At 49.1% G+C, this 57,671-nt stretch carries 51 protein-coding genes and 1 tRNA gene; 44 read left to right on the top strand and 8 right to left on the bottom strand.

Annotated features, from left to right (window positions below):
* Positions 1-90 precede the first annotated feature (90 nt).
* A complete protein-coding gene (gene arfB / locus J3999_RS03245; protein WP_208126547.1) occupies positions 91-507 on the top strand; it encodes an alternative ribosome rescue aminoacyl-tRNA hydrolase ArfB in 417 nt (138 codons plus the stop codon).
* A 25-nt stretch (positions 508-532) separates the two neighbouring features.
* On the opposite strand, the gene metE is transcribed toward arfB, so the two are convergent.
* Positions 533-2,881 carry a 5-methyltetrahydropteroyltriglutamate--homocysteine S-methyltransferase gene (metE, locus tag J3999_RS03240; protein WP_208126546.1) on the bottom strand — a complete coding sequence of 783 codons (2,349 nt, stop codon included), beginning with the start codon at positions 2,879-2,881 and terminating at the stop codon, positions 533-535.
* A 115-nt stretch (positions 2,882-2,996) separates the two neighbouring features.
* On the opposite strand from metE, the gene J3999_RS03235 reads away from it, so the two are divergent.
* Positions 2,997-3,887 (top strand): LysR family transcriptional regulator, encoded by an 891-nt coding sequence (locus J3999_RS03235; protein WP_208126545.1) that lies wholly within the window; start codon positions 2,997-2,999, stop codon positions 3,885-3,887.
* 18 nt (positions 3,888-3,905) lie between these two features.
* Here J3999_RS03235 and rlmD read toward each other — a convergent pair whose 3' ends face one another.
* Complete coding sequence (gene rlmD, locus J3999_RS03230; protein WP_208126544.1) at positions 3,906-5,186, bottom strand: 23S rRNA (uracil(1939)-C(5))-methyltransferase RlmD; 1,281 nt, start codon at positions 5,184-5,186, stop codon at positions 3,906-3,908.
* A 1-nt stretch (position 5,187) separates the two neighbouring features.
* Positions 5,188-5,829, bottom strand: a complete 642-nt coding sequence (queE, locus tag J3999_RS03225; protein WP_208126543.1) for a 7-carboxy-7-deazaguanine synthase — start codon at positions 5,827-5,829, stop codon at positions 5,188-5,190.
* Positions 5,830-5,977: 148 nt separating this feature from the next.
* On the opposite strand from queE, the gene leuC reads away from it, so the two are divergent.
* The 15 genes from leuC (at position 5,978) to J3999_RS03150 (ending at position 21,326) form a co-directional block, all read left to right on the top strand.
* Entirely contained in the window at positions 5,978-7,393 is a 1,416-nt protein-coding gene (gene leuC / locus J3999_RS03220) for a 3-isopropylmalate dehydratase large subunit (RefSeq protein WP_208126542.1), read from the top strand.
* Between the two features lie 15 nt (positions 7,394-7,408).
* Positions 7,409-8,050 (top strand): 3-isopropylmalate dehydratase small subunit, encoded by a 642-nt coding sequence (leuD, locus tag J3999_RS03215; protein WP_208126541.1) that lies wholly within the window; start codon positions 7,409-7,411, stop codon positions 8,048-8,050.
* 120 nt (positions 8,051-8,170) lie between these two features.
* A complete protein-coding gene (gene leuB / locus J3999_RS03210) occupies positions 8,171-9,244 on the top strand; it encodes a 3-isopropylmalate dehydrogenase (RefSeq protein ID WP_208126540.1) in 1,074 nt (357 codons plus the stop codon).
* A gap of 33 nt (positions 9,245-9,277) precedes the next feature.
* Positions 9,278-10,261 carry a M23 family metallopeptidase gene (locus J3999_RS03205; protein WP_208126539.1) on the top strand — a complete coding sequence of 328 codons (984 nt, stop codon included), beginning with the start codon at positions 9,278-9,280 and terminating at the stop codon, positions 10,259-10,261.
* Positions 10,162-10,656, top strand: coding sequence for a polymer-forming cytoskeletal protein (locus J3999_RS03200; RefSeq protein WP_208126538.1), 495 nt, complete (start codon positions 10,162-10,164; stop codon positions 10,654-10,656). The genes J3999_RS03205 and J3999_RS03200 overlap by 100 nt, the downstream gene beginning before the upstream one ends.
* A 76-nt stretch (positions 10,657-10,732) precedes the next feature.
* The gene (locus J3999_RS03195; protein WP_208126537.1) at positions 10,733-11,755 is read left to right on the top strand and encodes an aspartate-semialdehyde dehydrogenase; all 1,023 of its coding nucleotides are present in this window, start codon (positions 10,733-10,735) and stop codon (positions 11,753-11,755) included.
* A 4-nt stretch (positions 11,756-11,759) separates the two neighbouring features.
* Entirely contained in the window at positions 11,760-12,545 is a 786-nt protein-coding gene (gene truA, locus J3999_RS03190; protein ID WP_208126536.1) for a tRNA pseudouridine(38-40) synthase TruA, read from the top strand.
* Positions 12,546-12,638: 93 nt separating this feature from the next.
* Complete coding sequence (locus J3999_RS03185; protein WP_208126535.1) at positions 12,639-13,259, top strand: phosphoribosylanthranilate isomerase; 621 nt, start codon at positions 12,639-12,641, stop codon at positions 13,257-13,259.
* A complete protein-coding gene (gene trpB / locus J3999_RS03180) occupies positions 13,259-14,479 on the top strand; it encodes a tryptophan synthase subunit beta (protein WP_208126534.1) in 1,221 nt (406 codons plus the stop codon). The genes J3999_RS03185 and trpB overlap by 1 nt, the downstream gene beginning before the upstream one ends.
* Before the next feature lie 195 nt (positions 14,480-14,674).
* Positions 14,675-15,493, top strand: coding sequence for a tryptophan synthase subunit alpha (gene trpA, locus J3999_RS03175; protein WP_208126533.1), 819 nt, complete (start codon positions 14,675-14,677; stop codon positions 15,491-15,493).
* A gap of 23 nt (positions 15,494-15,516) precedes the next feature.
* On the top strand, positions 15,517-16,371 hold the full coding sequence (accD, locus tag J3999_RS03170) for an acetyl-CoA carboxylase, carboxyltransferase subunit beta (RefSeq protein WP_208126532.1): 855 nt from the start codon (positions 15,517-15,519) through the stop codon (positions 16,369-16,371).
* 83 nt (positions 16,372-16,454) lie between these two features.
* Positions 16,455-17,804 carry a bifunctional tetrahydrofolate synthase/dihydrofolate synthase gene (gene folC, locus J3999_RS03165; protein ID WP_208126531.1) on the top strand — a complete coding sequence of 450 codons (1,350 nt, stop codon included), beginning with the start codon at positions 16,455-16,457 and terminating at the stop codon, positions 17,802-17,804.
* A gap of 76 nt (positions 17,805-17,880) precedes the next feature.
* The gene (locus J3999_RS03160) at positions 17,881-18,504 is read left to right on the top strand and encodes an SPOR domain-containing protein (RefSeq protein WP_208126530.1); all 624 of its coding nucleotides are present in this window, start codon (positions 17,881-17,883) and stop codon (positions 18,502-18,504) included.
* Between the two features lie 26 nt (positions 18,505-18,530).
* Entirely contained in the window at positions 18,531-20,051 is a 1,521-nt protein-coding gene (gene purF, locus J3999_RS03155; RefSeq protein ID WP_208126529.1) for an amidophosphoribosyltransferase, read from the top strand.
* A gap of 87 nt (positions 20,052-20,138) precedes the next feature.
* Positions 20,139-21,326 carry an O-succinylhomoserine sulfhydrylase gene (locus tag J3999_RS03150; RefSeq protein WP_208126528.1) on the top strand — a complete coding sequence of 396 codons (1,188 nt, stop codon included), beginning with the start codon at positions 20,139-20,141 and terminating at the stop codon, positions 21,324-21,326.
* A gap of 45 nt (positions 21,327-21,371) precedes the next feature.
* On the opposite strand, the gene yhbY is transcribed toward J3999_RS03150, so the two are convergent.
* A complete protein-coding gene (gene yhbY, locus J3999_RS03145; RefSeq protein WP_208126527.1) occupies positions 21,372-21,695 on the bottom strand; it encodes a ribosome assembly RNA-binding protein YhbY in 324 nt (107 codons plus the stop codon).
* A gap of 58 nt (positions 21,696-21,753) precedes the next feature.
* Between yhbY and rlmE the strand changes: the two genes are divergently transcribed.
* The 25 genes from rlmE (at position 21,754) to J3999_RS03020 (ending at position 48,382) form a co-directional block, all read left to right on the top strand.
* Positions 21,754-22,374, top strand: a complete 621-nt coding sequence (rlmE, locus tag J3999_RS03140; RefSeq protein ID WP_208126526.1) for a 23S rRNA (uridine(2552)-2'-O)-methyltransferase RlmE — start codon at positions 21,754-21,756, stop codon at positions 22,372-22,374.
* Positions 22,375-22,554: 180 nt separating this feature from the next.
* Positions 22,555-24,519 carry an ATP-dependent zinc metalloprotease FtsH gene (gene ftsH, locus J3999_RS03135; RefSeq protein WP_208126729.1) on the top strand — a complete coding sequence of 655 codons (1,965 nt, stop codon included), beginning with the start codon at positions 22,555-22,557 and terminating at the stop codon, positions 24,517-24,519.
* A gap of 101 nt (positions 24,520-24,620) precedes the next feature.
* On the top strand, positions 24,621-25,457 hold the full coding sequence (folP, locus tag J3999_RS03130) for a dihydropteroate synthase (protein WP_243755288.1): 837 nt from the start codon (positions 24,621-24,623) through the stop codon (positions 25,455-25,457).
* Between the two features lie 42 nt (positions 25,458-25,499).
* Complete coding sequence (glmM, locus tag J3999_RS03125; protein ID WP_208126525.1) at positions 25,500-26,831, top strand: phosphoglucosamine mutase; 1,332 nt, start codon at positions 25,500-25,502, stop codon at positions 26,829-26,831.
* A gap of 68 nt (positions 26,832-26,899) precedes the next feature.
* On the top strand, positions 26,900-27,658 hold the full coding sequence (gene tpiA / locus J3999_RS03120; protein ID WP_208126524.1) for a triose-phosphate isomerase: 759 nt from the start codon (positions 26,900-26,902) through the stop codon (positions 27,656-27,658).
* Entirely contained in the window at positions 27,658-27,978 is a 321-nt protein-coding gene (gene secG / locus J3999_RS03115) for a preprotein translocase subunit SecG (protein ID WP_208126523.1), read from the top strand. Before tpiA ends, secG begins: the two co-directional genes overlap by 1 nt.
* A gap of 12 nt (positions 27,979-27,990) precedes the next feature.
* A tRNA-Leu gene (locus tag J3999_RS03110) sits at positions 27,991-28,075 on the top strand.
* A gap of 66 nt (positions 28,076-28,141) precedes the next feature.
* The gene (locus tag J3999_RS03105; protein ID WP_173272912.1) at positions 28,142-28,498 is read left to right on the top strand and encodes an NADH-quinone oxidoreductase subunit A; all 357 of its coding nucleotides are present in this window, start codon (positions 28,142-28,144) and stop codon (positions 28,496-28,498) included.
* Positions 28,489-28,965, top strand: a complete 477-nt coding sequence (locus J3999_RS03100; protein WP_173284488.1) for an NADH-quinone oxidoreductase subunit B family protein — start codon at positions 28,489-28,491, stop codon at positions 28,963-28,965. The genes J3999_RS03105 and J3999_RS03100 overlap by 10 nt, the downstream gene beginning before the upstream one ends.
* Positions 28,966-28,983: 18 nt before the next feature.
* The gene (locus J3999_RS03095) at positions 28,984-29,658 is read left to right on the top strand and encodes an NADH-quinone oxidoreductase subunit C (RefSeq protein WP_208126522.1); all 675 of its coding nucleotides are present in this window, start codon (positions 28,984-28,986) and stop codon (positions 29,656-29,658) included.
* A 12-nt stretch (positions 29,659-29,670) separates the two neighbouring features.
* Positions 29,671-30,924 carry an NADH-quinone oxidoreductase subunit D gene (locus J3999_RS03090; RefSeq protein WP_208126521.1) on the top strand — a complete coding sequence of 418 codons (1,254 nt, stop codon included), beginning with the start codon at positions 29,671-29,673 and terminating at the stop codon, positions 30,922-30,924.
* On the top strand, positions 30,921-31,412 hold the full coding sequence (nuoE, locus tag J3999_RS03085) for an NADH-quinone oxidoreductase subunit NuoE (protein WP_238843425.1): 492 nt from the start codon (positions 30,921-30,923) through the stop codon (positions 31,410-31,412). The genes J3999_RS03090 and nuoE overlap by 4 nt, the downstream gene beginning before the upstream one ends.
* Positions 31,413-31,416: 4 nt before the next feature.
* On the top strand, positions 31,417-32,697 hold the full coding sequence (gene nuoF / locus J3999_RS03080) for an NADH-quinone oxidoreductase subunit NuoF (protein ID WP_208126520.1): 1,281 nt from the start codon (positions 31,417-31,419) through the stop codon (positions 32,695-32,697).
* Positions 32,698-32,752: 55 nt separating this feature from the next.
* Positions 32,753-34,855: an NADH-quinone oxidoreductase subunit NuoG gene (gene nuoG, locus J3999_RS03075; protein WP_208126519.1), complete on the top strand. Its 2,103-nt coding sequence runs from the start codon at positions 32,753-32,755 to the stop codon at positions 34,853-34,855.
* Between the two features lie 5 nt (positions 34,856-34,860).
* The gene (gene nuoH, locus J3999_RS03070; RefSeq protein WP_173284498.1) at positions 34,861-35,922 is read left to right on the top strand and encodes an NADH-quinone oxidoreductase subunit NuoH; all 1,062 of its coding nucleotides are present in this window, start codon (positions 34,861-34,863) and stop codon (positions 35,920-35,922) included.
* 11 nt (positions 35,923-35,933) lie between these two features.
* Entirely contained in the window at positions 35,934-36,425 is a 492-nt protein-coding gene (nuoI, locus tag J3999_RS03065; RefSeq protein WP_173284500.1) for an NADH-quinone oxidoreductase subunit NuoI, read from the top strand.
* A 23-nt stretch (positions 36,426-36,448) separates the two neighbouring features.
* The gene (locus J3999_RS03060) at positions 36,449-37,093 is read left to right on the top strand and encodes an NADH-quinone oxidoreductase subunit J (protein WP_208126518.1); all 645 of its coding nucleotides are present in this window, start codon (positions 36,449-36,451) and stop codon (positions 37,091-37,093) included.
* The gene (gene nuoK, locus J3999_RS03055; protein WP_173284503.1) at positions 37,090-37,395 is read left to right on the top strand and encodes an NADH-quinone oxidoreductase subunit NuoK; all 306 of its coding nucleotides are present in this window, start codon (positions 37,090-37,092) and stop codon (positions 37,393-37,395) included. The genes J3999_RS03060 and nuoK overlap by 4 nt, the downstream gene beginning before the upstream one ends.
* A 6-nt stretch (positions 37,396-37,401) precedes the next feature.
* Positions 37,402-39,375, top strand: coding sequence for an NADH-quinone oxidoreductase subunit L (nuoL, locus tag J3999_RS03050; RefSeq protein ID WP_208126517.1), 1,974 nt, complete (start codon positions 37,402-37,404; stop codon positions 39,373-39,375).
* A gap of 32 nt (positions 39,376-39,407) precedes the next feature.
* Positions 39,408-40,922, top strand: coding sequence for an NADH-quinone oxidoreductase subunit M (locus J3999_RS03045; protein WP_208126516.1), 1,515 nt, complete (start codon positions 39,408-39,410; stop codon positions 40,920-40,922).
* 22 nt (positions 40,923-40,944) lie between these two features.
* The gene (gene nuoN / locus J3999_RS03040; RefSeq protein WP_208126515.1) at positions 40,945-42,381 is read left to right on the top strand and encodes an NADH-quinone oxidoreductase subunit NuoN; all 1,437 of its coding nucleotides are present in this window, start codon (positions 40,945-40,947) and stop codon (positions 42,379-42,381) included.
* Positions 42,382-42,500: 119 nt separating this feature from the next.
* The gene (locus J3999_RS03035; RefSeq protein WP_208126514.1) at positions 42,501-42,821 is read left to right on the top strand and encodes a DUF2818 family protein; all 321 of its coding nucleotides are present in this window, start codon (positions 42,501-42,503) and stop codon (positions 42,819-42,821) included.
* A gap of 201 nt (positions 42,822-43,022) precedes the next feature.
* Positions 43,023-45,818, top strand: a complete 2,796-nt coding sequence (locus J3999_RS03030) for a UvrD-helicase domain-containing protein (protein ID WP_208126513.1) — start codon at positions 43,023-43,025, stop codon at positions 45,816-45,818.
* A gap of 82 nt (positions 45,819-45,900) precedes the next feature.
* The gene (locus J3999_RS03025; protein ID WP_208126512.1) at positions 45,901-46,314 is read left to right on the top strand and encodes a DUF2726 domain-containing protein; all 414 of its coding nucleotides are present in this window, start codon (positions 45,901-45,903) and stop codon (positions 46,312-46,314) included.
* Positions 46,315-46,627: 313 nt separating this feature from the next.
* Positions 46,628-48,382, top strand: coding sequence for a PAS domain-containing methyl-accepting chemotaxis protein (locus tag J3999_RS03020; protein WP_208126511.1), 1,755 nt, complete (start codon positions 46,628-46,630; stop codon positions 48,380-48,382).
* On the opposite strand, the gene J3999_RS03015 is transcribed toward J3999_RS03020, so the two are convergent.
* Both J3999_RS03015 and J3999_RS03010 read right to left on the bottom strand, forming a co-directional pair.
* Entirely contained in the window at positions 48,379-49,782 is a 1,404-nt protein-coding gene (locus J3999_RS03015) for an MBL fold metallo-hydrolase RNA specificity domain-containing protein (RefSeq protein ID WP_208126510.1), read from the bottom strand. The two genes, J3999_RS03020 and J3999_RS03015, sit on opposite strands and share 4 nt — an antisense overlap.
* A gap of 15 nt (positions 49,783-49,797) precedes the next feature.
* Positions 49,798-52,584 carry an HAD-IC family P-type ATPase gene (locus J3999_RS03010; protein ID WP_208126509.1) on the bottom strand — a complete coding sequence of 929 codons (2,787 nt, stop codon included), beginning with the start codon at positions 52,582-52,584 and terminating at the stop codon, positions 49,798-49,800.
* Positions 52,585-53,011: 427 nt separating this feature from the next.
* Between J3999_RS03010 and J3999_RS03005 the strand changes: the two genes are divergently transcribed.
* Positions 53,012-55,528, top strand: a complete 2,517-nt coding sequence (locus J3999_RS03005; protein ID WP_208126508.1) for a bifunctional diguanylate cyclase/phosphodiesterase — start codon at positions 53,012-53,014, stop codon at positions 55,526-55,528.
* 55 nt (positions 55,529-55,583) lie between these two features.
* On the opposite strand, the gene J3999_RS03000 is transcribed toward J3999_RS03005, so the two are convergent.
* Together J3999_RS03000 and J3999_RS02995 are read right to left on the bottom strand one after the other, a co-directional pair.
* Positions 55,584-56,576, bottom strand: a complete 993-nt coding sequence (locus J3999_RS03000; protein WP_208126507.1) for a sensor domain-containing diguanylate cyclase — start codon at positions 56,574-56,576, stop codon at positions 55,584-55,586.
* A 285-nt stretch (positions 56,577-56,861) separates the two neighbouring features.
* On the bottom strand, positions 56,862-57,107 hold the full coding sequence (locus tag J3999_RS02995) for a hypothetical protein (protein ID WP_208126506.1): 246 nt from the start codon (positions 57,105-57,107) through the stop codon (positions 56,862-56,864).
* A gap of 328 nt (positions 57,108-57,435) precedes the next feature.
* Between J3999_RS02995 and J3999_RS02990 the strand changes: the two genes are divergently transcribed.
* Positions 57,436-57,671 (top strand): hypothetical protein (locus tag J3999_RS02990; RefSeq protein WP_208126505.1); only part of this gene is annotated, 236 nt, incomplete at its 3' end.

The following is a 57,671-nucleotide window of genomic DNA, read 5'->3' as shown; positions in this document are numbered from 1 at the left end:
ATGTATTCTTCCGGTAGTTGTCATATTCGTTCTCAATTTTTGTATGATTGGAAATCATGAGAATCACATTCATTGAAAAATGGAGTCGCAATGCAACTCTCTAGCGGACAGCTTATTGATGAGAGCGAGATCTTCTGGCAGGCGGTTCGGTCACAGGGGGCCGGAGGGCAAAACGTCAATAAAGTCGCAACGGCCGTGCATTTACGTTTCGATATCCGCAAGTCGTCACTGCCGGACGATTTTAAGCAGCGTCTGCTGTTGAAGTCCGATAAGCGCATTACCAAGGACGGCATTATTGTGATCAAGTCACAATCGCACCGAACTCAGGAAGCCAACCTGATTGCCGCCCTAGAGCGTTTGAAGGAAATTTTGGAAACTGCGGCGGTTCGCCCGAAGAAGCGTATTGCCACTCGTCCGACCAAAAGTTCGCAACGCAAACGCCTCGAACATAAACGCCAGCGCAGCCAGATTAAAAGCCTGCGCAAAAACGTTTCCTCGGATGGGTGACCCGGCGATAAACCTCTAAGCGCCATTAAGCGCTTTTAACCTGCTCCTCAAACTGTTTCCGTAAAACCTTCGCGGCTTCGACCATATTGGTCAGGGCCGGTTCGGTCTCTTTCCAGCCACGAGTTTTTAATCCGCAATCGGGATTGACCCACAGGCGTTCGGCCGGAATGTTTTGCGCGGCTTTTTGAATCAGGTTGACCATCTGCTCAACCGTCGGGATATTCGGCGAATGGATGTCGTACACGCCGGGCCCGATTTCGTTCGGATAATCGAAATCGACAAATGCATCCAGCAGTTTCATCTGCGACTTCGAGGTCTCGATCGTAATCACATCCGCATCCATTTGTGCTACCGCTTCGATAATGTCGTTGAACTCGGAATAACACATGTGCGTGTGAATCTGAGTGTCATTCGCCACGCCGGAAGTTGTCATTCGGAAGCTGTTGACCGCCCAGCGAAGATAATCCGCCCAGTCAGATTTTTTCAACGGCAGGCCTTCGCGTAAAGCCGCTTCGTCGATCTGAATCATATGAATGCCGGCGGCTTCCAAATCCAATACTTCATCCCGTAATGCCAGGGCAATCTGGTTGCAGGTCTGTTCGCGACTCTGGTCGTTGCGTACAAACGACCATTGCAACATGGTCACTGCGCCGGTCAGCATGCCTTTCATAATCTTATCGGTTTGATTCTGCGCATATTGCGACCAGAAAACCGTCATCGGCTTCGGACGCGAGACATCGCCGTATATAATCGGCGGTTTTACACAACGTGAACCGTACGACTGCACCCAGCCGTACTGGGTAAAGGCGTAACCGTCCAACTGTTCGCCGAAATACTCCACCATGTCGTTACGCTCCGGTTCGCCGTGTACGAAGACATCAATACCGATACGCTGCTGACGCTCGCAGGCATCGCGGATTTCCGCTTGCATCGCTTCGATGTATTGCGCTTCGCTCAGTGCGCCGTTTTTGAATTGTCGGCGTGTCTGACGGATTCCCTGGGTTTGCGGGAAAGAACCGATTGTGGTCGTCGGGAAGAGCGGCAAATTGAATTTACTTTTTTGCAGCGCGGCACGAATGCTATAAGGAACGGAACGATCCAGCGCAATTTGATCCAGTCCGGCGACGCGCGCCTGTACTTCGGGATTGTGGATCAGTTTGGATTGCGCTTTGGCTTTAATCGCTTGGCGGTTTGCGGCCAAAGCCAGTTCATCCGTTTTTCCGTTCAGGGCGTCGTCGAGCAGTTTGATTTCCGAGAGTTTCTGTTTGGCAAAGGCCAGATAACTTTTCAATTCCGGGTTTAGCTTGTCTTCGACTTCCAGGTTGACTGGAGCATGTATTAAGGAGCAGCTTGGGGCGATCCATAGGTTATCGGCAAATTTTACTTTTGCCGTTTCCAGGCGATCAATTGCGGCATGTAAATCGGTTTTCCAGATATTTCGCCCATCAATTAGCCCGATGGACAGGACCTTGTCGGCGGGAAATTGCGCGATAACCTCATTTAGCTGTTTCGCGCCGCGCAGGCCGTCGTAATGCAGACCGGCGACTGGCAAGTTGCATACGGTTTCAAGATGGTCGCCCAAACTTTCAAAATAGGTGGCAAGCAACAGCTTCAGAGGCGCTTGTGACAGCGTGTCGTAAGCCACTTTCAGAGCCGCTTTCCATTCTTCGTGCAGTTCCAGTCCCAGGATCGGCTCGTCGATTTGTACCCAGTTAATTCCTTGATCAGCCAATTTTTGCAGAATCTGCGTGTAGACCTTCAGCAATGCTGGCAGGCGACTTAATTTTGGAATGATCGTACCTTTGTTTTCCGCCAGATAGAGGTAAGTAACCGGTCCGATCAGAACCGGTTTGAAGTCGATGTGTCGGGCATCTTGCTTCAAAGCGAGCGCTTCGGCAACTTCGGCGAACAAACGGTTATCGGTAACGGCGAATTCGGTATCTTCCTCCAATTCCGGCACGATATAGTGGTAGTTGGTGTCGAACCATTTTTTCATCGCTCCGGCATAACCTGCTTTGGATTCGCCGGTTGATTGATGGTTGTGATTGCAGCAATGGTGACCGTCATCGGAAGGTGCGCGACCTCGGGCCATACGGAAAGCGACTTCCACATCGTATTCGGCCTGACGGAAACGCTTCGGAATCACGCCCAGCAAAGTGCTCATATTCAACACCTGATCGTAGTAGGCGAAATCATTCACTGGTATCAGTTCTATCCCGGCGTTGATTTGGGTTCTAAAATTCCGATAGCGGATTTCTCTGGCTTGCGCTTCCAGTTCGGCCAAGGTTTTTTCGCCTTTCCAGTAGGCTTCGGTAGTGAATTTGAGTTCGCGCAGGTCTCCGATTCGCGGATAGCCTAGATTGTGGGTTGTCATGATTTTTTCCTTACTGAATTTAATCGATCTCTTTGCGAGTGACTTGAGTTTAGGGTTTGCTATATATGAAAACAATCGATTAAAATTCAGAATTACATGAATAAAATTGATAACCATGCTTGAGTTAAAACATTTGAAGACGCTGCAGAGTCTGGCGGAAACCCATTCGATTAACCGCAGTGCGGAAAAACTCTGTATGACCCAGTCGGCGTTGTCGCACCAGATTAAACAGCTTGAACAGCAGTTAGGGTTGGAACTGTTTAAACGCAAAACCCATCCGATTGAGTGGACGCCGGCAGGACAGATCGTATTGCACACCGCACAGCAGGTTCTGCCGTTGATCCAGCATGCCGAAAAACAGCTCAAAGCGCATAAGCAGGGGGAGAGCGGGCGTTTATGGATCGGCGTTGACTGTCATACCTGTTTTGAATGGCTTCTGCCGTTGTTACGGCCTTATCAGGAACGCTGGCCGAGCGTAGATCTGGATATTGTGCCGAGTTCGAATCAGACACCTTTGCGCAAGCTGCAACAGCAGAAACTGGATTTTGTGATTACTTCCGATCCCGAGCCGATTGACAGTATCGAATATACCGCGCTTTTCAGTTACGAGTTGGTTGCGGTGCTACCGCTCGGGCACAGGCTGTTGCACAAGGAGTGGCTTTCCGCCGACGATCTGGCTGCGGAAACCTTGATTGTCTATCCGGTGGCGGAAGATAAACTGGATGTTTTCAGTGGATTTCTGCAACCGGCCGGAGTGCGCCCCAAGGCGATCCGTCATTCCGAATTGACTTTGATGATGCTGCAAAGGGTCGAGGCGGGGAGAGGGATCTGTATCTTGCCGAAATGGCTGTTAAAGAACCAGAAGGATTTTGAACATCTGGGCTTCCGCGCTCTCGGGTCGGATGGTTTGTGGTCCAAGCTGTATGCCGCGACAAATACGGGGCAGACGCATCTGCCCTATATTCAGGAAATGATTCATTTGGTTGCGGCGGAAATGGATCTGTAAGGGTTATGCAAGGCCGGTCTAGAATTTAAACATCTGCTTCTTGCTTGCAATCCGTTTGTCGCGCTGGGTTTTCTGCTTTTGGGCTTTTTCCAGCAAAACCATCACTTCGGCATGCGTCGTATGCGCAAACATATCCATAAAGGTGGCTTTGCGCAGTTGATAACCTTGTTTTTCCAGCTCTTTAACATCGCGAATCAGGGTTGATGCGTTGCACGAAACATAGACGATCTTGTCCGCATTGAGTTTGCCGAGTTGCTTGCACAATTCAAATGCGCCCGGACGGCCCGGATCCAGTAGTATTTTGTGGTACTTCTGTTTTCTGAACCACGGTAAACCGCTGACTTCGGCAAACAGGTCGGCCTGGAAGAATTCGCTATTGTGCAGATGATTGTCTGCGGCATTCTGCTGTGCGGTTTCTACCAGCTCGCTCAAGCCTTCAATACCGACCGCTTTTTTCGATTGTTGCGCCAGAGGTAAAGTAAAGTTGCCGACGCCGCAGAAGAGGTCAAGCACCTTGTCTTTATCCGTCAGCTGCAGCCAGTTCAGTGCTTGGGCAATCATCTGCTCGTTGATCGTCTTGTTAACCTGTATAAAGCCTGACTGCGGAAAATGCAGCGTCAGGTTTGAGGCATCGAGTCGATAAAACGGCTTCTCGGCATTTTCGGACAGCCCGAAAATGCCGTTGTCGGCTTCCACCAGGGTGAATTCTTTCGTCGAGCGCGAGGCCTGCGCAAGGAATTGTGGACGGGCCTGCTGCAACGCTTGATTGAGCCCGTCGGTCAGAAGCGGACAAGAATCGATGTCGATAAGCTCGTTCGAGTTGCGTTTGCGGAAGCCGAAACGCGCCTGTTTGCTTTTCTTATCCACTTCCAGCGCCAGACGGGCACGACGGCGGTAGCCTTTGTCTTCGCTGGTTAAGGGCGCGGTAAATTCACAGGTTTCGCAATTGACCGCTTTTTGCAGTTGATTAAAGAAGTTCTGTGCCTTCCATTCGCGTTGAGAGTCGATGTTGAGATGCTGCAGTTGGCAACCGCCGCATTCTCCATAGTATTGGCAGAAAGGTTCGCTGCGCTCGCCGGAAGCCTGTTCAATTTCAACAAGCTGGGCTTCGGCAAACTGATCCTGCTGCTCAAGAATGCGGGCCGTGACGATATCTCCAGGAACCGTATCGGCAATAAAACAGCTTTTCCCGACCAGAGGTAAAGAGTGTTCGCTGTCGTGTTCATTGCTGAGTTTGGCGATGCCGCGCCCATCGTGGCTGAGGCCGCTGACTTCCAGTGCGTGATAGATCGGTTTCATATCAGTCAATCCCCAGCAGTTTGTGAGTTTGCAGGCTGAGTTTCCATTGCGGGTGATCCAGGCAGTATTGCACCGCCGCTTTGATATTCGCTTCGCTCACTTGCGGGTCGGCATCGTCCATCGGCTGCAGGTAGAAATAATCGAACGCCAGATCGGCGACCTTCTCCGGCATGCAGTCGGCTTGCGGGTAGACCAGTTTCAATTCGTGCCCGTGATCGAGAAGTAAAGGCGCATTCGCTTTCGGACTGACGCAGATCCAGTCGATTCCATCCGGAGCCTGTTTGGTGCCGTTGGTTTCCACGGCAATTTCAATACCGTGCCGATGGAAGACTTCGATCAGCTTATTGTCCACTTGCAGCAGCGGTTCGCCTCCGGTGAGTACGACAAACGGCGTAATATCCTTATCCGGCCAGAACTGCAACAGATGCTGTGCCAGAGCTTCGGCATCGGCAAACTTGCCGCCGTTCTGACCGTCCGTGCCGATAAAATCGGTGTCGCAGAACTGACAGACTGCATCCGCGCGGTCCTCTTCGCGGCCGGTCCATAGATTGCATTTACTGAAACGACAGAAAATTGCCGGCCGCCCGGAATGAAAGCCTTCGCCCTGCAGAGAATAAAACACTTCTTTGATCGAGTAGCTCATAGAATGCTCTTTGAATTTCAATTGCCGGCATTTTACCGCAGTTGTCGATTCAAAGCGCTTGATTTGTTATTTAATATCGGGCTTTAGGTGCTATAATTTGGGGCTATTTCAAATTTATTCGGATTATTGAATTACAGGTTTATAAGCTATGGCTGGAAAAACGTTATACGACAAATTGTGGGACGACCATGTGGTTCGTCAGGAAGAAGATGGCACGGCGTTAATTTACATTGACCGTCAGCTTCTGCACGAAGTAACTTCACCACAGGCGTTTGAAGGACTGCGTCTGGCAGGACGCAAGCCTTGGCGTATCGAAGCCAACCTGGCAACCTGTGATCACAATGTTCCGACGACCGAGTTGAAGGGCGGAGTCGAGTCAATTGAAGATCCGGTATCGCGTATTCAGGTGCAGACGTTGAATATGAACGCCAAAGAATTCGGGATTACCGAGTTCGGAATGGGCGATCCGCGTCAGGGGATCGTGCACGTTGTCGGTCCGGAAGAAGGGAAAACCCTGCCGGGGACAACTTTGGTTTGCGGTGATTCGCACACGGCGACGCATGGTGCTTTGGGTGCTCTTGCGCATGGTATCGGAACCTCGGAAGTCGAGCATGTATTGGCGACTCAGTGTCTGATTCAGAAAAAAATGAAAAACATGCTGATCAAAGTTGACGGTCAGTTGAAGCCGGGCGTAACGCCGAAAGATGTCATTCTGGCGATTATCGGTAAGATCGGAACGGCTGGCGGTACCGGTTATGCGATGGAATTCGGCGGTCAGGTTTTCCGTGACATGTCGGTCGAAGGGCGTATGACGGTCTGTAATATGGCGATCGAAGGTGGAGCGCGTGTCGGTCTGGTCGGCGTTGATGAAAAGACGGTCGAGTACGTTAAAGGTCGTCCGTTTGCTCCTAAAGGCGAGCTTTGGGATCAGGCGGTCGAAGCCTGGAAAGATCTGCACTCCGATGACGATGCGGTTTTTGACAAGGTTATCGAGATGGACGGAGCGGAAATTCAGCCGCAGGTTTCCTGGGGGACCTCTCCGGAAATGGTGTTGGATGTGGATGGTATCGTTCCTGATCCGGATAAGGAAGCTGATTCGGTTAAGGCGACATCGATTCGTAATGCGCTGAACTATATGGGCTTGCAGCCGGGGACGCCGATCAAGGATATTCCGGTGGAATATGTGTTTATCGGTTCCTGCACCAACTCGCGTATCGAAGATCTGCGCGCTGCGGCGGAAGTGCTTAAAGGGCGTAAAAAATCCGATAAGGTTGAATTGGCGATCGCCGTTCCTGGTTCCGGGCTGGTGAAACAGCAGGCGGAAGCGGAAGGTCTGGATAAGATCTTTATTGAAGCCGGTTTCGAGTGGCGTAATCCGGGATGCTCGATGTGTCTGGCAATGAATGCCGACCGTCTACCGAGCGGAAAGCACTGTGCTTCGACGTCAAACCGTAACTTCGAAGGACGTCAGGGTGCCGGTGGGCGTACTCACCTGGTGAGTCCTGAAATGGCTGCGGCTGCTGCGGTGGCCGGTCATTTCGTTGATGTGCGTGACATGCTATAAGTTCGGGAGAGAGAGATGGAAAAGTTTACAACCTTGACAGCGATTGTTGCGCCGATGGACCGCGCGAATGTGGATACCGACGCAATTATTCCAAAACAGTTTTTGAAATCAATCAAACGTTCAGGTTTTGGCCCGAACCTGTTTGACGAGTGGCGCTACGAAGATGTGGGTCAGCCGGATATGGATAATTCGAAACGTCCGCTGCGCAAGGAATTTGTTTTGAATCAGCCGCGCTATCAGGGGGCGAAGATCCTGTTGGCGCGTGAAAACTTCGGTTGCGGTTCCAGTCGCGAACACGCTCCGTGGGCGCTGAAAGATTTCGGTTTCGATGTGATTATTGCCCCGAGTTTTGCCGATATTTTCTTTAATAACAGTTTCAAGAACGGTATTCTGCCGATTATTCTCGACGAGAAAGTCGTCGACGAACTGTTCAATGAAACCTTTGCTGCTGAAGGCTACGAGTTGACGGTTGATCTGTCGGCGCAGAAAATTGTTAAACCGAACGGCGATGAAATCCGTTTTGATGTCGACAGTTTCCGTAAGCACTGCCTGTTGAACGGTTTGGACGATATCGGTCTGACTCTGCAGCATGCCGAAGAAATTAAGGCTTACGAAGAGAGTCGCAAAGCCAGCAAGGCTTGGTTGTACGCAAACTGATTGTGACGGGAAATGCCGGGTGCAACAAATTTCAAAACAGTTTGAATTTGTTGGCTCGTTTTCCCGGGTGAAATGTAAACAGATTTTTAAGAATATTATCCAATTTAAAGAGTTTAGAAAATGACAAAAAACGTATTGATTCTTCCTGGTGACGGTATCGGTCCTGAAATCACTGCTGAAGCGGTGAAAGTGTTGAACAAGCTGGTTGAAACCGACGGCTTGGATATCTCAATGGAAGAAGATCTGGTCGGTGGGGCCGCTTATGATGTTCACGGTGTTCCGCTTGCGGATGAGACTATGGCCAAGGCGCACGCGGCAGATGCGGTTCTTCTTGGTGCTGTCGGCGGCTATAAGTGGGAGTCGCTGGATATCTCGGTACGTCCTGAAAAAGGGCTGTTGCGTCTTCGTAAAGAGATGGAGCTGTTTGCCAACCTTCGTCCAGCGGTTCTTTTCCCGCAGTTGGCTTCCGCTTCAACCCTGAAACCGGAAGTGGTTGCAGGTTTGGATATTCTTATCGTGCGCGAACTGACCGGTGGTATCTATTTCGGCCAGCCACGCGGAATCCGTACTCTGGATAACGGCGAGCGTCAGGGTTACAACACCTATGTTTACTCTGAGTCTGAAGTGCGTCGTATCGCTCATGTTGCTTTCCAGGCTGCGATGAAGCGTAACAAAAAACTGACTTCGGTTGATAAGGCCAATGTACTGGAAGTAACGGAAATGTGGCGCGAAATCATTGATGAGATTGCGCCGGAATATCCGGAAGTTCAGGTTAATCACATGTATGTCGATAATGCCGCGATGCAGCTTGTACTGAATCCGAAGCAGTTTGACGTTATGGTAACCGGTAATATGTTCGGTGATATTCTTTCCGACGAAGCCTCTATGCTGACCGGCTCGATCGGTATGCTGGCGTCTGCGTCTCTTGATTCCAATAACAAGGGTATGTATGAGCCTAGCCACGGTTCTGCGCCGGATATCGCCGGTCAAAATAAAGCCAACCCTCTGGCGACGATTCTTTCTGCGGCGATGATGCTGCGTTACTCGCTGGCTCGCGAAGATCTGGCGGTGAAAATCGAAGAAGCGATTTCCAAAGTTTTGGATCAGGGGTTGCGTACCGGCGACATTATGGATGCAGGCTGTACTCAGGTAACCTGTTCGGAAATGGGTGATGCGGTCGTCGCGGCACTGTAATTTGAGCTACATGAGTTAAAGGCGGAGTAGGCGTTGCGCAATCGGTTTACAGTTACGGTCAGTGATGTGCATGGTGCGCGACACTATTCCTTTACGCAACTTGCCAAGCGCTTTTTCTCCTGGATTTTGCTGCTCTTTCTCACTCTTTGGGTTGCCGGTGCTTTAACCATTGTATGGTTTTCCAATAAGGTTGACGAGGTGGAAGCGCAGCACCGGTTTGCCGTTAAGGCTTATTCGGACAGGCTGGCAAAAGTCGAAGACGACTATGAAAATATGCTGACCGAGAAAGGTGAGCTGGAAACCGCGCTTAACCAGAAGAGCGAGCGTTTGGACAGTCTTGGCCAGACGCTGCAGAATATCGAAGAGATGATTATGACGCAGGACGAGTTGCAAAGCCTTGCAAACTTGCCTGTTGAACAGCGTCTTGAAAATCTGCAGATGAGTGCTTTGGAGCGCAGTCTGATGCTGGCTTCGATTCCAAACGGTTCGGCGGTTAAGAATTTCAACGGCTTTACCAGCTACTACGGTGTCCGCAAACACCCGGTTACCGGCGTTCGCAGTCGGCATCTCGGGATCGACTACCGTGGCGGGGTGGGTGAAGATGTACTTGCCACTGCCGATGGTATTGTTTCTTTTTCTGCCTTTAGTAAGGAGACCGGGTTTGGTAATCTGGTTTCGATTATTCATGCGAATGGTTTTAAATCCCGATACGGTCACCTGCATAAACGTACCGTTAAGGTGGGTGATTATGTATACAAGGGTCAGAAAATTGGTGAGATCGGTAATACCGGTCGTTCGACGGGACCGCACTTGCATTATGAGGTGTTATTCCTGTCCCGCCGTATCGATCCGAAGCCATTTCATGAGTGGTCGCAGGAAAATTACAACGCTATTTTTCAAGAGGTTAAGTTGGTACCATGGGGTTCTTTAGTTCAAGCCGCAAGTCTGCAAGCCAAGAAGGTGGAAAAACAATTATTGCCGAGGGATGTCGCATTCAGGGCGAGTTTACCGAATTAAAAGGTGAACTGCATAATGACGGCACGATCGAAGGGGTGATTAACACCGCTTTCGATATCTCGATCGGCAGCAATGGCGTGATCAAAGGGTTGATCAAAGCCCGAGAAGTGGTTCTGAGCGGCTTGATTGAAGGGCATGTTGCCTGCGAAAAAATCGAAATTCTTCCGGGCGGAAAGCTGGTCGGCGATCTGGTCTGTCGGGATTTTGTTATTGAGCAGGGCGGCAAATTTATCGGTCAGCGGCACGAGTTGACCGAAGGCGGACGAGTCTTATCAATGACCGAAGCGCTGGATTCGAGCGAGCATAAACGTTTGCTTGAATTCGCCGGCCTTAAAGAAACCGACAGTGAAGAAGACGGTCTGGTGTTTGAAAATCTAGACCGGATGGAAAGATAATCCCGTAACAATTATTTTCGTAAGCGGTGTTGTAGCAGGGCTCGCACCGCTATTTTTGTGAAATAAAGGATAAAAAATGACCAAGTTATATGATATTGCAGTAGTTGGTGCCACTGGTGCGGTAGGTGAAACGATTCTTAAAGTATTGGAAGAGCGCGATTTCCCGGTTGGGAATCTATATCCATTGGCATCCAGCCGTTCTGCCGGTAAAAAGATTCAATTCAAAGGTCAGTGGGTTGAAGTGCAGGATCTTGAGAAATTCGATTTTTCCAAAGCACAGATCGGTCTGTTCTCGCCAGGTGCGAGCATTTCCAAAATTTATGCACCGAAAGCCGCAGAAGCAGGCTGTGTCGTAGTGGATAACACTTCACAGTTCCGTTATGACGACGATATTCCTCTGGTTGTGCCGGAAGTAAACCCTGAAGCAGTTGCCGGTTATAAGAATCGCGGTATCATCGCTAACCCTAACTGTTCGACCATTCAAATGCTGGTCGCCCTTAAGCCGATCTATGATGCGGTTGGCATTAAACGCATCAACGTTGCGACCTATCAGGCGGTTTCAGGATCCGGTAAGGAGGCGATTGAAGAGCTGGCGACACAGACTGCGAACCTTTTGAATATGAAGCCGGTTGAGGCCAAGGTTTACCCTAAACAGATCGCCTTTAACTGTATCCCGCAAATCGATGTCTTTATGGACAACGGTTACACCAAAGAAGAAATGAAAATGGTGTGGGAGACCAAGAAAATTATGGGCGACGATTCGATTCTGGTGAATCCGACAGCGGTTCGTGTACCGGTGTTCTATGGTCACAGTGAAGCGGTTCATATTGAAACCGATAAGAAAATCACTGCAGCGGAAGCCAAGGCGTTGTTTGAAAAAGCCAATGGTGTGGTTCTGATGGACGAGCATGTAGACGGCGGTTATCCAACCGCGGTGACCGATGCGGCGGATACCAACCCGGTGTATGTCGGTCGTATTCGTGAAGATATTTCCTGCGAGAAAGGTCTGAACCTATGGGTGGTGGCAGATAACGTCCGTAAAGGGGCGGCGACCAATACGGTGCAGATTGCCGAAGTTCTGATCAAGGATTATCTGTAATTCAATGCGTATCGCCCTTGGTATAGAGTATCAGGGAGGCGCTTATTGCGGATATCAGCGGCAAAAACATTGTCCATCGGTTCAGGAGCATCTGGAAAATGCTTTGAGTTCGATTGCCGCCGAGCGCGTCGAGCTGCATTGTGCCGGACGCACTGATACCGGAGTGCATGCGATCGGTCAGGTGGTGCATTTTGAAACCTGCTCCGAGCGTCCTGAAAAGGCCTGGGTGCAGGGTACCAATACACAGTTGCCGGCCGATATTCGTGTCGTCTGGGCGAAGCCGATGGGTGAGGATTTTCATGCTCGCTTCTCGGCGGTTGCCCGTCAGTATCGATATGTGATTTTTAACCGTCGGGTGCACTCTGCGGTACTTGCCGGACGGGTGACGCACGAGCCGTATAAATTGGATGAATCCAGAATGCATCAGGCGGCGCAAGCGCTGATCGGTGAGCAGGATTTTTCCTCTTTTCGGGCTGCGGCCTGTCAGGCCAGTCACGCGATGCGTGAAGTTCAGCAGGTCTCGGTTAAGCGCTGCGGTGATTTTATTTTGATTGATATTCGGGCTAACGCTTTTCTGCATCATATGGTGCGCAATATTGTAGGGTCTCTGATTGAAGTCGGTAAAGGTCATCAGTCGGTACAGTGGCTGGCCGATTTGCTGGCCTTGCAGGATCGTACTCAGGCTGCGCCGACCGCGCCGGCCGAAGGGTTGTATTTTGTCAACGCCATTTATCCCGAGGGATTGGGCGTGCCGCAGACTCCTTTGGATCAGGTGTTGTGGCAAATGTAAGCCATATGGCTAGTGAAATGCGCGAAAAATACATTGTGAAATTTATCGATTTTACGGACTTCGCCGGGAAATAATTATCAATGGAAAACGTTAATGCGAACTCGTGTTAAAATCTGCGGCCTGACGCGAATTGAAGATGCATTGCAGGCGGTAAACTCCGGTGCCGATGCGATCGGTCTGGTGTTCTACGAGCCGAGCCCGCGCTATGTGGATATCGCCAAAGCCAAGGAAATTGCCGCGCAAATTCCGGCTTTTGTCACGGTTACGGCGCTGTTTGTGAATCCAAGTAAAGAGCAGCTTGAACAGGTCTTGCGCGAAGTGCGGATCGACCTGCTGCAGTTTCACGGTCAGGAAACGGCCGAGTTTTGCAGGCAGTTCGGAAGAAATTACATTAAAGCCGTGCCGATGCGTGAAGAGACTGATTTGGCGCAGATCGTTGCCGAGTTTCATGATTGCAGCGGCCTGCTTTTGGATACCTACAAGCCGGGCGTGCCTGGCGGTACAGGTGAGACTTTTAACTGGCAGTGGGTACCGCAGAGGTTTGTCAAGCCGATCATTCTGGCCGGTGGTTTGACGCCTGAGAATGCCGGACAGGCGATTGACGCGGTTCATCCTTGGGCTTTGGATGTCAGCGGAGGGGTTGAAGCCTCCAAAGGTATTAAGTCCGCAGAAAAGATTTCGCAATTTATGCAAGAAGTAATGAGAAGAGTGTAATGTCAAAAGATTCTCCGACGATTGATTATGCAAAGTTTCCCGATGAGCATGGGCACTTTGGGCCTTACGGCGGGATTTTTGCGCCGGAAACCCTGATGGCTGCTCTGGAGCAGCTTAATCAGGAATATGAAAGTGTGAAGAACGATCCGGCTTTTCTGGATGAACTGGCACAAGATCTGCGCGACTATGTCGGTCGTCCGACGCCTTTGTATCTCGCTAAACGCTGGTCGGAAGAGCTAGGTGGCGCCAAAATTTATCTTAAGCGTGAAGATCTGAATCACACCGGTGCCCATAAGGTAAACAATACGATTGGTCAGGCGCTTCTGGCAAAGCGTCTCGGTAAAACACGTATTATTGCCGAAACCGGTGCCGGTCAGCACGGTGTAGCCAGTGCAACGGTTGCCGCGCGTCTCGGTCTGGAATGTGTCGTCTATATGGGGGCCGATGATGTTGTGCGTCAGGCGCCGAATGTGGCGCGTATGAAGATGCTTGGCGCTACGGTCGTTGCGGTAGAGTCCGGTTCAAGAACGCTGAAAGACGCTTTGAATGAAGCGATGCGTGACTGGGTAACCAATGTCGATGACACCTTCTATATTATCGGTACCGTTGCCGGACCGCATCCGTACCCGGCAATGGTTCGTGATTTTCAGGCGGTGATCGGTCAGGAAGCGCGTGAACAGGTACTGGAAAAAGAAGGTAAGCTGCCGGATGCGTTAATCGCTTGTGTCGGTGGTGGTTCCAATGCGATCGGGCTTTTCCATAAATTTCTGCCGGACGAGGGGGTGGCAATCTACGGTGTCGAGCCTGCCGGTCATGGTCTGGAAACCGGTGAGCACGCAGCGCCTCTGTGTAAAGGTACGCCGGGCGTTCTACACGGTAACCGCACCTATCTGATGCAGGATAAGAATGGTCAGATTTTAGGGACGCACTCGATTTCCGCCGGTCTGGATTATCCGGGCGTCGGGCCGGAACATGCCTGGTTGAAAGATGTCGGACGCGTCAATTATGTCGCGATCGATGATGAAGAGGCTTTGCAGGGATTCCGTGACCTGACCCGTTGCGAAGGGATTATTCCTGCGCTTGAATCCTCGCATGCGATTGCTTACGCGACCAAACTGGCGCCGACGATGAGTAAAGATCAGGTGATTATCGTTAACCTGTCTGGTCGAGGTGACAAGGACATGAATACGATTGCCCAAATCGAAGGCTTCGAATTTTAAAAGCTTTTTGCGCTATTGCGAACTTAAATGTCTTTGTTAAAAATTCGCGAAGCCTGCTCATTTACTAAATGTAAACTGCGCGACTTCGCTGGAATTTTTGCCTTGTCCTTTAAGCTCTCATGACACGCAAAACGCTTTTATGTGGTTTTGACATAGTGTTGATACCATTTCAATGGATAACTTGAAAATAGAATTATGAGCAGAATTTCACAAAAATTTGCGGATCTGAAAGCGCAGGGTAAAACCGCTTTGATTCCATATATTACCGCTGGCGATCCTAAGCCGAATGCGACTGTCAGCCTGATGCATCTTCTGGTCGCCAAAGGGGCGGATATGATCGAGTTGGGTGTGCCTTTCTCTGATCCGATGGCTGACGGTCCGGTTATTCAGAGAGCAGTTGAACGTGCGCTGGCACATAACGTTTCTATGGATGACGTGCTTGAGATGGTTCGCGAGTTTCGTGAAAAAGATGCGCTGACGCCGGTTATTCTGATGGGATATCTGAACCCGGTGGAGCACATGGGGTATGAAGCGTTTGCTAATGCGGCCAGTTCTGTCGGAGTGGATGCGGTTCTGACGGTTGATATGCCGCCGGAAGAATCCTTCGGTTATACGGAAACCATGAAGGAGCACGATTTAGATCGTATTTTCCTGATTTCTCCGACCACACCGGTCGGACGCCTGCGTGCGGTCAATGAGAAGGGCAGCGGTTTTGCCTATTATGTTTCTCTGAAAGGGGTAACCGGTTCGCGCGATGTGGATGCCGATGATGTTGCCTTACAGATGCAGCGATTGAAAGGCGAAGTCGATCTTCCGATGGGGATCGGTTTCGGTATTCGTAACGGTGATGCCGCTTATTCGATGGCTAAGCAGGGTGATGCGGTTATTGTCGGTTCGTCTCTGGTCAGCCTGATTGAAGCAAACGAGCATAAAGATCTGTATGAAATCGAATTGGCGATCGGTGACAAGATGCAGGAATTCCGTAACGCGATTGATCGCGCAGATGCAGAATAACAAGAGTTTAAAGGGGCAGTAAGATGAATTGGTTTGAAAAAATTTTACCAAGTATCAAACAGGTTACGGAACGTAAAAAGTCAGTACCGGAAGGGTTGTGGACCAAATGTCCAAAGTGCGAAGCGACTTTGTATCGCGCTGAGGTAGCCCGTAATCAGGAAGTTTGTCCAAAATGCGATCATCATATGCGTTTGGGTGGACGAGCTCGTTTGGAAGCTTTTTTCGATGAAGATTCATTTAAAGAGTTCGCAGCTGAGGTAGGCCCGGTCGATGCATTGAAATTCAGAGATCTGAAAAAATACAAAGACCGTATCGCTCAGGCTCAGCGAGCGACTGGTGAAAAGGATGCGCTGATTACCGCTCAGGGAACGATTGACGGTCTGCCTGTGGTTGCCGCGGCTTTCGATTTCCGTTTTATGGGCGGTTCTATGGGATCGGTTGTCGGTGAAAAATTCGTTCGTGCCGTGAATCAGGCAATTGAAACTCGTTCACCGTTTATCTGTTTCTCGGCCAGTGGTGGTGCCCGTATGCAAGAGGCATTGTTCTCTTTGATGCAGATGGCGAAAACTTCTGCTGCTCTAGGACGTCTGCGCGCTCAGGGATTGCCGTTTATTTCTGTTTTGACTGATCCGACCATGGGCGGTGTTTCCGCTTCTTTCGCCATGTTGGGCGATTTGAATGTGGCCGAACCAAAAGCCTTGATCGGTTTTGCCGGTCCTCGTGTTATCGAGCAGACGGTTCGCGAGAAACTGCCGGAAGGTTTCCAGCGCAGTGAGTTCCTGCTGGAGCATGGCGCGATCGATCGTATTATCCATCGCCACGATTTGAATTCGGAACTGGCCAGCATCTGTAAGATGTTGCTGAACCAGCCACTATAGGTTCGTTGTCAGGCCGGGAGCCAGAGTTAGCAACTCTGGCTTTTTATTTCCGGAAGCTGTTTTTTTCTTATTGAGTTTCATTGATGAGTGTTACTGCAAAACCCGATGCTGCCAGTTCACTGGAATCCTGGATTGATTGGCTGCTGCATCTGCATGCACAGGAAATTGATTTGGGGCTGGAGCGCGTTCGCCAGGTCGGTGCAAAAATGTCGATTCTGCAACCTGCACCCAAAGGAATCAGTGTTGCCGGTACCAACGGAAAAGGGTCCAGTGTTGCACTCCTGAGCAGTATTCTCCGTCAGGCGGGTTACCGTGTCGGTGCCTACACCTCTCCGCATATACAGGCCTTTAACGAGCGAATTCAGATTGACGGCGTTGCCGTTGACTCGCAGACAATTGTCGAAGCTTTTGATCTGATAGAGCGTTCTCGTGGTCAAATCAAACTAACCTATTTCGAATTTTCCACTTTGGCCGCATTGCAGATTTTCAAGCAGGCTGCCTTGGATGTGGTTGTGTTGGAAGTCGGTCTGGGCGGAAGGCTGGATGCGGTGAATATTGTCGATGCCGATGCCGCTTTGATTACCGCGATTGATGTTGATCATATCGATTGGCTCGGCGATGATCGCGGACAGATTGCGATTGAAAAGGCCGGTATTACGCGCAGCGGAAGACTGGCCGTCTGTTCTGATCCGAATCCGCCGCAGACTTTGGCGGATTATTGTGCCGAACATCGAGTTAATCTGCTTCAATTGGGACGCGATTTTCACTATCGTGTAGACGAAGAGGGCGGTTGGTCCTTGCTGTGGGATTCATCTGCTCAAACCGATACCTATCCGCGGCCTGCTTTGAAGGGGGATTTTCAGATCCAGAATGCCGCCGGTGTGCTGGCGTTGTTGCAGCAAATGGGGCGTAGCGGCGATTTGACAGTTTCCGCCGACGCGATCAAGCGGGGACTGCAAAACGCAACTCATCCGGGGCGTCTGCAATCGGTTGAGTTTCACCATAACGGCCGTTTTTATCACTGGCTGATCGATGTGGCACACAATCCTCAGTCCTCCGAAGTGCTGGCTGATTATCTGGCCAAGCAGGAACTGAGCGGGCTGAAAGCGGTTTTTTCGGTGCTGGACGACAAGGATGCATCGCCGATGGTGCAGCGCATTTCTCCTTATGTTGATCAGTGGTACACCGCGGATCTGCAGATTCCACGTTCCAGCAGTGAGAAGAAGCTGCAAACTCTGTTGCAGGATAATCACGTTAAGGCGTCCTGTATTCATGTTTACGACTCGATTGAAAAAAGTGTTCAGGCGTGTTTGTCGCAAAGCGGCTCGGATACTCGCCCGGAGACGCCGGATCTGTTGGTTTGGGGATCTTTCTTTACCGTTGCCCAGGTGTATCAGGCTCTTAAGGCTTTGGCGATCGAGTTGGGGAATTAATCGCAGTTGTGGTTAATTCGCGTTAAGATTCATATAAACTTGCAGATTGAAGAATTCAAAACAGGAGCATATCTCGGTGACGGAAAACCTATCGGCAGATGAAGATGTTATTAAATATCGTCTTGTAGGCGCCTTGGTTTGGATTCTGCTGCTGTTGCTTTTTGTGCCCGGCTGGTATGCCGACCCTGTACCGCAAGGCGTGCAAAGTGTATCCTCCGACAAAGGCGCTGAGCCTATTGCAATTACCGCCTATCATCTTCCTGAGGGGGTGCAACCGGATGCCGTTAAACAAGAGATTTTAGTCGGTGCGCGTGAACGTCATCTGCAAGAGATTCAGCAGAGAGAACAGCGCTTGCAGGAATCTAAGGCGCAAACGCAGGTGCAGCAAGCAGTTGCAACAAAACGCACTTCAGATACAGAGTCGCCAAGCATTGATCGACAGTATATGGTGCGACTGATTACCTTTTTTGAAATCGAAAAAGCCGATCAGTTTGTCAAACGTGCCAAAAAGCACGGATACAAGGTTGTGCTTAAGGAATTTAACGTATCAAAAAACGGAAAAAATCAGATTGTGTATCAAGCGCGCACAGAAAATTATAATTCTTTGGACAAAGCGCTAAAAGCTAAGCAGAATTTAGATAAAATATTCCACCTTCAGGGCTCACGCATTATCGAAGTGACGCAAGAGTCCAAAAACTGAAATTCAATCTAAGAGAGAGTTCACACATGTGCGGTATTGTTGGCATTGTTTCGGTCGGTGAAAATTCGGTAAATCAGGAGATTTACGATGCACTGACCATCTTGCAACATCGAGGACAAGATGCAGCGGGGATTGTCACCTGCGAAAACGGGCGTTTTTATCAGCGCAAAGATAACGGTTTGGTTAAGGACGTTTTCCGTACCCGCCACATGCGTGATCTGATCGGAAACATGGGGATCGGGCATGTGCGTTATCCGACCGCCGGTTCTTCATCCAGTGCCGAGGCCCAGCCTTTTTATGTTAACTCTCCTTACGGAATTGTAATGGGACACAACGGTAACCTGACCAATGCGGAGCAGATTGCCCAAGAGATCTACCGTCAGGATCTGCGTCACCTGAACACCAATTCCGATTCGGAGGTACTGTTGAACGTTTTTGCGCATGAGTTGATGCAAGACCGCAAAATGGAAATTTCCGAAGAGGATATTTTTGAAGCGATTGCCAAGGTTCACAAACGTGTTCGCGGTGGTTATGCCGCGGTCGGTATGATTTCGACCATTGGTATTTTTGCTTTCCGTGATCCTTATGGTCTGCGTCCTTGTGTCGTCGGGCAGCGTCAGACGGCGTACGGTACCGATTACATGATTGCTTCGGAATCTGTTGCGCTGGACGGTTTGGGATTCAAACTGCTGAAGGATCTGGCGCCGGGCGAAGCGGTCGTGATCACCGATAAAGGCGAAATCAGCTTTAAACAGTGCGCAGAGAATCCGGTTTATTCACCGTGTATTTTCGAATTTGTTTATTTTGCCCGTCCGGATTCAATGATTGACGATATTTCCGTGTATAAGTCACGTTTGCGTATGGGTGAGAAGCTGGCGGAAAAGATTCTGCGCGAATGGCCTGATCACGATATTGACGTGGTTATGCCGATTCCGGATACCAGTCGTACTTCGGCGATTGAATTGGCCAATAAGCTCGGCACGCCATACCGTGAAGGCTTTATCAAAAACCGTTACATCGGTCGTACCTTCATTATGCCGGGTCAGCACCTGCGTAAAAAATCGGTTCGCCAGAAGCTGAATGCGATCGGTTTGGAGTTTGAAGGCAAAAACGTCCTGCTGATTGATGACTCTATTGTGCGCGGAACGACATCTGGTCAGATTGTGCAGATGGCGCGTGAAGCCGGTGCGAAAAAAGTGTATTTTGCTTCGGCTGCGCCTGCAGTGCGTTATCCGTATGTTTACGGTATCGATATGCCGTCGCCGTCGGAACTGGTCGCCAGTAACCATACGACCGAAGAAGTCGCCGAGATTATCGGCTGTGATAAATTGATCTATCAGGATCTGGATGATCTTGTTGAGGCGGTCAGCGCCGGTTCCGAACGCGTGAACCAGTTTGATACTTCGTGTTTCAGCGGTGTTTATGCGACCGGAGATATTACGCCTGAATATCTGGCTTCTCTAGATCAGGCTCGTAACGACGACGCGCAGAATGCCAACAAGCAAAAATCCGGTCAGGAAACGGTTGGTATCCACAATCGAAGCTAAGTTGTTTTGATTCGATAGCGATTTTATTGATCTGGGCCGCCTTTGGTTGTAAACCATTGGCGGCTTTTAAGTCAAAAAGAGATGACGATGTTTAACGAATTTGATGATTATGACATTCAGACCCTGGCCGTTCGCGCGGGGTATGAACAGACTCCCGAGCAGGAAAATTCCGAGGCGATCTTTCCGACGTCCAGTTTTCGTTACCAGTCTGCAGCCCAGGCGGCAGCGCGTTTCAGTGGCGAAGAACAGGGGAATGTTTATTCCCGCTTCACTAATCCGACGGTGCGCAGTTTCGAGAACCGTCTGGCTGCGATGGAAGGGGCTGAGGCGTGTGTTGGAACCGCTTCCGGAATGTCGGCGATTCTTTCGACCTTTATGGCTCTGTGCCAAGCCGGGGATCATATCGTTTCTTCGCAGAGCGTTTTCGGTACGACCAAGGTGTTGTTCAGTAAATATCTGATGAAGTTCGGTGTCGAAATCACTTTTGTTTCGCAAACGGATATTTCTGAATGGCGATCGGCAATTAAAGACAATACCAAAGCTTTATTCTTAGAAACTCCGTCTAACCCTTTGACAGAAGTGGCAAATCTTGAAGAGCTCAGTAAGCTGGCTAAAGAGAATGATTGTTTGCTGGTTGTTGATAACTGCTTCTGTACACCGATTCTGCAGCGACCATTGGAGCAAGGGGCGGATATTGTTATTCACTCGGCGACCAAGTTTTTGGACGGTCAGGGACGGGCTGTCGGCGGTGCCGTTTTGGGTAATGCTCAGCTGGTCGGTGAAGAAGTGCGCGGCTTTCTGCGTACCTGCGGTCCGAGCATGAGTCCTTTTAATGCGTGGATTTTCTTAAAAGGATTGGAAACTTTGCCGATCAGAATGCGAGCGCACTGCGAAAATGCTTTGTCTCTGGCGACATGGTTGAGTAGTCATCCGAAAGTAGAACAGGTGTTCTATCCGGGGCTGACTTCGCATCCTCAGTATGACCTGGCGCAAAAACAGCAGTCAGCCGGCGGCGGTTTGGTTTCGTTCCGAGTTAAAGGTGGCAAAGAGCAGGCTTGGACTGTGATCGATAATACAAAAATGCTCTCGATTACAGCCAATCTGGGCGATGTGAAAACCATTATTACCCATCCTGCTACCACAACGCACGGACGTGTTTCTCAGGAAGACAGAGATAAAGCCGGTATCACCGATAATCTGTTGCGGGTTTCCGTGGGTCTGGAGTCTGTTGAAGATATTAAGAAAGATTTGGCGCGAGGCCTGGACTTGATTTAAGCAACGGCCCTGAACTCTCAGGGCTGATGGATAATCTGAAAAATATTATTTTCGTGGCAGAGGCAGTTCGGTTTCTTCGTTTGGTCGGAAAATAACGCAAGTCTTACCAATGGTCTGGACATGCAGTGCTCCGGTCTCCTGCAGAATATGCTCGACAATGCTTTTACGATCTTCGCGTTCACCATAGGAAATTTTGATTTTCAGCAGTTCGTGGTGTGAAAGGGTGCTGTCGAGTTCCGCCATCAGGCTGTCGGTCAGGCCGTTACTGCCGATGATCAGCATCGGTTTGATGTTATGCGCGATGCCGCGAAGGAATTTCAACTGGTTAGGGCTTAACTCAGTAATTTTGTTTTTTTTGGTTTGTGCCATTGAATTATCCAAATTGATTCTTATTTTTAATAAACGGCTATTGTAGTAGAAATCGAATATGGCGAGAAGTAAATCCAGTTCAAGCTGGTTAAAAGAACATTTTGACGATCACTATGTCAATAAAGCGAAGAAGGAAGGCTGGCGTTCCCGTGCAGTCTATAAGCTGCAGGAAATCGACGACAAGGATAAACTCTTCAAGCCCGGAATGTGTGTGGTGGATCTCGGCGCGGCGCCCGGCGGCTGGTCGCAGTGGACAACGCATAAGATCGGCAAAAACGGAGAAGTCTTTGCATTGGATATTCTGCCGGTCGAAGCTTTTGCCGGGGTGACCTTTATTCAGGGCGATTTCCGCGATGATGAAGTCTATAACAGTCTGCTGCAATCGCTCAATGGCCGTGAAGTCGATGTGGTCATGTCGGATATGGCCCCGAATATGAGCGGTAACAAAGGGGTTGATATTCCTCGTGCGATGTATCTGGTCGAACTCTGTGTCGAGTTGGCCGATCAGGTACTGAAGAAAGACGGTGATCTGTTGATGAAAGTCTTTCAGGGTGAGGGTTATAACGAATTAATGCAGGATTTGCGCAGTAAGTACAGTAAGGTAATTACCCGTAAACCGCAGGCTTCGCGTGCTCGAAGCAAAGAGATCTATCTTCTGGCCAGAGGCAAGAAGTCGTAAGAGTTCTCGGTGTAATGTTGATTGGGATACTTAATTACAACAATTAACTATATCAATTGGCGATAAGTTTTTTTTATATAAAATTGTGTTACAGTGGCTTTTGATCGCTAATTGTGTTCCAATTTTACAAATATATAGAACTCGAAATATTACAAGGTTCACTAAATGAAGAATAACGATATGTTAAAAAACATCATGATCTGGGTGGTTGTCGCCACGATCCTGATGACTGTTTTTAACCATTTCAGTACCCAAGGGCAAGGGGCTTCGAGCCGCATTGATTACTCTGATTTTATCGATCAGGTTCATCAGGGGCAGGTCAGTCAGGTTGTGATTGAAGGGCAGACGATTCGTGGTGTTTACGGTAACGGTAACAGTTTTACTACCTATAATCCGGGCGACCCTGGATTGATGGGTGATTTGCTGGATAACCGTGTGAAAATTACTGCCAAACCGCCTGAGCAGCAGAGCGTGTTGATGCAGATTTTCATTTCCTGGTTCCCGATGCTGCTGTTGATTGCAGTGTGGATTTTCTTTATGCGTTCCATGGGCGGCGGTGTTGGCGGTAAAGGTGGGCCTATGTCCTTCGGTAAGTCCAAAGCGCGCATGATGACGGAAGATCAGAATAAAATCACGCTGGACGATGTTGCCGGTGCCGACGAAGCCAAGCAGGAAGTTGGTGAAATTGTCGATTTCTTGAGAGATCCAAGCAAATACCAGAATCTGGGTGGAAGTATTCCGCGCGGTGTATTGATGGTCGGGCCTCCTGGTACCGGTAAAACCTTGCTGGCCAAAGCGATTGCCGGTGAAGCGAAGGTTCCGTTCTTTACCATTTCGGGTTCCGATTTCGTTGAGATGTTTGTCGGTGTCGGTGCTTCCCGTGTTCGTGATATGTTCGAGCAGGCGAAAGCGCATGCGCCTTGTATTATCTTTATTGATGAGATCGATGCAGTGGGCCGTAGCCGTGGCGCCGGTATGGGCGGCGGTAATGATGAACGCGAGCAGACGTTGAACCAGATGCTGGTCGAGATGGATGGTTTCGAAGGTAACGAAGGAATTATCGTAATTGCCGCGACTAACCGTGCCGATGTACTTGATCCGGCTCTGCTTCGTCCGGGGCGTTTTGACCGCCAGGTAACGGTCGGTCTGCCGGATATTCGCGGTCGCGAACAGATTCTTAAAGTGCATATGCGCAAGGTGCCGCTGGCTGAAGATGTTAATCCGTCTTATATTGCGCGCGGTACCCCTGGGTTCTCTGGGGCGGACTTGGCTAACCTGGTTAACGAAGCGGCACTTTTTGCGGCACGTGAAAATGCCAAGTTGGTCACACAGAAGCATTTTGAGAAAGCTAAAGACAAGATTTTGATGGGCGTCGAGCGCAAGTCGATGGTGATGAGCGAAGACGAGCGTCGTATGACGGCCTATCATGAGTCTGGTCATGCGATTGTCGGTTATCTGGTGCCTGAGCACGACCCAGTGTACAAAGTCAGTATTATGCCAAGAGGTCGCGCTCTTGGTGTGACCATGTATCTGCCTGAAGAAGACAGTTACAGTTATTCCAAGCGTAAGCTGGAGTCGCAATTGTCCAGTCTTTACGGCGGTCGTCTCGCCGAAGAGATTGTGTATGGCGAAGATGCGGTGACAACCGGTGCCAGTAACGATATCGAGCGTGCTACGGCTATTGCCCGTAACATGGTGACCAAATGGGGCTTGTCTGACAACCTCGGTCCGCTTTTGTACGAAGAAGAAGATAAAGGCGGCTTTATGGGGACTTCCCGTAATGCCAATGTTTCCGGCGAGGTTTCGCAGAAGATTGACGAAGAGATTCGCAATATTATTGACCGTAACTATGAGCGTGCCCGCCAGATGCTGGTCGATAATCGTGAAAAGCTGGAGATCATGACTGATTGTCTGATGAAGTACGAAACGATCGACAAGGGTCAGGTTGATCGGATTATGCGTGGCGAAGATCCGGGTGCACCGCGCGACTGGGTCGAGGATGATACGCCTCCGCCATCATCTCCCGAGCCGAAAACTTCTCTTGAAGAAGCTTCGGAAAACAAACCGGACGATTCAAATCTGATCAGTAAGGATATTTCTGATGAGAATGAACCGAAAGATTCCGGTGAGCCTAAATTGCATTAAGCTGACAGGTCTGTAAAAGAACCCCGCTACGCGGGGTTTTTTATTGCCATTGATAAATGGATTGATTAAGGTAGGCGCACAATAAATGGAAGAGATTGTTTATGAAATTTGATCTTCAGAGCTGGTTGGGTTCGGTGTATGAGCAGAAAGGGCATGCAGCCGTAATGGGAATTCTCAATGTGACGCCGGATTCGTTTTCGGACGGCGGGCAGTTTAATGAAATGGAGCGTTTCAAACAGCAGTTGGACAAGATGTTACAGGATGGGGTCGATATTCTTGATATCGGCGGCGAGTCGACCAGGCCGGGATCTGATCCTGTTTCGCTTCAGGAAGAGCTGGATCGGGTTTTACCGGCTATTGAGTGGGTTCGTGAGTGTACTGATATGCCGATATCGATAGATACCTATCATACTGAAGTGATGCAGCAGTCTCTGCGCGCCGGAGCAGACCTGATTAATGATATCAATGCTCTTCGTTCTGAGGGCGCTGTCGATGTCGTTGTCGATTACGAGGTTCCGGTTTGTATTATGCATATGCAAGGTATTCCCAAAACCATGCAACAGGCACCTGTTTATAGCGATGTTGTGGCTGAAGTAAAGGATTTTCTTAAGCAGCGGATTGCCGTTTGTGAGCAGGCGGGGATTGATAAGAGCTCGATTCTCATCGATCTCGGATTTGGCTTTGGCAAGACTTTTGAGGATAATGTAACGCTTTTTAAAAATATGCACGCCTTTGCTGATTTGGGGTGCGAGATGCTGGTTGGTGTGTCGCGAAAGCGGATGATAGCGGAAATTGTCGGCAGCGAGAAAATCGATGATAGAATCACGGCCAGTGTTACTGCGGCAGTTTTGGCGGCGCAAAAAGGGGCCAAAGTGGTTCGCGTTCATGACGTAAAAGAGACGGTTCAGGCGTTGCAGACGTTACGACATCTGGGCTAGGTTACGGGCAAAATACAGGATATTTAAAAGCGGGATAAAAAAATGGCGAAGTCTTCAGTATTTGGAACCGACGGTATTCGTGGAACCGTCGGTCAGGGGATGATTAACCCGGATAAGGTGTTGCAATTGGGTTGGGCGGCTGGAACGGTTCTGGCGAAGAACGGCGGAACTTCGGTGATGATCGGTAAGGATACTCGCATCTCGGGCTACATGTTTGAGTCGGCGTTGGAAGCCGGGTTGATTGCGGCGGGGATTGACGTCTATCTGGTCGGTCCTATGCCTACGCCGGCAGTTGCTTATCTGACGCAGACGTTCAGTTGCGATATGGGGATTGTCATTAGTGCTTCGCATAACCCGCATTGTGATAACGGCATCAAGTTCTTTACCGGAGAAGGCAAGAAAATTTCCGATCAGATGGAGAAGGAAATCGAATCTCTGCTGGAATCTTCCGTCAGTGTGGTGGCTTCCGCGGATATGGGTAAAGCCTTCCGCGTCGATGACGCTCCCGGTCGTTATATCGAATTCTGTAAGGGAACCTATCGGGCTAAAAAGAACCTTAAGGGGCTTCGTCTGGTATTGGATTGTGCCAATGGGGCTACGTATCACATTGCTCCGAATGTATTTCGTGAATTGGGTGCGGAAGTCTTTACTATTGGTACCGAACCGAATGGTATGAATATCAATCATGAGTGCGGCGCGACCGATACCAAGGCGTTGGCACATGCGGTTGAAAATCATCGCGCTGATCTGGGGATCGCATTTGATGGCGACGGTGACCGGGTCATGATGATTGATGCCAAAGGCCGTGAGATTGATGGCGACATTGTTTTATATGTTCTGGCGACCATGACCGGTAAGCCGGTTCCAGGTGTTGTCGGAACGGTGATGAGTAATCTCGGCTTCGAACAGACTTTGAAGGCGAAGGGCATAGAATTCGTGCGCACTGCGGTCGGTGATCGCAATGTTATGGAAGCCTTGGTCGAAAAGGGGTGGTTTTACGGATCGGAACCTTCGGGGCATGTTCTCTGTTTGAATAAAATTGGTACGGGGGATGGTATTGTGGCGGCATTACAAGTGCTTGCGGCTTTGATCTCTCAGCAACGCTCGCTGGATCAGGTGCGTGACGAAGTACAGATTTATCCGCAGGTTTTACGTAATGTCACTATTGCGCAGCGTTCCAAGGTTGAGGATAATGCCGCGCTGCAATCGGCCGTGGAAGCCGCCGAACTTGAGCTTGATGGAAAAGGGCGGATTCTGATCAGGGCGTCCGGTACCGAACCGAAGATTCGCGTTATGGTTGAAGGCGAGGATGCCAAGCTGGTTGAAAGAATTGCTCTTGAGCTTGAGCAGGTTGTAAAAGCAGAATTTTCATAAAAATGCAATATTGTTTTTGAGGAAAGAAAACGCTAATATTGTCGAACTTTTGTGTTGGAGATTAGTAGATGAGAAAGCCGTTTGTTGCAGGTAACTGGAAAATGCACGGTTCAAAGGCCTCTATCGAGAGTCTGGTTGATGGACTGAATGCCCAAGCAGAGCAGATCGAAAACGTTGATATGGCAGTATGTCCTCCAGCTATTTATATCGATTTTGTGCAGGGGTCGCTGACTACCGGCAAGATTGCTGTAGGCGCTCAGAATATTGCTGAAGAGCCTGTTCAAGGTGCTTTTACTGGTGAGACCTCTGTCGAGATGATTAAAGATCTTGGCTGTGCTTACGTTATTCTGGGGCATTCCGAGCGTCGAGCCATCTACGGTGAAACAGATGCTCAGGTAGCCAGCAAGGTAAAAGTTGCTTTGGATGCGGGTGTTACTCCGATTCTGTGTGTCGGTGAGACGCTTGATGAGCGTGAGTCCGGTGTGATGGAAAAAGTCATCGCAACGCAAATCGATGCCGTCGTTGATGTTGTCGGTATCGAGGCTTTTGAGAAAATCGTTATCGCCTATGAGCCTGTTTGGGCAATTGGTACCGGTAAAACGGCTTCTCCTGAGCAAGCACAAGAAGTTCATGCCTTTATTCGCGGCAAGCTGGCAGGTTTAAATGCTGCTGTCGCGGATAAGGTAATTATTCAATATGGTGGAAGCGTAAAACCGGATAACGCCGCTGAACTGTTCGTGCAAGCGGATATCGACGGCGGATTGATCGGTGGCGCTTCCCTGAATGCCGATGATTTCATGGCAATCTGTAAAGCTGCGAGTGCCTAATGTTTAGTATTGTTCTAACCATACATATTATTATTGCCTTTTTATTGATTGTGCTGGTGTTAATGCAGCACGGTAAAGGGGCCGACGCGGGAGCGAACTTCGGTGGTAGTTCTTCGCAAACCTTATTTGGTAGTGGCGGTTCGGCGACATTTTTGTCGCGCCTGACCGCGATTATGGCGACCCTTTTCTTTATTACCTCACTGACTCTGGCTTATATCGCCAGTCAGCAGGCAAAAGGATATCAAAGTGTTGTTGATGACTCGGCTGTAAAGGTTGAAGAGTCTGCTCAACAACCTGAAGAACCAGTCGTACCAAATTAATAAAGAATACATGCCGATGTGGTGAAATTGGTAGACACGCCATCTTGAGGGGGTGGTGACGCAAGTCGTGCCGGTTCGAGTCCGGCCATCGGCACCATATTTAACAACTGCCGCACTTGATGCGGCAGTACTATGTATAAAGACTAGATGAGGTTGCAAACCAATGCTAGAAAATTATCTTCCCGTCCTGGTATTTATTGTCCTGGGTATTTTGTTTGGCGTCGGGCCGATTTTAGTAGGTTATCTATTAGGGCCGCAAAAGCCTGATGCAGAGAAGAACTCTCCATACGAGTGTGGTTTCGAAGCTTTTGAAGATGCCCGTATGAAGTTCGACGTTCGTTTCTATTTAGTAGCGATTCTGTTCATTATTTTTGATTTGGAAATCGCGTTTCTATTCCCGTGGGCGATTGTATTGGAAGAGGTGGGAACCTTTGGTTTACTGGCGATGGCGGCTTTCCTGTCGTTGCTGGTTATCGGCTTTATCTATGAATGGAAAAAAGGAGCGCTGGAATGGGAGTAGAAGGCGTTTTAAAAGAAGGTGTTGTTACCACCTCTGCGGATAAATTGATTAACTGGGCCAGAACCGGTTCTCTGTGGCCAATGACTTTCGGTCTTGCTTGCTGCGCGGTTGAAATGATGCATGCCGGTGCGTCGCGTTACGATCTTGACCGTTTCGGGATTATTTTCCGTCCGTCACCGCGTCAGTCCGATGTCATGATCGTAGCTGGGACTCTGGTTAACAAAATGGCGCCGGCGCTGCGTAAAGTTTACGACCAGATGGCGGAGCCGCGTTGGGTAATCTCAATGGGGTCCTGCGCCAATGGTGGTGGTTACTACCACTATTCGTACTCGGTAGTTCGCGGTTGTGACCGTATCGTACCGGTCGATGTTTATGTGCCGGGCTGTCCACCGACGGCTGAAGCGCTGCTGTACGGAATTGTTCAGTTGCAGAACAAGATTAAACGTACCAATACCATCGCCCGATAAGCTTAAATGGACCGAACAATGAAACAGTCAGTAGTTGATTTACAAACCCGCGTTAATGATGTCTTAGGCGATATGTTAGCTTCCTCTACGGTTGCATTGGATGAGCTGACAATCGAACTGCCTGCGGACAAAGCTTTTGCGGGTCTGAAAAAGTGTCGTGATGAGCTTGGATTCGAGCAGCTGATCGATCTGTGCGGAGTGGATTACCTTGATTACGGTAAAGCGAACTGGGAAACCATGAAAGCTCCGAATAGCGGTTTCAGCCGCGGCGTGTTTGATTTCGCCGAAGATGAAACCGAAGAAGAACATCTGCAGATGGAACGTCGCTTTGCAGCGGTGTACCACTTGTTGTCCATTCAGAATAACGTCCGTCTGCGCGTTAAGGTTTTTGCTCCGGATACGCAATTACCGGTTGTCGACAGCGTGATTGATATCTGGAGTGTAGCAAACTGGTTCGAGCGCGAAGCATTCGATCTGTACGGCATTCTGTTTAAAGGTCACCCTGATCTGCGCCGAATCCTGACCGATTACGGTTTTGTCGGCCACCCGCTTAGAAAAGATTTCCCTCTGACCGGGCATGTTGAAATGCGTTATGACGCCGAAAAGGCGCGTGTCGTCTATGAACCGGTTTCGATTGAAAACCGTGTAAATGTGCCGCGTGTAATCCGTCATAAGACTCCAGCGAAAGCTTAATAGGAAGCTGTTATGCCTGAAATTCGTAACTATACTCTTAACTTTGGCCCTCAACACCCGTCAGCGCACGGGGTTTTGCGTTTGGTACTGGAATTGGACGGGGAGACCGTTGTCCGTTCTGATCCGCATATCGGTCTTCTGCACCGCGGTACCGAAAAATTGGCCGAGTTCAAACCTTACAACCAGTCAATCGGCTATATGGACCGTCTTGACTATGTTTCCATGATGGCCAACGAACACGGCTATGTTATGGCGATTGAAAAAATGCTGGGTGTTGAAGTGCCTGAGCGTGCGCAGTATATCCGCGTCATGTTCGACGAAATCACCCGTGTTCTGAATCACTTGATGTGGCTTGGGGCGCATGCCTTGGATATCGGCGCCATGACGGTATTCCTTTATGCCTTCCGTGAACGTGAAGACCTAATGGACTGCTACGAAGCTGTTTCCGGTGCGCGTATGCACGCTACCTACTACCGTCCGGGCGGAGTTTACCGTGATCTTCCGGATACTATGGCGAAATACACCGAGTCGAAATGGCGTAAAGGTAAAGAACTGGACCGTTTGAATGAAACGCGTGAAGGTTCATTGTTGGATTTCATCGAAGCCTTTACCGAACGTTTCCCTGGATATATAGACGAGTATGAAACCCTGCTGACCGATAACCGTATCTGGAAACAGCGTACCGTTGATATCGGTATCGTTTCTCCTGAACGTGCACTACAGCTTGGCTTCACAGGACCAATGCTACGTGGTTCGGGGATCGCCTGGGATCTGCGTAAAAAACAGCCATATGAAGTTTACGACAAAATGGATTTTGACATTCCAGTCGGTAAGACTGGTGACTGTTATGACCGTTACTTAGTTCGTGTTGCAGAAATGCGCGAATCGAACAAGATCATCAAACAGTGTGTGAAATGGCTGAAAGAAAACGATGGTCCGGTGATGAGCTCCGATCACAAGGTTGCGCCTCCGGCTCGTGAAGACGCTAAGTCGAACATGGAAGCTCTGATTCACCACTTTAAACTGTTTACCGAAGGTTACAGCATTCCTGCTTCGGAAGCTTATGCGGCTGTCGAACACCCGAAAGGGGAGTTCGGAATCTATCTGGTATCAGACGGCGCCAATAAACCATATCGTATGAAAGTACGTGCGCCGGGCTTCCCGCATCTGGCATCGCTGGATGAAATGGTTAAAGGGCATATGATTGCTGATGTGGTATCGATTATCGGTACCCAAGATATTGTATTTGGAGAAATCGATCGATGAGTACCAAGACATCAATGATTCAAGGGGATGTTAAAAAACGCATTGATACTTGGATTGCCAATTATCCGGAAGATCAGCGCCAGTCTGCGACTATGCCGGCGTTGCGTATCGTACAGGAAGCCAACGGCGGTCATCTGACAACCGAGTTGATGGATGAAATCGCCGAATACCTTGGTGTGGCGCCGATCGCCGTTTATGAAGTGGCGACTTTCTACGGTAACTATAACCATCAGCCGGTCGGTAAACATCAGATTAACTGGTGTAACTCAATCTCGTGCTACCTGCGCGGCGGTGAAGAGTTGCGTGCCAAGCTGGAACAGAAGTTAGGTGTTAAGCCGGGTGAAGTGACTGCGGACGGTAAATTTTCGATCAAGAAGGTTGAATGTCTCGGTGCTTGCGGTGGCGCTCCTATGTGTAAGATCGGCAAGACATACCATGAGAATCTGGACGAAGAGTCTCTGTTTAAAATTTTAGACGAGTTGGAGTAAGCCGATGGTTCATCAAAATGAAAACTGTTTTCGTCTTAACCACTTAGAGCGCTCATATGACATCGATGTGTATATGGCAAACGGTGGTTATGAAGTGTGGAAGAAGGTTCTGTCAGGTGAGCTGGAACCGGCTGAAATCATCGAAGAGGTTAAAGCCTCTAATATCCGTGGGCGTGGTGGTGCCGGTTTCCCTACCGGTTTGAAGTGGAGCTTCATGAACCGTAATGCACCAGGCCAGAAATACATCGTCTGTAATTCGGACGAGGGTGAGCCAGGAACCTTTAAAGACCGTGATATCCACCGTTATAACCCGCATGCTCTGGTTGAAGGTATGATGATCGCCGGTTATGTAATCGGTGCGTCACAGGGTTACAACTACATTCGTGGTGAATTTTGGGAACCGTATCAGGTTTTTAAAAAAGCGATCGAACAGGCTCGTGAAGCGGGCCTTCTAGGCAAAAATATTTTAGGTTCGGGTTGGGATTTTGACCTGCACGTTCATTTAGGTGCCGGTGCTTATATCTGCGGCGAAGAAACCGCATTGCTCGAATCAATTGAAGGTAAAAAAGGTCAGCCGCGCTTTAAGCCGCCTTTCCCGGCGAGCTATGGCCTGTACGGCAAGCCGACGACCATTAATAACACTGAAACCTTGGCGTCCATCCCAATGATCTTGGCGAAGGGCGGCAAGTGGTTCAATGACCTAGGCGTTAAGAACGCCGGTGGAACCAAACTGTACTCGGTGTCCGGACACGTTAATAATCCGGGTAACTTCGAGGTACGCATGGGTACGCCATTCAAAGATCTTCTCGATCTTGCCGGTGGTGTATGGAACGACCGCAAGCTGAAGTGCGTTATCCCAGGTGGGGCTTCAACGGCACTGATCCCGGCTGAAAAAGCGTTGGAAATGAATATGGATTACGATTCGATTGCCAACGCCGGTTCATTCTTGGGTGCTGGATCGATGATCGTGATGGATGAAACCACCGATATCGTTAAGGTTTGTCAGAACCTTTCGCACTTCTACTGGGATGAATCCTGCGGTCAATGTACGCCATGCCGTGAAGGTACAGGTTGGTTGATGCGTGTTCTGAACCGCATCATCGAAGGGAAGGGACGTCCAGAAGACATTGCAGCCCTTAAAGATGTTTCAGGCAAAATCATGGGTAACGTTATCTGTGGTCTGGGAGATGCGGCAACCATCGCATTGGCCTCGGCTGTTGATCTCTACGAACATGAATTTATGCACTATATTGAGCACGGTTGCAGCATTTACGACCGTGTATAAGCGGTCTGAGTTGTTTTGGGCTACGCCAACCAAATCAAATTTAGGTTAAAGAACTATGGTAAAAGTTGAAATAAACGGACAAGTTATCGAGGCCAGAGAAGGCGACATGCTGATTGATGTCGCTGATAATGCCGAAATTCCGATTCCCCGTTTTTGTTACCACAAAAAGCTTTCTATTGCGGCAAACTGCCGTATGTGTCTTGTGGACGTTGAAGGTGCCTGGAAACCACTTCCGGCTTGTGCTACTCCGGTAACCGATGGAATGGTTGTGCGCACGAATTCGCCTAAGGCGATTGCGGCACAGAAATCGGTAATGGAATTTTTGCTCATCAACCACCCGCTGGATTGTCCTATTTGTGACCAGGGTGGTGAGTGTGAGCTTCAGGATGTGGCGATGGATTACGGTGAAGATGTTTCCCGTTACGCCGAAGCCAAGCGTGTGGTTGGCGACAAAAACGCCGGCCCGCTAATCAGCACCGATATGACTCGTTGTATCCACTGTACGCGTTGTGTCCGTTTCGGTCAGGAAGTGGCCGGAATGATGGAACTGGGTGCGACTGGACGTTCGGAATGGATGGAAATTGGTACCTATGTCGAGAAGTCGATCGACTCGGAAATGTCGGGTAATATGATCGACCTTTGTCCGGTCGGAGCTCTGACTTCCAAACCGTTCCGTTACAAGACCCGTACCTGGGAACTGAAAGCGCACAAGGCCGTCGCTGGTCACGATTCAATCGGTTCCAACATTCAAGTACACACCAAAGACAGTAAAGTGATGCGCGTCGTGCCGAGCGAAAACGAAGCGATCAACGAAGTATGGCTGTCTGATCGCGATCGTTTTGCCTATGAAGGGATGATCAGCGATGAGCGCCTGACTCAGCCGATGATTAAAGTCAACGGCAAGTGGCAGACAACCGACTGGGAAAGTGCATTGGAATTTGCAGTCGAAGGACTGAAGAATGCAGCTGATGCCTCTCAGGAGATCGGTGTTCTGGGATCAGCCAACTCAACTCTTGAAGAGTTGCATTTGCTGCAGAAACTGGCGCGCGGTATGGGCGTTGAAAATATTGATTTCCGTACCCGTCAGGTGGATTTTTCTGCCGATGCGCACGATTTCCACACGCCGTCACTGGAAATGCCGATTGCCGACGTTGAGCAGCTAAATGCGGTTGCTGTAGTCGGTTCTTACCTGCGTAAAGAATTACCGCTGTTGAACCTTCGCGTGCGTAAAGCAACCTTGAACGGCGCCAGCGTTATTGCGGTCAATCCGCAAGCTTACAAGTTCAATTATGATCTGAACGACATCAGTGATGATGCCGGGATGGTTGCTAATCTGGCTGGAATGGCCAAAGCAGCAGCGGAGATTAAAGGTGACTCGGATGCGTTCTTGGCAGATGTTTCCGCCAGCGATGCGCAAAAAGCAGCGGCTCAGACCTTAATCGACGGCAATAAGTCTGCGGTTATGGTCGGACAGATTGCCCAGAACCATTCGGATTATGCGTTGATCTGCAAATTGGCTGCGAGTCTGGCAAAAAACACCGATTCTTCATTGAATATTCTACCGATGCAAGCGAACGAAGTCGGTGCCTATCTGGTTAACTTCTTGCCGCTTAAAGGCAAAAATGCAGCCCAGATGGCACAGGGAATGGATGCATTCCTGACTCTGAATGTCGAACCGGAAGATTTCTCTGACTCTGAGCAGGCGTCGCAGGCCATGGCTAAAGCTAAGTTTGTTGTCAGCATGAGTCTGTTTGATTCCGAAGCACAGCGTAGCTATGCGGATGTTCTGCTACCGATCGCTTCCTATGCGGAAACGGCCGGGACTTTCGTTAACCTTAATGGTCTGAAGCAGTCGTTCAAGATGGCTGCCCAACCTGTAGGCGATGCCAAAGCGGCATGGAAAGTTCTGCGTGTTATGGGCAATATGCTGAACCTGAGCGGTTTTGACTATACCCATAGCAATGAAGTCCTGCGCGAAGTGTTGGATAACTGCGGTTCCAGTGTTGCATTCTCTAAACTGGATGCGTCTATGACGACAGTAAACAATGACGGCAAAGTGAAACTGGTATCTCCGTATCAGATGGATGCTTTGGTTCGTAGAGCGCCATCTCTGCAGAAAACGCCGGATGCTAATGTAGAAACGATGGTGAGAGGATAAGATTGATGTTTGATGCGATCCAAGCTTTTTTATCTGGCTTCTTATACGAGTGGCTAGCCATCACCATTACTCTGGTGCTACAAGCGGTAGCGGTTATTCTGCCGATTATGCTGGTAGTTGCCTGGTTGACTTACGCCGAGCGTAAGGTCATCGGTTATATGCAGGTACGTATGGGACCGAACCGTGTCGGTCCGATCGGCCTGTTGCAGCCGATTGCCGATGCTTTGAAATTGATGACCAAAGAGGTTATTTTCCCGGCTCAGTCCAACAAGTACCTGTTTATTCTTGCGCCGATTCTGGCAATTGCTCCGGCGGTTGCCGCCTATGCGGTTATTCCATTCAGCGATGGTGTTGTTGTTACCGATATTAACGCCGGTGTCCTATATGTTCTGGCGGTTTCGTCGATTCTTGTTTACGGTACTGTTGTCGCCGGTTGGGCGTCCAACTCGAAATACGCTTTCCTGGGGGCTCTGCGTGGTTCCGCACAGAAGATTTCTTACGAAATTGCGATGGGCTTCGCTTTGGTTACCGTTTTGATGATTGCCGGCACCATGAATCTGACAGAGATTGTTAACAATCAGCAGGGTGGTATTCTTAACTGGTACCTGTTGCCTCTATTGCCGATGTTCTTTGTTTATTTCATCTCCGGTCTGGCTGAAACCAACCGTACGCCTTTCGATGTCATCGAAGGGGAAGCGGAAATCGTTGCCGGCTTCCACGTTGATTATTCCGGTATGACTTTCGGTGTCTTCATGCTTGCGGAATACGCCATGATGATTCTGATCTCCTTTATGGCGTCGATTATGTTCCTTGGCGGCTGGTTGTCACCGTTTGAAGGTATTCCGCTTCTGGAAACACTATTCTCTTGGGTTCCGCAGCTGGCTTGGCTGTCGATTAAGGTAGCACTTCTGCTGTTTGTATTCTTGTGGCTACGTGCAACTTTCCCTCGTTACCGTTATGACCAATTGATGCGTCTGGGTTGGAAAGTGCTGATTCCATTAACCATTGTCTGGGTATTCGTAGTTGGCGCTATGAAGTACTTCGACTTTGGTCCATGGTTTAACTAATAGAGGGTGACATGGGTAAATTTCTAAAACATCAAATTAAGACCTGGGGTCTTACTGAGTTATTCAAGGGTTTATCAGTTACCGGTAAGTACTTGTTTAAAAAGAAGATTACGGTGCGTTATCCGGAAGAGAAAACGCCGTTGTCTCCGCGTTTCCGTGGACACCACGCTTTGCGTCGTTATGAAAACGGCGAAGAGCGTTGTATCGCTTGTAAATTGTGCGAAGCGGTCTGTCCGGCGAATGCAATTACCATCGAATCGGAAGAGCGTGAAGACGGTACCCGTCGTACCACTCAGTATGACATTGATATGTTTAAGTGCATCTATTGCGGTTTCTGTGAAGAAGCCTGTCCGGTAGATGCGATTGTTGAAACCCGTGTGTTTGAGTATGAGTTCCATGAGCGTGGTCCGCATATCCGTACCAAGGAAGATCTTCTTGCCTTCGGTGATCAACACGAAGCGCAGATTGCCGCCGACCGTGCAGCTGATGCGAAATATCGTTAATTCGAGAGTACTGAGTTATTGCTATGAGCTTTGAACAATTTATTTTTTATGTGCTAGCAGCGATCGCCATTATCTCCGGATTAATGATGATTACTGTTAAGAACCCGGTTAAGGCAGCGTTATGGTTGGTCTTAGCCTTTATCTCCACCGCCGGACTTTGGATCATGGCGCAGGCTGAATTCCTTGGCTTGGTACTGATTCTGGTATATGTCGGTGCAGTTATGGTGCTGTTCCTGTTTGTGGTCATGATGCTGGATATCAATATGGCTATTCTTAAGGAAGGCTTTACCCGCTACCTGCCGATCGGAGCGCTGGCCGCTATTGCGATCTTCGCTTTGATGTATATGGTCGTTGGCCCTGAACACTTCGGTCTGGATAAGATTGCCGCTCCGGCAGCCAAACCTGCGGATTACAGCAATACTACCGAGATTGCGATTCCTCTGTACACAGAGCACGCTTACGCCTTTATCCTGGCGGCGGTACTGCTTCTGGTCGGTATTGTTGCGGCAATTGCCTTGACATTGCGCCGACGTCCTAGCGGTACAGTGCTTTATCAGAATATCGAGAAGCAGAACCGTACCGAGAAATCCGAGCGTTTGGAAATGGTCAAAATGGATGCGGTGGTTGAACAACCGGCTGCAGAGGACAAGGAGGAAGAGAAAAAATGATTGCGCTTTCTGACTATCTTTTATTCGGCGCGGTGCTGTTTATGATCAGCATGGCCGGTATCTTCCTTAACCGTAAAAACGTGATTGTTCTATTGATGTCAATCGAATTGCTTCTTTTGGCGGTCAATACCAACCTGGTTGCATTCTCACACTATCTGAATGATGTAACCGGACAGATTTTCGTTTTCTTTATTCTGACGGTTGCTGCTGCCGAAGCGGCAATTGGTCTGGCGATTATCGTTCTGGTATTCCGTAACCGTAAGAGCATCAATGTTGATGACTTGGATTCACTTAAGGGGTAAGGCTGAATGTTACATGAAATTTTAACAGTCATTCTGCTGGCACCTTTAGTGGGTGCCATGATTGCCGGTCTGTTTGGCCGTCAAATAGGCCGTGCAGGAGCGCATTACTCGACCATTGCGGGTGTTGCGATCTCTGCGGTCTTGTCGTTCTATGTTTTCTGGTTGTATGTTTTCCAGGGCGCTACAGAATATAATGCGGCGCTCTATACCTGGATGGTGTCTGACGGAATTAATTTCCAGATCGGTTTCATGATCGATAAATTGTCGGCAACCATGATGCTGGTAGTCACTTTCGTTTCCCTGATGGTTCATATCTATACCATCGGATATATGGATCACGACGAAGACTATTCGCATGACAATCCTTATTACCAGCGTTTCTTCTCGTATATCTCGCTGTTCACCTTCTCGATGTTGTCGCTGGTTATGGCGAACAACTTCCTGCAGCTGTTCTTCGGTTGGGAAGCGGTAGGTCTGGTTTCTTACCTGCTGATCGGTTTCTACATGAAGCGTGAATCTGCGATTCAGGCAAACCTGAAAGCCTTCTTGGTTAACCGTGTCGGTGATTTCGGTTTCATTCTGGGGATTGCCGTGGTCTTTGTGTATTTCGGTACGATGGACTACAAAGAGTTCTTCGCTCAACTGACGACTCAGAAAGACGTAATGATTGAAATCATTCCAGGTGTCGAGTGGTCGATGATCACCGTAATGCTGATTCTTCTGTTCATCGGTGCGATGGGTAAATCTGCACAGATGCCACTGCACGTATGGCTGCCTGAATCTATGGAAGGTCCGACGCCTATTTCGGCTCTGATCCACGCGGCAACCATGGTAACCGCCGGTATCTTTATGGTGGCGCGTCTGTCTCCAGCCTACGAGCTGTCTGAAGTTGCTCTGTCGGTGGTACTGATTACCGGTGCACTGACCGCGTTCTTAATGGGGCTTCTAGGTCTGATCCAGAACGATATCAAGCGAGTGGTCGCTTATTCGACACTCTCTCAGTTGGGTTACATGACAGCAGCACTTGGTGCTTCCGCTTATGCGGCCGGTATGTTCCATGTATTGACGCACGCATTCTTTAAAGCGTTGCTGTTCTTGGCGGCCGGTTCGGTCATTATCGCGATGCACCACATCCAGGATATCCGTCAGATGGGTGGGCTGAAAAAGTATATGCCGATTACCTACTGGTCGATGCTGATCGGTTCACTGGCTTTGATCGGTTTCCCAGGTTTCTCAGGATTCTTCTCGAAAGACTCAATCCTGTTGAGCCTGCAGGCTACCGATCGCTTTGGTGCTGATTTCGCCTTTATCCTGTTGATGATGGGTGTTTTCGTGACGGCTTTCTACAGCTTCCGTATGTTCTTTATCGTCTTCCATGGCGAAGAGTCTGAATACGTTAAGACGCATAAGATCAAAGAGTCTCCTTTGGTGGTAACAATTCCTCTGATTCTGTTGGCTATTCCGGCGCTATTAATGGGGCTGCCGATGATCGAGCCGATGTTGAACGGTTCTTATTTCGCCGAAGCGATTGTGATCAAGCCTGAAAACGACACCATGATGTGGGTGTACAACAACTACTTCCACGGTGCATTGGATATGATCATTCACTCATTCGTAACTCTGCCGGTTATTCTGGCGCTGTCCGGTGTGGCTCTGGCGTGGTTCATGTATATCAAGCAGCCTAATATTCCGGGCAAGCTGAAGCAGATGTGTCCTCGCGGTCACTATGTATTGGAAAACGCTTACGGTTTCGATCGTCTGAATGAAATCGTCTTCGTTAACGGTACCCGCAAACTGGGTCAGTTCTTCACTCGATGGGTTGATGTCAAACTGATTGATACCGGAATGGTTACCAATACCTTTATGGCGATTGCGCACTCTGCCAACGGTCTGCGTCGTACCCAAACAGGTTATATGTATCACTATGCGTTCGTTATGATTTTCGGACTGCTGGGGATGCTGATCTGGGTATTGTGGTAATTGAAGAATAATAAGAAAAGGGACTCGAGTTCATGCTAACAAGCTATCCTATTTTGAGCACACTGATCTGGCTGCCGATTATCGGTGGTCTATTAGTGTTGTTTGCCGGCCGTAACAACGATACGGTCGCTAAATGGCTGTCACTTATTGTGGCTGGCCTGACTTTTATTCTGTCAATTCCTCTGTGGGCGAATTTCAACTACGGTACGGCTGAGATGCAGTTCGTAGAACAGATTCCATGGATCCCGATGTTCAATGTCCAGTACTATCTGGGGGTTGATGGTCTGTCTATGCCACTGGTGCTGCTGACAACCTTCACTCAGGTTCTGGTCATTGCTTCGGCATGGGAGTGCATCAAAGAACGTATCGAACAGTACATGGGTGCCTTCCTGATTATGGGCGGGATCATGGTCGGTGTCTTCACGGCGCTGGATTCAATTCTGTTCTATGTATTCTGGGAAGCGCTGCTGATTCCGATGTTTATCGTAATCGGTAAGTGGGGTGGTCCGCGTCGTGTGTACGCGACCATGAAGTTCTTCCTGTATACCTTCTTCGGTTCGGTATTCATGCTGGTTTCATTCCTGTATATGTACTGGCAGAGCGGAAGTTTCTCGATTCTGGATTTCCACGCCTTGCCGCTGGGGATGACTGCGCAGATTCTGATCTTCCTTGCGTTCCTGATTGCATTCGCGGTAAAAATTCCGATGTTCCCGGTTCATACCTGGCTTCCGGATGCACACGTTGAAGCGCCTACTGCCGGTTCTGTCGTACTGGCGGCGATTATGCTGAAAATGGGTGGTTACGGTTTCGTTCGTTTCTCGCTGCCGATTACGCCGGATGCGTCTATGCAATTGGATTGGCTGGTTATTGCACTGTCACTGATCGCGATCGTCTATATCGGTATTGTCGCTCTAGTGCAGTCGGATATGAAAAAGCTGGTTGCTTACTCTTCGATTTCGCACATGGGGTTTGTTACTCTGGGGATGTTCCTGGTGTACGACATCGTTGCCAGCCACGGCACAATGGAAGGTGCGCAGCTGGGTATGGAAGGTGCGATGGTGCAGATGATTTCGCACGGTTTCATCTCCGGTGCGATGTTCCTGGCGATCGGTGTACTGTATGACCGTATGCACACGCGTGAAATTTCCGCTTACTCTGGTGTCGTTAATAAGATGCCGTGGTTCGTGATGTTTGCGGTTCTGTTTGCAATGGCTAACGTCGGTCTGCCTGGTACTTCCGGTTTCGTCGGTGAATTCATGGTTATTCTGAGCTCGTTCAAGGCGAACGTCTGGTACGGTACGCTGGCGGCCTTGACTCTGATTATCGGTGCGGCTTATACCCTTTGGATGGTTAAACGCGTCTTCTTCGGCCCTGTTACCAACGAAAATGTCGAAGGGCTGCAGGATCTGAACAAACGCGAATTTGCGATTATGGCGACGCTTGCAATTGCCGTTGTCGCTCTGGGTGTATTCCCTGCGCCTTTGATGGAAGTGATGCACACTTCTGTCGAGAACTTACTGGTGCAAGCCACCACAACAAAACTATAACTATGGTAGGTGAAAGATTAGTATGAATTTTGTCATTCCATCCTTTGCGCCTGCAATCCCTGAAATTACGCTGCTGATTCTGGCGTCATTGATTCTGGTTGCAGACACTTTCTGGTCTAAACGTTTTCAGAACGCTACCTACTATGCGACTCAGGCAAGCTTGCTTGTGGCCGGTTATTTGGTACTGTCCAGCTTTTCGGTAGAACAGGTTTTTACCTTTAACGACAGCTTTGTCCGCGACAGCTTCGCCGATGTACTTAAGCTGTTTACGGTCGCCATCACGCTGGGAATTTTCCTGTTTGCCCGTGAATATCTGGTCCAGCACCGTTTCATGAGCGGTGAATTCTTCGTATTGGGTCTGTTCGGTGTTCTGGGAATGTTTGTCATGATTTCGGCGAACAACTTCATCACCATGTATCTGGGGCTGGAGATTATGTCTCTGGCGATGTATGCGATGATTGCGCTGCGCAAATATGACGGTGTTGCCGTCGAAGCGGGTATGAAGTATTTCGTACTGGGCGCGCTTGCTACCGGTATGCTGCTGTACGGCTTCTCGATGATCTATGGTGCTACCGGTACCATTACCTTCCCGGAAATGAAAGCGGTGATCGCTTCGGGTGAAGCGGACGGAATCGTTCTGGCATTCGGTGTCGTATTTGTGGTGATCGGTCTGGCGTTCAAAATGGGGGCTGTGCCTTTCCATATGTGGATGCCGGATGTTTATCACGGCTCTCCGACTGCGGTCACCCTATATCTGGGGACGGCGCCTAAACTGGCTGGTTTCGCTATGGTCTACCGTCTTCTGTACGAAGCGATGCCTGGTTTGGTCGGAGACTGGCAGCAGTTGATCATTATTATTTCGATTCTGTCGATGGTGATCGGTTCTATCGTGGCGATTGCGCAGGATAACTTGAAACGTATGCTGGCGTATTCCGGTATCGGTCATGTCGGTTTCCTATTGTTGGGTGTTATTGCCGCGACTGACGACGGTTTCTCTGCTGCGATGTTCTTCATCATCGTTTATGCGATTACAGGTGTCGCCGGTTTCGGTATGATCACTGCTCTGTCGCGTACAGGGTTTGAGTTTGACCGTGTTGCCGATTTCAAAGGTTTGAATGCCAAGAACCCTTGGTTGGCGTTGATGATGCTGATCGTCATGTTCTCGATGGCGGGTATTCCTCCGTTTGTCGGTTTCTGGGCGAAGATCGTGGTAATCGAAGAGGTTGTTAAGGCCGGATTTACCTGGATTGCGGTGATTGCGGTGATTACCGCTGTTATCTCGGCGTTCTACTACCTGCGCGTCGTTAAGTCGATGTATTTCGATAAGTCCGAAATTCAAGGTCCGGTTGAGATCATCAGTCCGGCATTGCACTGGGGTGTAAGTTTCGTGGCGATCCTGCTTCTGGCTCTGGGTCTGTTGCCAGGTTCGCTTATCGACCTTTGCTACTTAAGCATATAGTCACCATTTTTCCGGTTTGAGAAGTCTCTCGGGCCGGAAAACTGTGTATTATAGAAGCCCGTTTCAGCGGGCTTTTATTGTATGTAAAAGCCATAAGATTTGATTTAAAGAGGCAAATTATGGAAACCAATCAGGCTGTTTGGTTATTGCTGCTAACCGCAATGGTATTGGCCAATATTCCTTTTATTCTGGGCAACCGTCTGTTTTTACTGATTAAGGTACCGCACAAATCGATCGTAGTGAATATGATCGAATGGTTTACCTATTTCTGTATAACCGGCTTATTTGCTTATCTTCTGGAAAAGAAGAGTATGGGACATGTCGCACCGCAGGAGTGGGAGTTCTATACGGTCGTGCTGTTTATGTTTATGATTTTCGCCTTCCCGGGTTTTATCTATCGCTACAATCTCAAGAACTTCCTGAAGAAAAGCGGTACATAAGTTCCGATTCGACTTGGTCGGTGCGTTGCATGTGACGTTGACCGCCGCCGCTCGTCAACTTTCAAGAAACCGGTAGCGATGCCGGTTTTATTTTTTATTCGTATATTTCTTATCGGTCCCAGATTGAACGCTCCCGTTACTTCCTCTAAAACGCACTTTGAAAATTCCTCTTTACCGTCGCTTTTCAATCACAAGCTACGCATGGCATTGCAGCCGGATGGATTACAGATTGAAGAGGGGAACAAGACAACGCTGATCCCTTATCTGCAGATAGGGCGAGTCTACCGCAGCGTCGGTTTAATCTGGGACGAGTTACGGGTCACGACTGAACAGCGAATTTACCGTCTTGTCCACCTGACCTCGGCTGACAGCCAGCAGTTTATTGAACTTCTGCAATATCTGATCCGTCAGGAGCTCAAGCGATCTCTGTTGGAGTTGAATGCGAATCGAAGCGATCGAGTACAGCAACAGCTTCAGTCGCTTGCCGAAGGTGATAGCTACCTCAGCCGCTTCTTGCTGCAGGAGTTGTTACAGAGCCTTGCCGAAAATGAAGATTTAGCCGGTATTCTTTCGCATCCGTTTTTCTGCGACTTGTCCGCAGGCGATTTTTCCGCTCAGGAAAAAGAGCTGTGGCAGCAGATTTCGATTTTGCAGGGATTGCTGGTTGCCGATTCCGAATGGATTCGCCAACATAACGATAAATTTATCGACCAGGAAATCGAGCGTTATTCCAAGCTGTTTTCCCAGGTAGAAAGCTATCCTTTGACGCCTGAACAGATGCGGGCAGTGGTTACGGAAGAGGACCGCAATCTGCTGATTGCATCCGCCGGTTCGGGGAAGTCGTCCACTCTGGTGGCCAAAGTCGCTTATCTGTTGAAAAAGGGGCTGGCCAAACCGAACGAGATTTGCGTTCTTGCCTATAACGAGGAAGCGGCAAGCAGCATTCGTCAGCGTATTGCGCAGATGCAATTGAAATTGAATTTATACAGTGACGGCGAAAGCTTAAGTGCAAAGGTCTACAGTGCGACCTTCCATGCATTGGGGCTGGCAATTATCCGCAAGCAGCAGGGAAGTACGCCGAACTTATCGCCTATGGCCGGTGCCGGCCGACTGCAGATGCTGAATTACTTTCAGCAGAAAATCGAAGTTCTGCTGCAGGACGAGGACTTTTCACATGCCTGGTATGACTATCTGGCGATTGCCAAAAAACCGCGTCCGAATCTGTTCGCTTTTGAGACGCAGAAAGCGTATTACGACTATCTGGCACAGATGGGCGCCAGCTATGCACAAACCAAAGAAGGCAAGAAACGACCGTTATTTACCGCGCTGAACGGGATTAAGGTCAGTTCGATGGAGGCTTTGAGTCTGGCGAACTGGTTAGTGGCGCAAGGCGTGCAATTTCTCTATCTGCATCCGATATCGGGATCGGACAACCGCAATGCGATTGCCGACTTCTATTTTCCGGAAGCGGATCTGTATCATTTTCATTTTGCACTCAATGAGCAAAAACAGTGGCCTTCGTTTCTGAGTGATTATGCCAACTTTATCGATAAGCGTCGTAAAGCGGCTAAACGTTTTAAGGTCGATGTCTTTGAAACTTACAGCTACCAGTTCGATCAGGGCAGCATTTTTGCCGATCTGAAAGAAATACTCGAAACGGCCGGAGTGAGTTTTTCGCCTCTGTCCAATCAGGATTTGGCACAGCTGGTTAACCGCTTTTACAAGCCGGAAGAGGATCTGGCGATTTTTGAGGCCTTTTTACGTCATTTCAAGGCAAACGGCGGGGATATCAGTGCATTTGATAAAAAGTTAAGTGTTCAGGAGGTTCAGGATCCGATCCGTACGACGCTGTTTCTTGAAGTTTTCGCGCAACTTTATCAGGCGTATCAGGATGAATTGGACGCTTACGGGCAGATTGATTTCAACGATCAGATCAATCTAGCCTGCGACTACCTGGAAACGCATCAGTTCAAACATCCGTTCAAATATCTTCTGGTTGATGAGTTTCAAGATATTTCCCAGGATCGTAAGCGCCTGCTGCAGGCGTTGCTCGAGCAGAAACCGCAGTGTAAATTGCTGGCGGTCGGCGATGATTGGCAGTCGATTTACCGCTTTTCCGGTGCCGATATCGACATCATGACGCATTTTTCCCGTCATTTCGGCCCCAGTTCGTTGAATTACCTGACGCAGACCTTCCGCTGTTACCAGGGAATCGCCGATGTGGCAGCGGAGTTTATTCAGGAAAATCCGCAGCAGTTACGCAAACAGGTTGCCGCCCATGCCGATATTCAGGTTGATCAGGTGCATATTGAAGCCTATGAATCGGAAAGCGAACAGCTTGAATTGGTTCAGAATATACTATGGAAACTGCAGCAGATGGCGCAGAAGCGGAACTTATCTCTGAAAGTCTTTTTACTGGCACGTTACCATCGTCAGAAACCGGATAATCTGGCCAATTATCAGGCGCGTTATCCTTCTTTGCAGATTGAATTCAAATCGATTCACGCCTCGAAAGGGCTGGAAGCGGACTATGTAATTCTGTTGGGATTGGAATCCGGTGCCTATGGATTCCCGAGCGAGCTTTCCGACGATGCACTGCTGCATCTGGTCATTCCGCAACCGGAATCCTTCCCGCATGCGGAAGAGAGACGCCTGTTGTATGTGGCTTTGACGCGTGCAAAACGCGGCGTATTTATTCTTTCCAGCGCGGCGGATCAGTCCGAGTTTGTGCACCAGCTAGGCAAAATCGAGCGTGTCCGCATCAGCGAAAAACTGGTCGAGGTTGAACTCTGTCCGAAATGTCATAGCGGTAAACTGCAGGAAAGGCGCGGGCAGTATAGTATTTTTCTCGGTTGCTCACATTATCCGGCATGTGACTATACGGAAAAGAAAGTGTGCCCGAAATGCGAAGAGGGCACTCTGCTAGCCAGAGAGTCCGAGCATGGCAGGTTTTACGGTTGTTCCACCTATCCTGAATGCGATTATATTGATCAGTAAAAGTACGAAATCTATATTTGCCGGACTTTTTGTATTAAGATTCTAGTCAGCCTGCAAAAATCCCATAACCGGCGGTGAAATGATGAGACTGAGTACAAGCTATAAACAAAAAAAACAGCTGTTAAATGGTAATGAAAATAAACTATATCAGCAGCTTAAAGAGATCGGCGGTACGGACATGCATGTCATGCCGAAGCAGTCGCTTGACCACTTGATCGAGCCGAATATCAATCAGTGGGAACGCAATAGCGGCTGGGAATCTCTGCAGGCGCAGATTCGTGAACATGTGATCGATTTCGTTATCTGCGACAAAGAGTGGAATATTATCTGCGCAATTGCCTATATCGACAGTAATAAGAACGAACGGGTCGACCCGGTCGTAATCAAGTCGCTAGACAGCGCTTCGGTACCGTTGATTACTCTTTACTCACATAAAAACTACACCTCCAAAGAGCTCGCCGATTTTATTGCGCATGAAGTGCAAAGGATTCTGTAAGCGCCTTTGTCTAAGGGGCTGGAGAGTCCGCTTTTAATTGTCTCTTGCGGGGCGGCATTGTCTGTGAAGTCCGCTCTTAATCCATCTCAATATTGTTTTCTTTAACAGTAAATCCTTATGGAATAAAGGGTTAATAGCCTATAAACTATGTCAATGCTATAGGTTATACACTTTAGTCAATAGACGTTTGCCAACCGCATCGCCAGAATAGCGCCACGACAGTGGCTGGTATAAATTGTGCTGATGTTGTTCTACTTCTTTACCGTTTTTTCTCACCGCCTTCCGGTTATACCGGTATCAAAGGGATTCGATTATGTTCAACGCCAAATTCAAAAATCAGATTCAGTTGCTGCATAAGCAGACAAACGATCAGCAGCAGATATTAAATGCGTTGGATCGAGTGATGGCAACGATTGAATTTGATCTCAGCGGCAACATTATCAATGCCAACGAGAATTTTTTGCTTACGGTCGGTTATACGCTGGAAGAAGTACGCGGCAAGCATCATCGTTTATTCGTTTACGACAAAGAGGCGAATTCATCTGATTATCAGCGATTTTGGCAGCGTCTGGCTCAGGGAGAGTTTATTACCGGACGTTTCAAGCGTAAAAACAAGCAAGGTGAAACCGTCTGGCTCGAGGCCAGTTACAACCCCGTAGTGAACGAATCAGGCAAGTTGGTGAAATTTATCAAGTTTGCGACCGACATAACCGATCAGGTCAGAACGGAATACGAAGCCAAAGCACAGATTGAGGCGATTCACAGGGTTATGGCGGTCATCGAGTTCGATGCGTATGGCAATATCCTGACCGCTAATGAAAATTTTCTTAAAACCATGAATTACTCACTGCAAGAGATTCAAGGCAAACACCACCGTATTTTTGCGCTGCCGGAGTTCGCCAGCTCCGATGCGTATCGCGATTTCTGGAACAGGCTAGCCAGCGGCGAGTCTTTTTCGGGCACTTTCCAGCGTATCGACAAGAATGGCCGCGAAGTCTGGCTAGAGGCAAGCTATAACCCGATTCTCGATCCAGACGGTCAGGTCTGTAAGGTGATTAAATATGCCTCGGACATCGGCTCGAACCCGAACAGTAAGCTGCTGGATGCGGTCATTACGGATGCATCCAAGGTGATCGAATCCGTCTCCAACGGAAATCTTACGGTCAAGATGGCAAGCCACAGGCTGGATAATCCAACCATGTACGACAAAAATATCGAACTGCTGAATCACAGTATCGAAAATATGTGCCATAAGTTGAGCGCGGTGATTCAAAGCGTGGATGAGTCCGCCGGGGAATTTGCAGTGTCTTCGAGACAGATTGTCAGCAGTTCGCAAAGTCTGAATCAACAGGTTCAGGAAAGTGCGTCGCGTTTGCAGCAGACTTCGGAGTCGATGAATCAGACCAATCATGCGATCGAAAACAGTTCTAAAGAGGCTTCGTCGGCTGCGCAGATCGCCGCGGACGTGCAGAGCCAAACCAAGCAGGGTGTTCGGGTAATGAACGATACCGTGCAGGCGATGGACGCGATTCAGGAGTCGAGTAAAAAGATTTCTGAGATTGTCAGTCTGATTGACGGTATCGCTTTTCAGACCAATCTTCTGGCGCTGAATGCAGCGGTCGAAGCGGCTCGTGCCGGCGAACACGGACGCGGTTTTGCGGTGGTAGCCGGTGAAGTCCGCGCCTTGGCGCAGAAGTCGGCCGAAGCGGCCAAGGATATCAAAAACCTGATCGAAGAGACGGTTCAGCGGGTTAACGAGGGGAGCACGCTGGCGAACGAGTCCGGCGAAATGCTGAACCAGATCAACAGTTCGATTCAGGAAGTCGGTGATAAAATCCAGCAGGTCGCACAAAATGCCGTTTCCCAGGCTCAGGAAACCGAACTGGCATATCAATCCCTGCTGCAGGTCGAACAGATTATGCAGCGCAATGCCGAGCTGGCGAGTGAAAGCAGCCAATCGGCGCAATCAATGGCGCAGGGCGCTGACGAATTGAAAAGTGAAATGGCGTATTTTCAATACACCCTGAATCAACCGGTCAAAGCGCCGCTTTTGCCCCGTTCGTCTTAAAATACCACGGTTTCGCCGCTGGTCGGAATCAATGCCGGCCAGCCATGCTGCTGTAGCGCTGAACGGAAAACGTTTTTGGCGTTAGTCTCTCCGTGAACCAGGTACAACTGCGGTTTAGGTTCTTTGAAGGTCTTTAACCAGTTGATCAGTTGTGATTGCCCGGCATGTGCCGAAAAACCGCCCAAGGTGTGAATCTGCGCTTTGACGGCAATCTCCTCTCCGGCCACTTTAAAGGTTTTGGCTCCTTCGACCAACGCGCGTCCAGGTGTTCCTTCGGCCTGATAGCCGACGAAAATCACTTGGGTTTTGCGGCGCCAGAGATTGTGTTTGAAGTGGTGTCGGATTCGACCGCCATTACACATACCGCTGCCGGCGATAATAATGGCTCCACTGCTGATTCGATTCAGCGCCATGGACTCCTCGGTCGTCACCGAATAACGCAGAATGGGTAGAAAGTCATGCAGGCTCTGCTGTGGCGATCGGCTTTGAATAGTGGCCCGGTCTTGCGCATTATAGAGATTCTGATAACGCTGATAGATTTCGGTAACGGCGATCGCCATCGGGCTGTCCAGATAGATCGCCTGATGGCCGATTTTGCCCTGATGATAGAGTTCGCCAAGGCGGAAAATGATTTCCTGGGTTCTTCCGACAGCGAAAGAGGGGATCAGCACATTTCCTCCGTACAGCGATGACTCTTTGATAATTTCTTCGAATTCAGCCAGAGTGTCGTCCATAGAGCGATGATTGCGATCGCCGTAAGTCGATTCGAGCAGCAGTATATCCGCCTCACTGACGGTTTCCGGGTCCTTGAGAAGAGCCGCCTGCGAATTGCCGAGGTCACCCGAAAAGACCAGTTTTTTCTCCTGCTCGCCTTCGCGAATGTACAGCTCGACAATGGCGGAGCCCAGAATATGGCCTGCATCCAGAAAATTGACCTTAATGCCTGTAGCGATTTCTGTAGGTTGATGGTAATTCAATCCCCGGCACAACTCTAAGGTTTCCATGACTTCCTTAAAGCGGTACAGCGGTGTTATTTCCTCTTTTCCGGCTCGCTGCCGACGCTTGTTTTCCCACTCGATATCCTTTTCCTGAATGGCCGCGGAATCCTTAAGTAGAACCTCAATCAGTTCGCGGCTGGTTTGGGTGGTATAGATCGGCCCCTTATACCCTTGAGCGACCAGTACCGGCAAACGACCGGAGTGGTCAAGATGTGCGTGCGAAAGGACGACGGCATTGATATCGGTGACATCGAACGGCAGGGGATCGCTGTTGGCCTGTTCTTCTTCGCGACTTCCCTGAAACAGCCCGAAATCGAGCAAAACGGTCGCACTTGAAGTTTTAAGTAAATAACAGGAACCGGTGACGCCAGCGGTTGCGCCATAAAAGGTTAGGGTGGCCATAAAGATCTCCTCAGTTCAGTGAACGCTTGTTGAAGGCGAGATTGTCCTGTCAGACGCGAAGCGTCGGTGAAACCATTTTTCCAGCTCGACGATAAACAGTATCGGAAAAGCGGACAGTACAATCACCAGCCAGTCATGCAGCGGAAGCGATTCCAACTCAAAGAGAGACTGGGTGCCGGGGTAGTAGGTGAAGCCGATTTGCAGCAACACCACGCCGATAACGGCGGCTACGGCCGGTACACTGCCTCTGAAAAACTGGCGGTTGAAAATCGAGTCGGTCAGAAAACGGCAATTAAAAAGGTAAAAGGCTTCGATCATCACCAGGGCATTGACCGCCACGGTTCTGGCAAAGTCGATGGATTCGCCGTGTAACAGATAGTAGTTAAACAGAGAAAAGACAATCAAAGCGCCCAGGGCTCCGACCATAATCAACCTGAGCAGCAGAGCGTAGGTAAACAGGCTCTGGTTGTACGGACGCGGTTTTCTCAGCATGATGTTCGGTTCCGAACGTTCAAACGCTAAAGCCAGCGCCAAGGTAATGGTGGTCACCATATTGATCCAAAGAATCTGTGCGGGGGTGATCGGCATGACGCTTCCCAGGAATATCGCCGTGACAATAACCATCGCTTCGGCCAGGCTGGTCGGCAAGATAAAGATAATCGACTTGACGATATTGTCATATACAGTGCGGCCTTCGGCTACCGCACGGGTAATGGTTCTGAAGTTGTCGTCGGTAAGCACGAAGTCTGCGGCTTCTTTTGCCGCATCGGTGCCTTTATGGCCCATGGCGACACCGATAGCCGCTTTTTTCAGAGCGGGGGCGTCATTAACGCCGTCGCCGGTCATGGCAACAATATGCCGATTCTGTTGAAGGGCGGCAACCAGTCGCAGCTTATTGGCCGGACTGGTACGTGCGAAGATATGCGTTTTTTCAACCTGTTGCGCCAGTTCCTGATCACTTTGTCGGTCGATATCCTGACCGGTCATGATTCGGCTGCTGTCCAAGCCCAGTTCCTCGCCGATCGCTGCGGCGGTGACCGGATTGTCTCCGGTAATCATTTTGACGGTGATTCCCGCCTGATGGCAGAGTCGAACACTTTCGATCGCTTCGGGGCGAGGCGGATCACTGATCGCTGCCAGACCGACCAGAACCAGATCTTGTTCAACGTCTTTGTGCTTAAGCGTTTCGGGTTTGTGTTCAAGGTCTTTATAAGCCAACGCCATAACGCGCATTCCTTTATGCGCAAACTTATCCATAGCCTCCCGCCATTTGGTTTCATTCAATGGCACAAGATTCTCGTTCTGCATTTCATATTTGGCGCACTCGAGGAGTTTTTCCGGTGCACCCTTGACCATTAAACGGATTGCACCTTCTTGATTGTGGTGCAGGGTGGCCATATAGCGCTGTTCGCTTTCGAAAGGCAGTACATCAATTCTGGGCCAGAGTTGTTGCAGGTTTACCGCGTTGAGTCCGTGTTTAGCCGCCAGCGTCAGCAAGGCTCCTTCGGTCGGATCGCCGTACATTGCCCATTCGCCGTCTTTGAGCGTCAGGCTCGCTTCGTTGCAAAGCATACCGATTGAGCAAAGCAGGGTAAACGCCGAATCCTGATTCATCAAGACTTTGTCACCGTTATCGAGACGTTCGACATAGCCTTCCGGGGAGTAGCCTTCTCCATGAATCCGATAGGAACGATCCAGCATAAAGACTTCCCGGACTGTCATGGCATTGCTGGTCAAGGTTCCGGTTTTATCGGTACAGATGACGTCGACGGAACCGAGAACTTCCACTGAGGGCAGACGGCGAACCAGAGCTCGGTTGTCAGCCATTCGCTGAACGCCGATGGCCAAAGATATGGTGACTATGGCCGGCAGACCTTCTGGGATGGAAGAAACGGCGATGCCGATGGCCGCCTGAAACATCTGCGCCAGATGAAAGTCGTGAAAAAAGATGCCGAACAGGACAGTGAGCGTGGAAAACAGAATGATGCCAGCGGTTAATTGCCGGGCGAAACGTGATAACTGAACCTGCATTGGCGTCGGTGAGATCTGCACTCGTTCCACAAGTGTACTGATTTTACCGATTTCGGTGGCGCTTGCCGTTTGCGTGACCAGACCGCGGGCGAAACCGTGGGTGACCATGGTGCCCATAAACGCCATATTTCCCCGGTCGGCCAAAGGCGTGTCGGCTTGCAGAAGACGGAGATGTTTACTGCTCGGTTGGGATTCACCGGTCAGAGCGGATTCGTCGCAGTGCAGATCCCGGCTGAAAAAGAGTCGGACGTCAGCCGGAACCCGGTCTCCGGCCTGCAGAACAATAATATCCCCGGGAACCAGTTCAGCGCTGTCTATCGATTTCAGGATTCCCTCGCGAATCACCATCGACTGAGTTGTGGTCATGGACATAATGGCCTGCAAAGCGCTTTCAGCTTTACCTTCCTGAATGAATCCGACCAGTGCATTGATGATAACCACGCCGAAAATCACTCCGGCGTCCACATAGTGTTCAAGAAAGAAGCTGATAAGAGCACTGATAATCAGGACATAGATCAAAACATTATGAAACTGTCTGGCAAAACGCAACCATGCCGGTTTAGGCGGAGCCATCGGTAGCCTGTTGTGACCGAATTCGAATTGTCGGTTTAGGACTTCGTCTTCACAAAGACCCTGTTCGGAAGTCTCGTAGGCACGAAAAAGTTCGGGAATCGGCAGAGAATATTGCGAGTGAGGGACGTCTTTCACCTGAGGCTCCGTTTTCTTATCGAGAAGGCCTTTGCTGTTGAATGCCTGTGAGAAGAGTTTCATTTTATGCGCACTTCGCTATTGTAAAGTTGATGTGGATGACTTTTAGGCGTACATAATCTGACGAATCGTGATGAATTGATCGCTTAAAAAAGCGAATAAAAGAAAACGGCTATAAACGGAAAGCCGCACGGATCGATAAAATGGATTTACAATCGCAGTAACCTTTTGTTTTTTTAAGTTCTTATTAGCATAACCCCTGATAAAAGAGGGTATTTAAATCTTTTATCTTGAGCGATTAGTTATACTATTAGAATACTCCCTCGTTCGATTAACGGGATTCTACGCCAGGAAGTTTCTTGGATTATTTTCCGGAACGTTTTGCACGCGCATTCGCTTGCAGAAATATGCAATCAAGGGCGTCGTGTTGCAATCGAAATAGATCATCGCCACTAAAATAAACCAGAGTCTTGTAACTAAAGAAATGAGTATGTTGCTCCGAAACGCGACTGGTCTTCCCAGTCTTCGAAAACGCTATATCTCCCTGACAATCTTTCTCGGATTGTTTGTTGCGTCGGTGGTGGCATTCGGTTATTTCCAGACATCGGCCACCAAAAATGCGGTTTCAAGAGGTTATGACGGGGTTCTACAGGAGCAGGCCAGTCTTGAAGAGGTTCGAAACCACCTTCTGGTGATCAATAAAGACATCAACCTGTTTCTGCTTGATCCACAAAACGAAAATCTGATTAAAGAGATCGACTCCTATACAGAGCAGTCGCTTAAGAGTTTGAATCAGCTGGTTAATTCCCGGCACGATTACCACGTGGAATTGATCAGCGAAGTCAATCCGATTATTGATAACTTTGCAAAGCTTAACCGGGAAGTTAAGCGCCTGATCGAATACCGTCTCGATATCAATAAGCAATACCCCGCTATGGGCATTTCGGCGAATGAGATGGAAGGACAGCAAAGTCAGGTCAACTCGGGATTCGAGCTGCTGATTCTGGAGATTGAATCCGGCAGTTTGGAATTGAAATCGTCGGAACTCTATCCGCTTCTGCTTAAGTCTCAGACTCTATGGAGTAAAACGATCTCCCAGTCACGTATCTATATGACCAATCGACTGGCTTCATTTACGACAGAAATTCTTGAGCAACAGGGACAGAGTCTGGGCGATATGTTTCTGGTTTTCGAGAGCAATATCCGTCGACTTAAAGAACTCTACAGCAAGGAAAACAGCTTCGAAGGTACTGCGATACTTGACTCGATTCAGAAAGTTTCCGAAGCCTGGTTTGTCAATTTTCTGGAAATGCGGGTCATCTCCGAAACCGGTCAGTGGCGTTCGGATACGGTGCTTATGAAAAACAGTGTCTTGCCTTTGGTTAACGACATTACGCAGGGATGCAACGATGTCGAAGCAATCATCAAGCGTGAAAAGAAATTTTTGGATGAAGAGTTATCCCGCAGTGACGATTCTTTTAAATACCTGATTTACGGTATTATTGCGCTTTATCTGATTGTCATCAGCTCCATTCTGATGTCGATGGAATGGAGCATCTTTAAGCCGATTGAACGGGTTACTCAGGCGCTGCGCTCACGCGCTTTCGGTATGGATATGCCAAAAATCGATACCACTGAAACCGAAGAGATCGCGCGTTTGGTTGAAGCTTTTGTACAGATGGATGAAGAGGTTACACATCGCCAGAATGCACTTGAACATCAGGCAATGCACGATCACCTGACCGGGCTTCCTAACCGTTTTCTGTTGAACCAGCGCATCGAATATCAACTTCTCTCGGCGGAGCGGCAGCAGGGGAGTTTCGTTCTGTTTGTAATGGATCTGGATTTCTTTAAAGAGATTAATGATACCTTGGGGCATGCCTCGGGGGACAAACTGTTAATCGAAGCATCGGAGCGGATTCACAAGCTGATCCGAAAATCTGACACTCTGGCGCGATTGGGGGGCGATGAATTCTCGATATTGCTGCCGGATATGCACAAAAAACAGGCCGGGGGACTGGCCGAACAAATTATCGAGCAGATCGGGCAGCCTTTTGAACTTAATGGGGAAAAGGTGAATGTCAGTATCAGCATCGGGATTGTCAGTTACCCCGATGATGGAATGAATGCCGAAACCCTATTGCAATATGCGGATATGGCGATGTATGCGGCCAAACGTAAACGAATCGGCTATTCTCAATATGACTCCAGCGAGAATATATACAGTAAGGAGCGCTTGAGTCTGGTCGGCGATCTGATCGATGCATTGGATAATGATCAATTCGAGCTTCACTATCAACCTCAGGTTGCAGCGGAAAGCGGTCGTATCTGCGGAGCTGAAGCGCTGCTGCGCTGGCAGCATAAAGAGCACGGTTATGTGCCGCCGGACAAAATTATCGAAATGGCTGAAAGATTGGGCATTATTCATAAGCTGTCGCTGTATGTGTTGAGAAAAGCGATTGCCGAATGTCGTCACTGGCATCGGCAGGGCAGTGAAGTATCGGTTTCAGTCAACCTGTCGGTTCGTGATCTGGCTAACGAACAACTGTGTACCCAAATCCGCGAGTATTTAAACGAGTTTGGGCTGGATTACCGCTATCTGACGGTTGAGATAACCGAAAGTGTGATGATGGAAAATCTTGCGCTCTCGCTCGGGCAGCTCAAGAAGTTGAATAAACTTGGAATCAATATCTCGATCGATGATTTTGGAACCGGTTTTTCCTCTCTCGCCTATCTGAAGCGCCTACCGGTTAACGAACTCAAAATCGATAAGTCCTTCATTATGGAAATCGATGAAGACGAAAACGATCAACAGATTGTCAGTTCAACGATCAATCTTGGGCATAGTCTTGGTCTGAAAGTCGTTGCGGAAGGCGTTGAAACACAGCGGGTGCTGGATATGATTAAGGATTTCGGCTGTGACCAGATTCAGGGGTATTTTATCAGTAAGCCTCTGCCGGCCCCGGCCTTCAGACAGCTGTTGAAGAATGCTTCCCGTGGCGCTTGAGTATTGACGGTCCGCTCTTCCTCTGCGAAAGGTCTTTCAGATTAAATAAAAAGGGTTACTTGAAGGTGACCCGGTTTTTATTTCCATCTTTTGAATCGTAAAGCGCCTTATCCGCTCTTAAGAGAATGCTCTCGGCGTCATCTCCCGCTTGGTAGAGTGTGGCACCGGCGCTGACAGTCAAGTTAGCCGGAATGTTATCAAAGGAATGGTTCTGAATTCGGCTGCGGATATGGTCTGTATATGCATACAAAGCCTTTTCGTCTGCGTGCGGAACGATAATCAGGAATTCATCGCCGCCCCAGCGGCCGATAATATCGGTTTTTCTGGAGCTTTCATGCATGATGTCGGCAACTGCCTGTAATAGGTGATCTCCGGCGCGGTGACCGAAGCTGTCATTGATCTGTTTAAAATTATCCAGGTCGACGATAATCAATCCGAACGGCATTTCGTAACGGCCTGCGAGACTGAGATAGTCGGCCAGGGTTTGATCCAGCTTGTGTCTGTTGAAGAGACCGGTCAGTTTGTCATGAATGGAGATCGCTTCCATCTCTCTTAACGCTTTGCGCAACTCTTCGGTGCGTTTACTGACTTCGTGTTCAAGATGTTTGTTATGTTGCTGAAGGATCTGTTCGGCTTTCTTGAGAGAGGTGATTTCGCGAGAAACGCCTAAGATGCGTGTGCAATTTTTTTCGCGATCATAAACCGGCAGAATCGTCGTGCTCCAGACTCGCGGTCCGCTGTCATCGATAACATGCTCTTCTTCGTAAGTGACCGGGGTGTTGTGGGCGATACATCTGTCATACCGCTGGGCAATTTTCTGATAGACGGGAGCTTCCAGAATGTCTTTCAACAAAACGCCGTCAAGCTGATCGGGATCTAATCCAAATGTCGCTTCCAGGGAGCGGTTGGATTTCTCGCTGACGTAATCACCATTATCGTTCACTCTGACGATAAACATATTGTCGTTACTCGTCTGCCATAGAGTACGAAACAGTAAAAGCTCGCCTCTTACGAGAGGTTCATGGTTGAATTCGTGTTTGGTTACCATTCAGTCGGTTCAGATATTTTCGGCGTCCAAGCCAATGTCAGAAAAATACATTAAAGCATTATAAATCAAGTTTTTAGGGTATGAGAGTGATTATCACTCAAACGGAATAAAATTGATTTTGTTTGTTGCTGACGGGCCAGCGCCATATCAAGAAAAGGTAGTGCGCAATGGAGAAAGGGGGTATGAACCTGCTAATAGGTACATTTTTTCGCAATCCTATCAACAGGGGCCTAAAGATAAAGATCGTCAGATGAGAGGTGTTTGTGAATAAAGTTTATTACCTTCTTATTCGGTATTTTTATTTTCGGACTTGATGTCGACCCACATGTTAAATATGTACAGGAGCAAACCTAAACCCAGAATCCACCATCCTGCGGTCATCATCGGGCCTGACAGGCTTTCGAGTATCTCTTTTTCAAAAATCGAATCAATCCAGTAAGGCGAGTAGGCGATGGCAATCCCAAGCAAAATAAAAATACGCGCAACCCATTTTCTGATTTCCGGATCGATTTGTTTGAGTGATTGAATCATTCCCTGTACCAACTTGCTAACCTCAAATTCTGAATTATTCTAGATGTCGGATCCATTTTAGCCATATTTTCTGAACCAGGTGTCAGGTTCGTCGAGTTTTTGCGGATTACAGCAAGAAATCATCCGGAAGTCATTCGGATGTTTTAGAAATAGAGTTAATGGGCATCCATAAAAATAATAATAGATTACTCAGCGGTTTCCTTTTGACGCTTTCTTACAGGAGGTTCATAATAAAAATTATCGAGATGTTAATGATTCTCACTAATTATTAACTTTTTGAATGGCGCATCAATTATCTTAAATTTGCGAAAGCAAAAGGAGTTTCATGATGAGTTCATTTCTAAAAACACTTCTGGTTTCATCCGTGATTACCTTCACACCCATCTCTGTCGCTATGTCTGATACAGATACCGATAATGATTACCGATGGCAGCCTCATATGATGGGTTCAGGTTATGGTATGGGTCCAGGTTATGGCATGGGTCCCGGTTATGGCATGGGTCCCGGTTATGGCATGGGTCCCGGTTATGGCATGGGTCCCGGTTATGGCATGGGTCCCGGTTA

Source organism: Thiomicrorhabdus sp. 6S3-12, assembly GCF_017571475.1.
In the GTDB taxonomy this organism is placed as follows: Bacteria; Pseudomonadota; Gammaproteobacteria; order Thiomicrospirales; family Thiomicrospiraceae; genus Thiomicrorhabdus.
Note: the sequence above shows the minus strand (reverse complement) of the source record. Positions and strands in the feature narration are given on the sequence as shown.

Bases quoted from the DNA above. Each gene is read 5' to 3' on its own strand.
- arfB (WP_208126547.1), top strand. From the start codon at position 91: ATGCAACTCTCTAGCGGACAGCTTATTGATGAGAGCGAGATCTTCTGG.
- metE (WP_208126546.1), bottom strand. From the start codon at position 2,881: ATGACAACCCACAATCTAGGCTATCCGCGAATCGGAGACCTGCGCGAA.
- J3999_RS03235 (WP_208126545.1), top strand. From the start codon at position 2,997: ATGCTTGAGTTAAAACATTTGAAGACGCTGCAGAGTCTGGCGGAAACC.
- rlmD (WP_208126544.1), bottom strand. From the start codon at position 5,186: ATGAAACCGATCTATCACGCACTGGAAGTCAGCGGCCTCAGCCACGAT.
- queE (WP_208126543.1), bottom strand. From the start codon at position 5,829: ATGAGCTACTCGATCAAAGAAGTGTTTTATTCTCTGCAGGGCGAAGGC.
- leuC (WP_208126542.1), top strand. From the start codon at position 5,978: ATGGCTGGAAAAACGTTATACGACAAATTGTGGGACGACCATGTGGTT.
- leuD (WP_208126541.1), top strand. From the start codon at position 7,409: ATGGAAAAGTTTACAACCTTGACAGCGATTGTTGCGCCGATGGACCGC.
- leuB (WP_208126540.1), top strand. From the start codon at position 8,171: ATGACAAAAAACGTATTGATTCTTCCTGGTGACGGTATCGGTCCTGAA.
- J3999_RS03200 (WP_208126538.1), top strand. From the start codon at position 10,162: ATGGGGTTCTTTAGTTCAAGCCGCAAGTCTGCAAGCCAAGAAGGTGGA.
- J3999_RS03195 (WP_208126537.1), top strand. From the start codon at position 10,733: ATGACCAAGTTATATGATATTGCAGTAGTTGGTGCCACTGGTGCGGTA.
- truA (WP_208126536.1), top strand. From the start codon at position 11,760: ATGCGTATCGCCCTTGGTATAGAGTATCAGGGAGGCGCTTATTGCGGA.
- J3999_RS03185 (WP_208126535.1), top strand. From the start codon at position 12,639: ATGCGAACTCGTGTTAAAATCTGCGGCCTGACGCGAATTGAAGATGCA.
- trpB (WP_208126534.1), top strand. From the start codon at position 13,259: ATGTCAAAAGATTCTCCGACGATTGATTATGCAAAGTTTCCCGATGAG.
- trpA (WP_208126533.1), top strand. From the start codon at position 14,675: ATGAGCAGAATTTCACAAAAATTTGCGGATCTGAAAGCGCAGGGTAAA.
- accD (WP_208126532.1), top strand. From the start codon at position 15,517: ATGAATTGGTTTGAAAAAATTTTACCAAGTATCAAACAGGTTACGGAA.
- folC (WP_208126531.1), top strand. From the start codon at position 16,455: ATGAGTGTTACTGCAAAACCCGATGCTGCCAGTTCACTGGAATCCTGG.
- purF (WP_208126529.1), top strand. From the start codon at position 18,531: ATGTGCGGTATTGTTGGCATTGTTTCGGTCGGTGAAAATTCGGTAAAT.
- J3999_RS03150 (WP_208126528.1), top strand. From the start codon at position 20,139: ATGTTTAACGAATTTGATGATTATGACATTCAGACCCTGGCCGTTCGC.
- yhbY (WP_208126527.1), bottom strand. From the start codon at position 21,695: ATGGCACAAACCAAAAAAAACAAAATTACTGAGTTAAGCCCTAACCAG.
- rlmE (WP_208126526.1), top strand. From the start codon at position 21,754: ATGGCGAGAAGTAAATCCAGTTCAAGCTGGTTAAAAGAACATTTTGAC.
- ftsH (WP_208126729.1), top strand. From the start codon at position 22,555: ATGTTAAAAAACATCATGATCTGGGTGGTTGTCGCCACGATCCTGATG.
- folP (WP_243755288.1), top strand. From the start codon at position 24,621: ATGAAATTTGATCTTCAGAGCTGGTTGGGTTCGGTGTATGAGCAGAAA.
- glmM (WP_208126525.1), top strand. From the start codon at position 25,500: ATGGCGAAGTCTTCAGTATTTGGAACCGACGGTATTCGTGGAACCGTC.
- tpiA (WP_208126524.1), top strand. From the start codon at position 26,900: ATGAGAAAGCCGTTTGTTGCAGGTAACTGGAAAATGCACGGTTCAAAG.
- secG (WP_208126523.1), top strand. From the start codon at position 27,658: ATGTTTAGTATTGTTCTAACCATACATATTATTATTGCCTTTTTATTG.
- J3999_RS03105 (WP_173272912.1), top strand. From the start codon at position 28,142: ATGCTAGAAAATTATCTTCCCGTCCTGGTATTTATTGTCCTGGGTATT.
- J3999_RS03100 (WP_173284488.1), top strand. From the start codon at position 28,489: ATGGGAGTAGAAGGCGTTTTAAAAGAAGGTGTTGTTACCACCTCTGCG.
- J3999_RS03095 (WP_208126522.1), top strand. From the start codon at position 28,984: ATGAAACAGTCAGTAGTTGATTTACAAACCCGCGTTAATGATGTCTTA.
- J3999_RS03090 (WP_208126521.1), top strand. From the start codon at position 29,671: ATGCCTGAAATTCGTAACTATACTCTTAACTTTGGCCCTCAACACCCG.
- nuoE (WP_238843425.1), top strand. From the start codon at position 30,921: ATGAGTACCAAGACATCAATGATTCAAGGGGATGTTAAAAAACGCATT.
- nuoF (WP_208126520.1), top strand. From the start codon at position 31,417: ATGGTTCATCAAAATGAAAACTGTTTTCGTCTTAACCACTTAGAGCGC.
- nuoG (WP_208126519.1), top strand. From the start codon at position 32,753: ATGGTAAAAGTTGAAATAAACGGACAAGTTATCGAGGCCAGAGAAGGC.
- nuoH (WP_173284498.1), top strand. From the start codon at position 34,861: ATGTTTGATGCGATCCAAGCTTTTTTATCTGGCTTCTTATACGAGTGG.
- nuoI (WP_173284500.1), top strand. From the start codon at position 35,934: ATGGGTAAATTTCTAAAACATCAAATTAAGACCTGGGGTCTTACTGAG.
- J3999_RS03060 (WP_208126518.1), top strand. From the start codon at position 36,449: ATGAGCTTTGAACAATTTATTTTTTATGTGCTAGCAGCGATCGCCATT.
- nuoK (WP_173284503.1), top strand. From the start codon at position 37,090: ATGATTGCGCTTTCTGACTATCTTTTATTCGGCGCGGTGCTGTTTATG.
- nuoL (WP_208126517.1), top strand. From the start codon at position 37,402: ATGTTACATGAAATTTTAACAGTCATTCTGCTGGCACCTTTAGTGGGT.
- J3999_RS03045 (WP_208126516.1), top strand. From the start codon at position 39,408: ATGCTAACAAGCTATCCTATTTTGAGCACACTGATCTGGCTGCCGATT.
- nuoN (WP_208126515.1), top strand. From the start codon at position 40,945: ATGAATTTTGTCATTCCATCCTTTGCGCCTGCAATCCCTGAAATTACG.
- J3999_RS03035 (WP_208126514.1), top strand. From the start codon at position 42,501: ATGGAAACCAATCAGGCTGTTTGGTTATTGCTGCTAACCGCAATGGTA.
- J3999_RS03030 (WP_208126513.1), top strand. From the start codon at position 43,023: ATGGCATTGCAGCCGGATGGATTACAGATTGAAGAGGGGAACAAGACA.
- J3999_RS03025 (WP_208126512.1), top strand. From the start codon at position 45,901: ATGAGACTGAGTACAAGCTATAAACAAAAAAAACAGCTGTTAAATGGT.
- J3999_RS03020 (WP_208126511.1), top strand. From the start codon at position 46,628: ATGTTCAACGCCAAATTCAAAAATCAGATTCAGTTGCTGCATAAGCAG.
- J3999_RS03015 (WP_208126510.1), bottom strand. From the start codon at position 49,782: ATGGCCACCCTAACCTTTTATGGCGCAACCGCTGGCGTCACCGGTTCC.
- J3999_RS03010 (WP_208126509.1), bottom strand. From the start codon at position 52,584: ATGAAACTCTTCTCACAGGCATTCAACAGCAAAGGCCTTCTCGATAAG.
- J3999_RS03005 (WP_208126508.1), top strand. From the start codon at position 53,012: ATGTTGCTCCGAAACGCGACTGGTCTTCCCAGTCTTCGAAAACGCTAT.
- J3999_RS03000 (WP_208126507.1), bottom strand. From the start codon at position 56,576: ATGGTAACCAAACACGAATTCAACCATGAACCTCTCGTAAGAGGCGAG.
- J3999_RS02995 (WP_208126506.1), bottom strand. From the start codon at position 57,107: ATGATTCAATCACTCAAACAAATCGATCCGGAAATCAGAAAATGGGTT.